Source organism: Streptomyces sp. NPDC015171 (assembly GCF_043079545.1).
Taxonomy (GTDB): Bacteria; Actinomycetota; Actinomycetes; order Streptomycetales; family Streptomycetaceae; genus Streptomyces.
The window spans coordinates 173,015-230,685 of record NZ_JBIBUO010000013.1 but is presented as its reverse complement, the minus strand read 5'-3'; the positions used below and the strand labels follow the sequence as shown (position 1 = coordinate 230,685).

Here is a 57,671-nt window from a genome sequence, read left to right as displayed (position 1 = left end):
GGCGAGGCCCCACCTGTGTCCGGCGGCGGCGACCGGCGGCGGTGGCCCTGGGAGGGTTTGTCGGCGTCTCTCCGCGACGTGCCCGCGTTCCGCCGCCGGGCGAGGCGTCACCTGTGCCCGGCGGCGGCGACCGGCGGCGGTGGCCCCGGGAGGGCTTGTCGGTGCCTCTCCACGACGTGCCCGTGTTCCACTGCCAGAGGCGACGCCGCGTCTGTGCCCGGCGGCGGCCGGCGGTCGAGGTGTTCCGGGAAGGGCCCTCCTGGGCCCGTCCGCGGCGCACCTGCGCTCCGGCCGCCCCGCCTGCGCACCTCCCGCCCCCCCCGCCACGGACCGGAGGCCGCCGGCGGCGCGGTTGTTCCACGGGAAAGTCCCGCCCTCCGGCCGGCGGTGACGGGCGGTGCGTGGGTGGGGAAGGACGGGCAGGCCAGCCGCAGCGGACGGTCAGAACGCGGGGCGCTCGGGATCCAGCACGGCCAGGCCCTCCGCAGGAGACGACGCCTCCGCGAGGTACCTACGCGGAATCCGCCCCGCCAGCCGGGCCAGCCGGCCCCCCTCCACGGCATGCCTCATCGCGGCAGCCATCAGCTCCGGCTCCTGCGCCCGCGTCACCGCGGAGGCGAGCATCACCCCCGCACACCCCAGCTCCATCGCCAGCGCCGCGTCGGACGCCGTACCGGCCCCCGCGTCCAGAATCACCGGCACGCGCGCGTGCTCCACGATCAACTGGAAGTTGTGCGGATTGCGGATCCCGAGCCCGGAGCCGATCGGCGAACCGAGCGGCATCACCGCCGCACACCCGACATCCTCCAGCTTCCGCGCGAGCACGGGATCGTCGTTCGTGTACGGCAGCACCGTGAACCCGTCGTCGACCAGCGTCTCCGCAGCCTCCAGCGTCTCCACCGGATCCGGCAGCAGCGTCCGCTCGTCGGCGATGACCTCCAGCTTGACCAGGTCCGTACCCAGCGCCTCCCGCGCCAGCCGTGCGGTCAGCACGGCCTCACCCGCGGTGAAACAGCCGGCCGTGTTCGGCAGCACCCGGATGCCCAGCTTCTCCAGCACCGAGAGCACCGAACCGTGCACGGAGGGGTCCACCCGGCGCATGGCGACGGTCGTCAGCTCCGTACCCGAGGTGACCAGGGCCCGCTCCAGCACCTCCAGGCTCGGCGCCCCGCCCGTGCCCATGATCAGCCGGGAGGAGAAGGTCAGTCCACCGAGGACCAGGGGATCGTCGGCCATGGTTCAGCCTCCCTGTACGGCGGTGAGGACTTCGACCCGGTCGCCCTCGGCGAGGGCGGTCGTCGCCCACCGCGTGCGCGGGACGACGGTCTCGTTGACGGCGGCGGCCACCCCGCGCGGCGCCGCGGTGAGCGTCTCCACCAGCGCGTCCAGCGCGGTGCCGGGCACCACCTGACGGGGTTCACCGTTGACCGAGATGGTCAGGGACATGTTCATGCGTGCTGCTCCAGCTTGTCCGTCTCGGAGGTCTGGGAGGTCTCGGAGGAATCCGAGAAATCGGAGGTGTCGGGCGTCCCGTCCGGGGGCGCGGCGCCGAACCGCAACGGGGTGAACGGGCGTGCCGCCTCCGGGAGGTCCCCGGTGGCCAGGACATCCGCCAGCACGTCCCCGGTGACCGGCGTGAGCAGCACCCCGTTGCGGTAGTGCCCGGTGGCCAGCACCAGCCCGGGAAGACCGGACGGCCCGAGCAGCGGCGCGTTGTCGGGGGAACCGGGACGCAGACCGGCCCGGGTCTCGGTGAGCGGCAGCTCGGTGATGCCGGGCACCAGCTCATGGGCGTCCCGCAGCAGCTCGTACACACCGCCGGCCGTGACCGTCGTGTCCCAGCCCAGCTCCTCGCTGGTGGCGCCGACGACCAGTTCGCCGTTCTCCCGGGGCACCAGATAGACATGGCTGCCGCGCACCACGGCCCGCACGGTCCGGCTCAAGAACGGCGCGTACCGGCGCGGCACGGTCAGCCGCAGCACCTGCCCCTTGACCGGCCGCACCGGAGGCAGCAGCTCGTCCGGCACGCCCGCCAGGCGCCCGCTCAGGCTGCCGGCCGCGAGCACCACCTGCGCCGCGCGCAGCCCGGTGCCGTCCGCCGTGGTGACCCCGACGGCCCGGCCCGCCGCCACATCGAGCCGCTCCGCCCAGGCGTGGTGGAACACCACACCGGCCCGCTCGCACGCGGCCACCAGGGCCGCCGCGAGCCGGCGCGGGTCGATCTGGTGGTCGCCGTCGACCCGCAGCCCGCCGCGCACCCCCGGCGCGAGCATGGGTTCGAGGCGCCGGCACTCCCGCCCGGACAGCCACTCCGAAGCCAGCCCCGAGCGCTGCTGGAGCGCGTGCAGTTCGCGCAGATGGGCGCGGTCGTCGGCGTCCAGCGCGACGGCGAGCGTGCCGCAGCGGCGGTAGCCGAGGTCGTGGCCGGTCAGCTCGGTCAGCTCGGCCGCGAACTCCGGATAGCGGCGGGCCGACTCCAGGTTCAGGGCGAGCAGCCTCTCCTCGCCGTAGTGCAGCTCCGTGACCGCGGCCAGCATCCCGGCCGCGACCTGCGCGGCCCCGCCGCCCGGCGTGGGATCCACCACAGCCGTGCCGAGCCCGCGCTGCGCCGCGCGCCAGGCCGTGACCAGACCGATGATTCCGCCCCCGATGACGAGGACGTCGGAGGTACGTGACGACATGGGCGTTCAGCCCCTCCCTTCGCCGGCATGACCCGGATCAGGTTCGTACGGTCGGAGGCCGCCAGCCTCCCTCTCAGCCCGGTGCGTCCGGGCTCCCGCGAGTGCTTGTACGGTGGCCACCCTAGCCCTCCGCCCGCCCCGCTCGTAAGGGAGCCCCGCCCCATGGCCAGGTCGCTCGACGGACTCACCCTCGCCCCCGTGGCGGACCAAGCCCCAGGTCAGGTGGGTACGCGCACCCGGTTCGCGTACCACGAGAAGGACGGCCGGATCTGGGCCGAGTACGCCGGCGGCGACGTCGTACGGGGCCACCTGGTCGGCACCCGCGAGGGCGACCGGCTCGACTTCCGGTACGTCCAGCTGAAGACCGACGGGACGACCGCCTCGGGGCACTGCGTGTCCGCGGTCGTGGAGCTGCCGGACGGGCGGGTGCGGCTGGAGGAGACCTGGGAGTGGGAGTCCGGCACGGGCTCGGGCACCAGCGTCGTGGAGCAGGTCACCGAGCACGCCCCCTGACTGACAGATCGTCAATTGTCTATGGTGATCGAGTGAGCGAGCAGACAGCGCAAGAGGGCACGGCACCGGGGCGGCGCGTGGTCGTCGTCGGCGCGGGCATGGCCGGCGTGCAGACCGCGGTCGCCCTGCGGGAACAGGGCTTCCGGGGCGGCGTGAGCGTCATCGGCGCCGAGCCGCACCAGCCGTACGACCGGCCGCCGCTGTCGAAGGCCGTCCTGCTCGGCAAGGCCGAGGACTCCGCCTTCGACGTGGACTTCGAGGTCCTCGGGGTCGAGCTGCGGCTCGGCTGCGAGGTGCACGGCGTGCGCCCCGCAGAGCACGAGCTGGACACCGAGTCGGGCCCGGTGCCGTACGACGTCCTGGTCCTGGCCACCGGCGCCGAACCGATCACCCTGCCCGGCACCGAGGGCGTGCCCGGGGTGCATCTGCTGCGCACCCTGGACGACGCCGAACGGCTGCGGCCCGTGCTCGCCCGGCAGCACGACATCGTGGTCGTGGGCGCCGGCTGGATCGGCGCCGAGTTCGCCACCGCGGCCCGCGAGGCCGGCTGCGCGGTGACCGTCGTGGAGGCGGCCGGCCGGCCGCTCGCCGGCGCGCTGCCCGCCGAGGTCGCCGCGCCCATGGCCGCCTGGTACGCCGACAGCGGTACGGAACTGCGCACCCACGCGCGCGTGGAGCGCGTCGAGCCCGGCGCCGTGGTGCTGGCCGACGGCACCCGGCTGCCCGCGGGCGCCGTCGTCGTCGGTATCGGCGCCCGCCCCGCCACCGCCTGGCTCGCGGGCTCCGGCGTCGAGCTGGGCGCGCACGGCGAGGTGCTCGCGGACGCCCGCCTGCGCACCTCCCTGCCGGACGTGTACGCCGTCGGCGACTGCGCCTCCTTCCCCTCGGCCCGCTACGGCGAGCGGCTCCTCGTCCACCACTGGGACAACGCCCTCCAGGGCCCGCGCACGGTCGCCGCGAACATCCTGGGCGAGACGGCGGCGGTCTACGACCCGGTGCCGTACTTCTGGTCCGAGCAGTTCGGCCGGTTCGTGCAGTACGCGGGCCACCACGCGGCGGCCGACCGCCTGGTGTGGCGGGGCGAGCCGGAGGGCCCGTCCTGGACGGTGTGCTGGCTGCGCGAGGACCGCCTGGTGGCCCTGCTGGCGGTGGGCCGGCCGCGCGACCTGGCCCAGGGCAGACGGCTGATCGAGGCCGGCCGCCGGATGGACGCGGGGGCCCTGTCCGACCCGGCCCGGCCGCTGAAGGACGCCACGGTAGGCTGATCGGCGGCCGGTGGCCGGGCCGCGGGGGCCGCGTGACCAGCCACGACGGCCTCACGGGGGGCGCCGGACCCGCAGACGGGCGCCGGTGCATCGCGGCCGGACCGGCGGAGCGCCTAGGCTAGTTTCCGTGACCGAGATTGACGCAAAGATCGATGCTCTCGTCCCTGCCTGGCTCACCCTCCCCGACATCGCCGAACAGTTCGGCGTCGAGGTGACGCGTGTGCGGCAGCTGGTCAAGGAGGGCCAGCTCATCGCCGTACGCCGAGGTGAGAACCGGGCGCTGCACGTCCCCGCCGCCTTCGTCGACGGGGACAAGGTCGTCAAGGGCCTGACCGGGACCCTGACGCTCCTGCGGGACGACGGCTTCACGGACGAAGAGATGATCGAGTGGCTCTTCACCCCGGACCCGACCCTGCCCGGCACCCCCGCGCAGGCGCTGAGCGAGAATCGCGGCACGGAGGTGAAGCGCCGCGCCCAGGCGCTCGCCGTCTGAGCCGACCCGCAGCAGCAGGCGGTGTGCGGGCCGGACGCCCGCACACCGCCGTCAGCAACCACCAGGGACACCGACCACGGGGGGACCCACGCATGTCCGACACCGCCCGCGCCGCGCTGGCCGGCGCCCGCCTGTACCTCTGCACGGACGCCCGCGAGCGCCAGGGCGACCTGCCCGAGTTCCTCGACGCGGTCCTGGCCGGCGGTGTCGACATCGTGCAGCTGCGCGACAAGGGCATGGAGGCCGCCGAGGAGCTGGAGCACCTCGCCGTGTTCGCGGACGCCTGCGCCCGGCACGGCAAGCTGCTCGCGGTCAACGACCGGGCCGACGTCGCCCACGCCGCGCGCGCCGATGTGCTGCACCTCGGCCAGGGCGACCTGCCGGTCCCCGCGGCCCGCGCGATCCTCGGCGACGGGGTGCTGATCGGCCGCTCCACGCACGCCGAGGCGGAGGCATCCGCCGCCGCCGTCCAGGAGGGCGTGGACTACTTCTGCACCGGACCCTGCTGGCCCACCCCCACCAAGCCCGGCCGCCACGCCCCCGGCCTCGACCTGGTCCGCCACACGGCGGCCCTGGGCACCGACCGCCCCTGGTTCGCCATCGGCGGCATCGATCTCGGCAACCTGGACCAGGTGCTGGACGCGGGCGCCCGCCGGGTGGTCGTGGTCCGCGCGATCACCGAGGCGGACGACCCCGGAGCGGCGGCGGCGGAGTTCGCCAAGCGCCTGCGGCAGGGTTAGCCCCTGCTTCCGTCCGATGGTTCCGGCCAGTGGTTCTGTCCAGTGAGTTCCGTTCAGTGGTTCCGGTTCGGCGGTTCTGTCCAAAGGGCGGACAGGAAGTCGACAATTCGGGCAAATTTCCGGTGTGTGGTTGGGGGACCGCCCGCCCCTGGCTAACCTGCGGGTATGGCCCTCGGAACCGCATCGACCAGGACTGATCGCGCACGCACCGTGCGCGACATGCTCGCCGCCGGCAAGACGACGTACTCGTTCGAGTTCTCCGCGCCGAAGACCCCCAAGGGCGAGCGGAACCTGTGGAGCGCGCTCCGCCGGGTCGAGGCGGTCGCTCCCGACTTCGTCTCGGTGACCTACGGCGCCGGCGGTTCCACCCGCGCGGGCACGGTCAAGGAGACCCAGCAGATCGTCGCGGACACCACGCTGACGCCGGTCGCCCACCTCACCGCGGTCGACCACTCCGTCGCCGAACTGCGCAACATCATCGGCCAGTACGCCGACGCCGGCATCCGCAACATGCTCGCCGTGCGCGGCGACCCGCCCGGCGACCCCATGGGCGAGTGGGTGGCGCACCCCCGGGGCCTGGCCTACGCCGCCGATCTCGTCCGGCTCATCAAGGAGTCGGGGGACTTCTGCGTGGGCGTCGCCGCGTTCCCGGAGATGCACCCGCGCTCCGCGGACTGGGACACCGACGTGGCCCACTTCGTGGACAAGTGCCGCGCGGGCGCCGACTACGCCATCACACAGATGTTCTTCCAGCCGGAGTCGTATCTGCGGCTGCGCGACCGCGTGGCGGCGGCGGGCTGTGACACTCCGGTGATCCCCGAGGTCCTGCCGGTCACCAGCGTGAAGATGCTGGAACGGCTGCCCACGCTCAGCAACGCCCGCTTCCCGGACGCCCTGAAAGAGCGGATCCTCGCAGCGAAGGACGATCCGGCGGCGGTACGCTCCATCGGTATCGACTTCGCCACGGAGTTCTGCGCTCGGCTGCTCGCCGAGGGAGTGCCCGGACTGCACTTCATCACGCTGAACAACTCCACGGCGACTCTGGAAATCTACGAGAACCTGGGCCTGCACCACCCCCCGCAGGCCTAGACCGGCCGCACCGCGGTACGACACACTGCGTAGCGGTCACTGGGAGAGGGGCGTACATGGGCTGGACGGTCCTCTACATCGCGTTCGGCGTCGTCGCGCTGTGGTTGCTGGGCGAGGTACTGCTGCAGTACAAGGCGCGGCTGCGCTGGCGGCTGCTCGCCTTCAGCGGCTTCGTCGGCGTCGTGCTGGGCGTGCTGATGCCCTCCGTCATCGTCATCGGTCTGGGCGCGATCGCCTTCGCGGTCGGCCAGACCTATGTGACGCTGTCGTTCCGCCGCGGCTTCGCCGCCGGCTGGGCGGTCAAGCGGCCCGACTCCGAGGCGGCCGGCGCCAGCAAGCGCCGCCGCGGCAGGGCGGACCGGCACGAGCCCGACCTCCAGGACGCCGACCCGGAGTTCGCCGCCCCCGGCCCGGAGTCCGCGGCCACCGGCCATGACGCACTCGGCCACGGCCGGGCGCAGGGCGACTACGACGACTACGACCGCGACGACGTCTTCACCCCGGCCGCCTCCCGCACGGCGCCCGAGCCCACGGCCGCCGAGTCGACCGCCGTCTACGAGCCGCTGCCCCTCCCCGACGACACCGGCAACTACGGCGTCTACGGCGACCAGGCCCCCGCGCCCGCCGCCCAGCAGAGCTACGCCTACGACTACTCCGGCTACGGCCAGCAGGGCTACGGCTACGACAGCGCGGGCCAGCAGCAGGGCTACGCCAACTACTCCGACCCGTACATCGGCAGCCAGTCCTACGGCACCTACGAGCAGGGCTACGGCCAGCAGTACGGCCAGCAGCAGGGCTACACCCAGGACCCGTACGCCGGCGGCGGCTACGGCGAGACCCCGGCCGGCGGGGTGTGGGTGCCGCAGCAGCGCACCGACGAGACCTACGGCGGCGAACTCCCGCAGGAGCAGCCCTACCCGCACCAGCAGGGCGGGCAGCAGCCGCAGCCCGGTGCCGGGTACGACGAGCAGTACCGCTTCTGAGGCCCCCGGGCCCCAGGAAGTCCGCTCGTACCGCTCCTCGCGCGGGCCCGCTCACTGCGAGCCGCGGAACTCCGGTCCCTCCACGATCAGTCCGGCCACCAGCGCCCCCGACATACCGGCGTGCGGGAGGCCGCCGCCCGGGTGGGACCAGCCGCCCACCCGGTACAGACCGGGCAGCCGCGTGGTGTTCGCCGGATGCAGGAACCGCCCCTGGCCGGCGGCGAGCGAGGGCGCCGGCACGGCCCCCGCCGGGGCGCCCGTCTCGGCCCCGGTGTGCCCGGGCGCCCGCACCTCGTGCCACAGCAGGCGCTCGCGCAGACCCGGCAGCGCGGGCCCGGCGGCTTCGAGAAGCAGCTCCGTGTACCGCCCGACCGTGCGCTCGTCGTCCCAGGCGGCGTCGACGGGTACCACGGCGGACAGCACCGCGGACTCGTGCCCGTCGTCGGGCCGCAGCGCGGGGTCGTCGGGGCGCAGCACCGTCACCGTCGGGGTCGGGGGCAGGTCGCCGCCCGGCGAGGCCAGGAAGTCCAGCTCCGACTCGGGCGCCGGGGGGTGCACCACGGTGCGGTGCGCGGCCCCGGGCTCGCGTGCGCCGCGCAGGGCGAGCAGCAGCGTGAACCGGGCGGCCCGGGCGGCGCCCGGATCGGCCCGCACATCACCCTCGGTGTCCAGCGGACGCTCCGTCAGGGCGCGCAGCCGCGCCGGGTCCACGTCCGCCACGACATGGTCGGCCTCCGCCACCGTTCTCTCCCCGGAGGCGCCCCCGGCCAGCTCCACCCCGGCGGCCCGGCCGTCCTTCTCCACGATCCCGGTGACCTCGGTGCCGAAGACGAACTCCACCCGCCGCCGCAGACACCGCTCGTACACCGCGCGCGCGAGCTCCCGGATGCCGCCGCGGACGTACCAGGTGCCGAAGGCGTGCTCCATGTACGGCAGCACGGCCGCGCTCGCCGGCGCCGTCCGGGGATCGAGGCCGTACCCGAGCACATGACTCTCCAGGAGGGCCGCCAGGCGCGCGTCGCGCAGCTCCCAGGAGGCGATCTCCGCCGGTGTCCGCGCCCGGCGCGTGCGCAGCAGCCGCTTGTGCGGGACCGAGGGATACGGCTCCTTCTCGGCGACCACCTGCCAGTTGGGCCACAGCGGCTCCTCAAGCAGCGGCCGGCGGGTGCGGTCCCAGGCCTCGCGGGCCCGCACCAGGAAGTCGCCCCAGCGCTCGCCCGCACCCGCGCCCAGCGCCTCGTCAAGGGCCGCGACGACACCCGCGCGCGAGGCGTTCGGCAGGGACACCTCGCTGCCGTCCGCGAAGACGTGCCGCGACGACGGGTCGACCTGGACCAGCTCGACGCAGTCCTCCAGCGGCTCCTTGCCGGTCTTGACGAACAGGTCGCGGTAGACGGCGGGCAGCGTCAGCAGGCCCGGGCCGGTGTCGAAGCGGAATCCGTCCCGCTCGAACCGGCGCACCGCGCCGCCGTACGTCTCCGTACGCTCGTACACCACCACCCGGTGGCCCGCGACGGCCAGCCGGGCGGCGGCCGCCATCGCGCCCATCCCGGCGCCGATCACCGCAATCCGTGCCATGACCGCGACTTTATCGACCGCCACCGACAATCCGGCCGCCGGGCGGCCCCGGCGCCGCTCAGGGGGACCGGGAGGCCAGGCGCCGCTCCTCGCGGCGCTGCGCCCGGCGGCGCAGGAAGCGCCGGATGCGCGAGACGAGGAACAGCAGGGCCAGCAGCCCGCCGGCCAGCAGGACGGCCGCGATGATCGCCGCCGCCTCCGGATGGAACATGGCGAACGAGACGATGCCCCCGACCCCGAGGTCCTCGGCGAAGCTCAGCACGAAGTTGCTGAACGGCTCGGGCGAGGTGTTCACCGCCATCCGCGTCCCGGCCTTGACGGTGTGGCTGGCCAGCGCCGTCGAACCGCCGATCAGCCCGGCCGCCACATCGGAGAGCGAGCCGCTCTGCCCGGCGAGCAGCGCCCCCACCCAGGCGCCGGCGAGCGGACGGACCACCGTGTGCGCGGAGTCCCACAGCGAGTCGACGTAGGGAATCTTGTCGGCGACGGCCTCGCACAGGAACAGCACACTCGCGGCGATCAGCACCTCGGGGCGCTGCAACGTCTGCGGAATGTCGTCGCTCACCCCTGTCGCGCCGAACAGGCCGAGCAGCAGCACCACCGCGTAGGCGTTGATGCCGCTGGCCCAGCCGCTGGTGAAGACGAGAGGGAGTACGGACACGGACGCGATCGTAGCCAGCCGGGCGGCCCGCGTCGTGGGCACGCGCGCGTACGGCTGAGTACGCGTACTCAGACGGCCAGATGAGTATCCGCGCGGATGGGCGCCGGGCCGCCGGGACGAGAGAGTGGAGGCACGGCAGGGGGCGTGGCGCGGTACCGCCGGCACGGGGCGGCGGAACAGCGCCCGCCACCGCCGCTCCTTCCGCCGATCCGTCGGCGGAAGCGAGAACGGGGGGCCTCGGGGAACGACCACCACGGGGGTCCGCACGGGGGAGAACCCGTATGGGGGAGTGCGGGACGGAAGTACGGGGATACACGGGGAACCTCGGGGGAACACGGGGAAAGGGGAGGGCGCCGGTCCTGGGACGGACCGGCGCCCTCCTCGTGTGCCCGCGGGGTGCCCGGGGCGCTCAGACCCTGCCGCTGACCCGCCCCTGGAGCAGCCGGGACAGGGCCGCGTGCACATCGTCGAGGGACCGCTCCGGCTGGAAGGCCTTCCAGTCGAGCGCCGCCACCAGGACCATGCCGACCAGCGCCGCCGCCGTCAGCTGGACATCGATCTCGTCGTTGAACTCGCCGGCCGCCACGCCCTCGCGCAGCACCCCCTCCACCACCGCGACCGCCTCCTGACGCACCACCATCAGGGTGGACTGCCAGGCCCGGTTGGTGCGCCACAGCTCGGCGACGTACAGCTGGGTGAAGGCCGGGTAGCGGTCGATGAAGACCAGGCCGGCGCGGATCATCGCGTCCAGCGCGTCCACCTTGCCGCCGCCCGCGCGGGCCGTCCCGTCGGCGGCCTCCTTCAGGGAGGCGGTGAGCAGGCCGACACCGTGCCTCAGCAGCTCCTCGAAGAGAACGGACTTGCTCGCGAAGTTGTAGTAGACCGTGCCCTTCGCGACCCCGGCCCGCTCGGCGATCTCGTCCACCGTGGTCGCGGAGAAGCCCTGCTCGGCGATGAGCGTGACGGCCGCCTCGTAGAGCTTCTGCCGGGTGGCCTCGCGGCGCGTGCTGCCGCCTGACCTGGCGCTGCTGCTTTCCATGGCCCCGATTCTCACAGGTACGCGCGCGTGCGGGCGCTTCCCGGGGATCACAGGCTCAGCTCCGGGTGCAGCCGGTCCAGCGTCCACACCTGGCGGCGCCGGGCCGCGAGGGCGGTCAGCGCGAGCGCCCCCGCGGTGAACGCGGCGAGCACCCCGCACGCCTGCCACACCGGGCCGAGGCCGCCGCCCGTGATCAGCCGGCGCAGCGCCTCCACGATGTAGCTCATCGGCAGGTACGGGTGGAGGGCGTTGAAGAAGCCGGGGCTCGTCTGCACGGGATAGGTGCCGCCCGCCGAGGTCAGCTGGAGCATCAGCAGCGCGAGGACGAGGATCCGGCCGGCCGCGCCGAAGCGGGCGTTCAGCCACTGCACGATCGCCGCGAAACACGCCGTGACCAGGCACAGGAAGCCGATCGTGCCGGCCGCCCGCAGCATCTGCAGACCGATCGCCCAGTGCAGCACGGCCATCAGGGCCGCCACCTGGAGCACGCCCACGGCGGCCACCGGCAGCCAGCCGGCGAACGCGATCCGCCAGGCGGGTGAGCCGGCCGCCAGGGCACGCCGGTTGAGCGGCGGGATCAGCATGTAGGCCACCATCGCGCCGACCCACAGGGACAGCGGGATGAAGTAGGGCGCGAAACCCGTGCCGTAGTTCGGCGCCTTGTGCAGGTCGTGGGAGGCCAGCTGGACCGGGTCGGCCATCACGCCGGTGCGCTGGTCGCGGTCCCGCTTGTCGTAGTCCGGGATCTTCGACGCGCCGGAGTGCAGCCCGCCGGCCAGCTTCCCGGAGCCGTCGGACAGCTTGTACAGACCGCCGTTCAGGCTCTCGGCGCCCGACTTGGCGGTGCCGATGCCCTTGTCCAGCGCGACCGCGCCGGTCTTGGCGGTGCCGAGGCCGGTGTGCAGCTTCTCGGCGCCGGTCGCGACCTTGTGCGCGCCGGTGTTCAGCTTGTTGATCTTCTTGACGGCGTCCTCGACGTCCTCGGACAGGTGCGGTGCCCGCGCGGCGAGGGCGTCGGCCTGCTTCCGCAGCGTGCCGAGGTTGTCCCGCATGGTCTTCAGGTCGCCGTCCTGGTCCGCGATGAGCTTGTTGAGGTCGTCGGCGACGGTGGCGACCTCGGCGGCGGCCGTCCTGGCCCGCTTCAGGTCCGGGCAGACCGGGTCGGGGAGGGTCGCGGTCTCGCAGCGTGCCTTGTACACCTCGTCCAGGACGGCGGAGGACGCGTGGGCGGTCTTCGCGGCGCCCGGCGCGAGCTTGACCAGCACGTCGAGGTTGTCCTTGACGGCCTTGGCCGAGTCGGCGACCAGCTTGGCGGTGTCCCCGATGGTCTTCTCGTTGCTCTTGAGGAACGGCCCCACCGTGGCGTCGACGCCGTTGACCTTGTCGGCGAGCGCCTGGGTGCCGTCGGCGACCTGCCGGGAACCGCTCTGGAGCTCGGCGGAGCCGCTGTCGAGCTTCTTGAGGCCCTTGGCCAGCTTGCCGCTGACGCCCTTGCCCTTCTTCAGCCCGTCGGCGAGGTCCTTGGAGCCCTTCTCCGCCTTCCCGATGCCCGTGTTCAGCTTGTCGGCTCCCTCGGCGGCCGTCACGGTCTTGTCGTGGATGCCGGAGAAGGACACGAAGATCTTGTCCAGGAAGGTCCGGGAGGCCTTGGTGGAGGCGGCCGTGCGGACCTCGTTGAAGACGGTGCGGGAGATCTGGCCGACGATGTAGTTGTTCGCGTCGTTGGTGCGCACCCGGAGGGCGCCGGTCTCCGGTGAGTCCCCGGAACTGGACGCGATCCGGTCGCTGAAGTCGGCGGGCATGGTCAGCGACAGGTAGTAGGTGCCGTCCTCGACGCCCTTGCGGGCCTCCTCGTCGCTCACCTCGTGCCACGCGAAGGTCCGGCTGTCGCGCAGCCCGTCGACGATGTCGTCACCGGCGGTGATCTTCTTCCCGTCCGCGGTGGCGCCCTTGTCGTCGTTGACCAGGGCCACCGGGATGCGGTCGAGGCGGCCGTAGGGGTCCCAGAAGGACCACAGGTACAGGGCGCCGTACAGCAGGGGCAGCACGAGCAGTGCCACCAGGGCGGCGCGCGGCAGCTTCCCGCGGCCGAAGCGCCTCAGCTCAAGCGCGGCCAGCCTCGGTGAGCGCATCGGCCTCCTCCTTCGGGTCGTTCGTGCCGCCGTTCGCGGCGTCCTCGCCTGGGCCGCTCCCGGCGTCCCGCGGCTGCGTGGACGCCGGCAGCGTGGATACGGAGACGCAGCCCTCGGGGGCGGTGCGGCACACGGCCACGACCGTCGTCCCCGCGCGCGCGAGGGACCGCAGGAGGTCCCAGACGTCGGCGCGCTCGGCGTCCGAGAGCTTCGTGTCGATGTCGTCGACACCGATCAGCCGGGGTCGGCCGAGCAGGGCGAGTGCCAGCGACAGCCGCAGCTCCTGCGGGCGTTCCAGGTCGCGTGCGGCCGTCCGGGAGCCCTTCGGGAGGGTTTCCAGGTCGAGTCCGGCGGCGGCGAGCGCCGCGTCGACACGCAGCCGGGCCTCGTGGACGCGGCGGGCCCGGGGGTGCAGCAGCGCGCGCAGGGAGTCGCCGAAACGGCTCTGCAGCAGGGCCCGTTCGCGCAGGTGCTCCCCGACGGTCAGGGCCGGCTCCAGGTCGGTCACCCCGGAGACGTTGGCCACCGCGCTGACGCGGCGCACGGCCGCCATGTGCCGGGGCAGCGCGCTCCCGCCGACGGTGGCCGTGCCCTCGGTGGGCTTCATCCGCCCGGTGAGCGCGAGCAGCAGGCTGGTGCGGCCGGAGCCGGACGGCCCCTCGACCGCGATCAGCGAACCGGGCTCCGCGTCCACGGTGACATCGCGGAAGGCCCACCCCCGTGGCCCCTTGAGCCCGAAGCCCTCGGCTCTGACCGCGGCCCCGACCGTGTCGCCGGTCGCGCCGGTGCGGTCCGTGCGGTCAGTGCCGTCCGTGCGGTCCGCGCCGTCCGGGTCGTCCGTGCGGTCCGTGTGGTCGGTGACGTCCACAACCCCGCCCCCTGCCCCATCTATTGAACTGACTGGTCAGTTCAAAAATACGCCCGAACCTTCGATCGACGCAAAAGCCCAGGTCAGATCGGATTGTCAGTGGCATACCTCACGATGGGCACATACGGCATTCGTGCCGTCACCCAGACGACAGGAGGTTCGTCATGGCCCACTCGTCCGCAGCCGCCGCCCGCCTGCGCCGCGCCACTGGCCCTGCCCCCTCACTGCCCGGCCCGGCGGCCGACGTGCACCCCGTGCTCCGCCGGGCCACGGCCCCGCCCGCCGCCCTCGACCTGCTCGCCCAGGCCCGTGCCGGACTGGACGAGGCCACTGTCCTGGACATGCCGAACGAACGCTACGCCACCGCCCATCTCGCCGCCCTGCGCACCGCCGCCGCCGTGCTCGCCGCCTGGGGCCGGCCCGAGACCTCCCCGCGCCGCCGGGCCCGTATCCGCAGCGCCTGGGAGGTGCTGCCCGAGATCGCGCCGGAGCTGACCGAGTGGAGCGCCCTGTTCGCCTCCGGCGCCGCGCGCCGCGCCCGCGCCGAGGCGGGCATCCAGGGGGCCGCCGGGCCACGGGACGCCGACGACCTCATACGCGATGTGGCGATGTTCCTCCGCATCGTGGAGCGGATGCTGGTCCTCCAGCCGGTCCTGCCCCAGCCGCGCCCGGACACCGCAGGGGCCGGGGACACCCCGGCCACAGCCGCCGGGGAGTCCCGGGGAACAGCCGCCCGGGAGGTCCGGGAAGCATCCGCCGGGGACGCCCGGAGCCCGGTCGTGGGGGACACCCCGGGAACAGGAGGCGACCTCCCGGACGCGAGCTGACCACGGCCGACCGGGCCGGCCCACCAGCCGCCCGCCGCCGACCCGTCGGCCTCGGCCGCCCGGCCGCCGCGCCCCACCGGCTCTCCGCCGGGCCGCCGGCCGCCCACCCGCATGCGGTCCGGTCTGATGCCCGCCGCCGACTCGAAGGCGGCGGTCGGACGTCCGCCGCCGCCTTCACCGGCTGTCCGCCGGGCCGCAGACCGCCCACCCGCCGGCGGTCCGGTCGTACGTCCGCCGCGAACCCACCGGCCCTACGCCGGGCCGCCGGCTGCCGACCCACAGGCGGTCCGGTCGTACGCTCGCCGCCGACTCGCAGGCGGTCCCGCCGGACGTCCGCCGCGAACCCACCGGCCCTACGCCGGGCCGCCGGCTGCCGACCCACAGGCGGTCCGGTCGTACGCTCGCCGCCGACTCGCAGGCGGTCCCGCCGGACGTCCGCCGCCCACCCGCAGGCGATCCGGTCGGACGCCCGCCGCGCCCCCCCGGCGATCCGGCGGGAGGTCACCGGCTCTCCGGTGGACCCGTCGGCGGTCCGGCGGGACCTCCACCCCATGACCGTGCACCGGGGCTCGCCCCCCAGCGCGACCGGCGACCGCTGCGGTGACCAGGGGCGGTGTGGAGGCAATAGGGTGGAGGTCGCCTGAAGCGTTCCACCCTGCCGAGGAGTCAACTGCCGTGTCGGACTCGATGCGCCCGCCCGTCTCCGCCCACCACCCTGAAGCGACGTCGCTGCGGTCCGACCCCCCTCGCCCCCGCGGCTCGCTCCGTACCGCCGTGGTCTGGGAGATCCTGCAGGACGCCCTCGACCGCCGGGTCAAGGCCACCGGCCGGGACGCACTGGACGTCCTGGACACCGGGGGCGGCAGCGGCAACTTCGCCGTGCCCCTCGCCCGCCTCGGCCACCGCGTCACCGTGGTCGACCCCAGCCCCAACGCCCTGTTCGCGCTGGAGCGCCGGGCCGCCGAGGCCGGCGTGGCCGACCGGGTCAAGGGCGTCCAGGGCGACGCGCACGGCCTGTTCGACGTGGTCGAGCGCGCCGGCTACGACGCCGTCCTGTTCCACGGCGTCCTGGAGTACGTGGACGACCCGGCCGGATCCGTCCGCAACGTGGTCGCCGCCCTGCGCCCCGAAGGCGTCCTCAGCCTGCTCGCCGCCGGCCTCGGCGGAGCCGTCCTCGCCCGCGCCCTCGCCGGCCACTTCACCGAGGCCCGGCAGGCGCTCCAGGACCCCGAGGGCCGCTGGGGCACCGGCGACCCCATGCCCCGCCGCTTCACCGCCGAGCAGCTGACCGCGCTCGTCGAGGGCGCCGGACTGCGGGTCGGCGCGGTGCACGGCGTGCGCGTCTTCGCCGACCTCGTGCCCGGCGTCCTGGTGGACACCGAGCCCGGTGCGCTGGACGCGCTGCTGAAGCTGGAGGCCGCGGCGGCCGAGCTGCCCGCGTTCCACTCCGTGGCCACTCAGCTGCATGTGCTCGGTGAGACGACGGGTGCCGCGGAGGCCTGAGCGCACCGGGCGCACCACCGGGATCAGCCGCTGATCAGCGGCTTGGCCGCAGATGGAGTACGCCACAAGCCCCCCGATCGAGGGGTTTGCGCCGTATGATCGAGGTACGAGGCCCGGCATGACGGGTCGGCCGCCGGGGAATGGAAGTCTCAGCGAGCCGGACGGCCATGGCGGGCTCCGGTTGGCCAATTGGCGTAGAGGGGCGGGTTTCACGGGGGCGATTCCCTGCCTATCCTGAAGGGACCCCCCGGGTCGCCCCGGCGACTGCACGATGAGGAGGACTCCGTGCCGCTCTCGGAGCACGAGCAGCGCATGCTCGAGCAAATGGAGCGAGCGCTGTACGCCGAAGATCCCAAGTTCGCGTCAGCGCTTGAGGGAAACGGGCTGCGGACGTACACCCGGCGGCGGGTCTACCAGGCGGCCGCAGGTTTCCTCGTGGGTATCGCGCTCCTCATGGCCGGAATGGTCGCACAGCTGATCTGGGTCAGCGTCGTCGGTTTCCTCGTCATGCTGGGCTGCGCCGTGCTCGCGGTCACCGGCTGGCGCAAGGCGCCGAAACCGGGCGAGCAGCCGCAGGGCGCCGCGCGCCGGCAGCCACGGCAGAAGCGCTCCATGATGGACCGGATCGAACAGCGCTGGCAGCGCCGCCGGGACGAACAGGGCCACTGACGACCACGCGCTTTCGGCGCCGGGACCACAGCAGACATACGTGAGGGGCGGCCACCATCCGGTGGCCGCCCCTCACGCGTCCCGTCAGCCCCGCTGCCCCGACGTCCGGCGCAGCGTCGGCCGGGCCGCCGCGGCCCGGTCCCTGAACGCCTGCCAGCGGGCCGACGCCGCCCACAGCACCCGGACCCCGGAGCGCGGCAGGAACAGCGCCCGCAGCCGCGCCCCGCTGCCCGCCGTGCCGCGCAGCGCCTCGGTCACCCGGCGCACATCCTGAGCCACGCCCGCCGCCGGACACGGCCGGGCCGCGAACAGCACCTGCTCCACCGCGTCCGCAACCCGGCCGACGGCGGCCCCGGCGGCCGGATCGAGCTGTCCGAGCCGCACGATCCGGTCAGCGGCCTTGCGCGGCGTCAGCGACTCGTCCGGCGGGATCCCGTGATCCCAGGCGGCGTCCGTCAGCTCCTGCCAGGCGGCCAGGGTGTGCGCCGCCGTGCCCTGCGCGGACCGGCCGTGCCCGCCGAGCCGGCGCCCGCGCACCCGCTGCCGCCACAGCAGCGGCGACAGCAGAACGGCCACCGCCAGCAGCACGCCCAGCCCGCTCAGCGCCCACCACCCCGGGCCCGCCCCGCCGTCCTCGGACCGCGGGAGCGCGGCCGCCGACGGGCTGCCGCACGCCTCCAGCCTGCGCAGTTCGCCGCCGCAGCTCTCACTCGGCGAGGCCGCCGCCGAGGGCGCCGATGAGGCGCCCTTGGACGGCAGCGCCTCGTCCGGCAGCGAGGTGCCGGGGGTGTCCGACTGGGTGTAGGACGGGGTGGTGCCACGGGTGGGGGTCGGCTCGAACCGGGTCCAGCCCACGCCCTCGAAGTACAGCTCGGGCCAGGCGTGGGCGTCCTTCTGGTTCACCGCGACCGAGCCGTCGGCCTGCGGGGTGCCGGGTGCGAAGCCCACCGCGACCCGGGCCGGGATACCGAGGGTGCGGGCCATCGCCGCCATGGTGAAGGAGAAGTGGACGCAGAAGCCTTCCTTCTTCTTCAGGAAGTTCGCGATGGCGTCGGAGCCGCGGCCCACCTTCACCGAGGTGTCGTACTGGAAGCCCCCGGTGACCGCGAAGTAGTCCTGGAGCTTGACGGCCTCGTCGTAATGGCTGGTCGCGCCCGCCGTGATCTCCCGGGCGGTGCGGGCCACCACCTTCGGCAGCGCGGCCGGCACCTTGGTGTACTCCCGCCGCAGGGCGGCGGACGGCTGCGGCGCGGCGGCCAGCTGCGCCGCGGTCGGCTCCACGTCGAGGCTGGTCACCTGGTAGGTCTCGCCGCGCGTGGTCTGCCCGCGGTCGCCGACGAGGGACATGCCGACGGGCTCGTACCGCCATCGGCCGCTCACCCGCACCTCGCTCGGCGGGTACGGCATCGGCAGCCAGTTCTGGGCGTAGGTGTCCGCCGCCGTGACGGTCGTGCGCACCTCGCCGCGCCGGACGCCCGCGCCCAGTCCGAGGGGCGTGGGCAGCCTGTCCGGCACCCCGACGACGGGCCGCTGGGCCGGTGCCCAGGTGGTGCCGTCGAAGTCGTCGAGGGAGACGATCCGCAGATACAGGTCGGAGAGGTCGTTCGAACTGGTCCGCAGGGTCAGGACCTGGCGGTCGTCGTTCGTGTTCAGGTTGTCGCGCAGCGACACCAGCGGGTTGACCGCCGAGATCGTGCCCCCGTCGCCGTTGCCCGCTCCCACGCCGGTGCCGGCGGGGTCCAGCAGACCGCCGTGCATCGCGGGCAGGACGAGCGGCACCACCAGGGCCACGCCGAGCGCGACCGCGCCGATCCGGCGTCCGGCACGCGCCGGGGCCACGGCACCCGGCTCCGGGGCGCCGGGCGACCGGGGCGCCCCGCCGAAGACCCGGCCCCACTGGGCGAGCCGCTCCCGGCCCTCGGCGAGCAGCAGCATCAGATAGCCGGCCGCCGCCACCAGGAACCACAGCCAGTCGGCGCCCCCGCCGGACAGGCCGGCGGCCACCGAGTACAGCGCGAGCAGCGGCAGCCCCGCCGGGGCCGCGCTGCGCAAGGTCACCGCCAGCAGGTCCACCAGCAGCCCGATCACCAGCACGCCGCCGAGCAGCATCAGCTTGATGCCGTCGGTGACCGGCGCCGGTATCGCGTACTGGCTGACGTCGTTCGCGCCCTGCCGGAGCAGCTCGGCGAAGTACCGGAAGGTGTCCGGGCCGGGGACCAGCCCGGCGATGGCGTGCTGCCTGGCGAACGCCAGGGTGAGCAGCAGCAGGGTGACCACGGCCTGCGCCGCCACGGTCAGCGCCCGGCCGAGCGGCACCCGGCGGGCCGCCGCGCCCACCCCGGTCTGCACGGCGAGCAGCGGGATCAGCTGGACCAGCCAGGTCGGCTCGGCGACCAGCGGCAGCAGCGCGCACGAGGTCATCAGCGTGGCCGCCGCCGCGCACAGCGCCAGTCGGGCCCGTCCGCTCATCCCCGTGCCTCCCCGCTCATCGCGGTCAGGCCGGGGCGCTCCCGCTCGGCCTGCCGCCACAGTTCGTCGAGCGAGGCGCCGCGCGGCACGCTCAGCGCCGTCCAGCCCGCCTCGCGCAGCAGCCGCAGCCGCTCCGTGTGCCGGTTGCCCGCCCGGGGCACGTCCGTCGGCTCGCGCGTCCAGACGTCGGGGTCCAGCACGAAGGCGACGGCGCCGCCGCCGCGCCGGCTCATCTTCGCGACCGTCGTGGCCTGTTCCTCGTCCAGGTCGCCGAGGAAGGCGACCAGCAGTCCCTCGTTGCCGCCGCGCAGCACGTCGTAGGCCCGGGACAGGCCCGTGCCGTCCGAGTGGTCGATCACCGCGAGGGTGTCCATCATCAGCCCGGCCGCGTCCGCCGTCTCCTGACCGGTGCCCGCGAACCCGTCGGCGCCCTCGCCGGGGGCCGCCCCGCCGCCGTCGGTGAGCAACCGCACCGAGAAGCCGCGTTCCAGCATGTGCACCAGCACCGACGCCGTGCCGGACACGGCCCACTCGAAGGCCGAGTCCGGGCCCGCGCCCTCGTAGGCCGCGCCCCGGGTGTCCAGGAGCACCGTGCACCGGGAGCGCCGGGGCTGCTCCTCGCGGCGCACCATCAGCTCGCCGTAGCGCGCGGTGGACCGCCAGTGCACCCGGCGCAGGTCGTCGCCGTAGCGGTACCCGCGCGGGATCACGTCGTCCTCGCCCGCGAGGGCCAGCGAACGCTGCCGTCCGTCGCCGTACCCCTGGGCCTCGCCGCCGAAGCGGACCGGGGCCAGCGGCTCCACGCGCGGGATGACCGTCAGGGTGTCGTACGCGTGGAAGGAACGGGTCAGCTCGCACATGCCGAACGGGTCCGTGAGCCGCAGCTGGAGCGGGCCCAGCGGATAGCGGCCCCTGAGGTCCGAGCGGACGCGGTAGGACACCTCGCGGCGGCCGCCCGGCTCCACCCGGTCCAGCACGAACCGGGGCCGCGGCCCGAGGACGTACGGCACCCGGTCCTGGAGCATCAGCAGACCGGTGGGCAGCCGGGAGACGTTGTCCATGACCAGATGCACCCGGGCCTCGCTGCCGGCCGGCACGCGCGCGGGCGCGAGGCGGCGGTTCGCGGCCACCCGGTAGCGCGTGCGGTACAGCACGGTCGCGCAGATCAGCGGGAGCACGGCGAGCAGCAGGCCGACCCGCAGCAGATCGCTCTGGCCCAGCACGAACGAGCAGATCGCGGCGGCGATCCCGGCCGCGAGGAAGGAGCGGCCACGGGTGGTGAGCCCCGCAAGGGCCGTACGGATCCCGCCCGCCTCCCCGCGGCCTGGCTCCGCCGGGCCGGCCCCCCCGGCGGACATCACAGACTCCGCGGGGGCTGCTGCGGATAGGCCGGGACGGTGCGGCCGAGGGTGCCGAAGCCGTTCTGCTGGCCCGGGGCCGCGGGCACCGGCGTGTGGTGCAGGATCTCCAGCACCACCTGCTCGGCCGTACGGCGGTTGAGCTGGGCCTGGGCGGTGGGCAGCAGACGGTGGGCGAGGACGGCGACGGCGAGAGCCTGGACGTCGTCCGGCAGCGCGTACTCCCGGCCGGAGAGGGCCGCGGACGCCTTGGCCGCGCGCAGCAGGTGCAGCGTCGCGCGCGGGGAGGCGCCGAGTCTGAGGTCGGGGTGGGTGCGCGTGGCGGCGACCAGCTCGACCGCGTACCGCCGGACCGGCTCGGCGACGTACACCCCGCGCACGGCCTCGATCAGCTTCACGATCTCGTGCGCGTGCGCCACCGGCTGGAGGTCCTCCAGCGGGCTCACCCCGCCGTGGACGTCGAGCATCTGCAACTCGGCCTCCACGCTGGGGTAGCCGACCGAGACACGCGCCATGAAGCGGTCGCGCTGGGCCTCCGGGAGCGGATAGGTGCCTTCCATCTCGATCGGGTTCTGGGTGGCGACCACCATGAACGGGCTGGGCAGTTCGTACGTCTGCCCGTCGATGGTGACCTGCCGCTCCTCCAGGGACTCCAGCAGCGCGGACTGGGTCTTGGGCGAGGCGCGGTTGATCTCGTCGCCGATCACGATCTGCGCGAAGATCGCGCCCGGCTTGAACTCGAAGTCACGGCGCTGCTGGTCCCAGATGGACACACCGGTGATGTCCGACGGCAGCAGGTCGGGCGTGAACTGGATGCGCCGCACCGAGCAGTCGATCGACCGCGCCAGCGCCTTGGCGAGCATCGTCTTGCCCACGCCGGGGACGTCCTCGATCAGCAGGTGGCCCTCGGCGAGCAGCACGGTCAGCGCGAGTCGTACGACCTCGGGCTTGCCCTCGATCACGCCCTCCACCGAACCGCGTACCCGCTCCACCGTGGCGGTCAGATCTGAGAGGCTCGCTCGATCGTCATAGGTCGTCACCCGGCCCTCCTCGGCCCGTTCTTTCCGGGCCGACGCTCTCGATGCGAAACCGGCCCACCCCGAAACACGGACACCACGCGGGAATAGTTCCGCGTGATGCCACACCCCGCATTCTTGCTGCCGTTACCGATTCGTGTCACTCGCCTGTGGACAACTGCCCCCGCGATGTCGGTCTCACGACTTCTCCGACCGCGCTCCGGGCGCGGTCGGCGGGATGTGTTCGGGGCGGCCGGCCGGTACGCCGGGTCAGGCCGGGTCGACCTCGCGCAGCAGACCGGTGCGCACGTCGAAGACGAAGCCGCGGACGTCGTCCGTGTGCAGCAGGAAGGGCGAGGTGCGCACCCGCTGCATCGACTGGCGCACGTCCTGGTCCACGTCCCGGAAGGACTCCACCGCCCAGGCGGGCCGCTGGCCGACCTCCATCTCCAGCTCGGTGCGGAAGTCCTCGGTGAGGGCCTCCAGGCCGCAGCCGGTGTGGTGGATCAGCACGACGCTGCGGGTGCCCAGCTTGCGTTGGCTGATGGTCAGGGACCTGATGACATCGTCGGTCACCACACCGCCCGCGTTGCGGATGGTGTGGCAGTCGCCGAGTTGCAGACCGAGGGCCTTGTGCAGGTCGAGGCGGGCGTCCATGCACGCGACGACGGCGACGTGCAGGACCGGCCGCGCGTCCATGCCGGGATCCGTGAACGCCTCGGCATAGTGCCGGTTGGCCTCCACGAGGCGGTCGGTCACGGGGGCGCCAGTGGTTATGGCGCCTTCGGATCCAGTGGGTACCGCTGCAGAAGTCGTCATGGTGACGACGTTACTGGTCACGTACCGCTCCGGCCTGCTGTGAGAGGGGACAAAGAACGTCATCGTGGCTTGTTGTGAGCTACCCCACACGGAGGGCAAAACTGCGCCGAACGGGTGGACCGGTGCGAAACCGTGTTCCGCCGCGTTGGGGTACGCGACGCGCAGGCCGGTTGATTGACCCGGGGACGGCGTGGACTAAAGTGACGCGAAAGCGGGAGACGAGTCTCTCCTGGCTGGTGAAACCCCCGGAGACCCCGGCGCGTGCCCGGACCCGTCTCCTCGCGCGCGCGGCGCGTACGTACGGCTCGGGGGACCGACGGTGCGTACGGCCCGCCGGAACTGAGAGGCCCCCTTGAGCCAGAGTCGACACGTCCCGGTGATGCTCCAGCGGTGCCTGGATCTGCTGGCGCCCGCCCTGGAGCAGCCCGGAGCGGTGGTCGTCGACTGCACTCTCGGCCTCGGCGGACACAGCGAGGCGCTGCTGACCCGGTTCCCCGACGCGCGGCTGGTCGCCCTGGACCGGGACAAGGAGGCGCTGCGCCTGTCCGGAGAGCGGCTGGCGCCGTTCGGGGACCGCGCCACCCTCGTGCACGCCGTGTACGACGAGCTGCCCGAGGTACTGCGCCGGCTCGGCATCGCGCGCGTGCAGGGCGTGCTGTTCGACCTCGGGGTCTCCTCCATGCAGCTGGACGAGGCCGACCGCGGCTTCGCCTACGCGCAGGACGCCCCCCTGGACATGCGCATGGACCAGACGACCGGTGTCAGCGCCGCCGAGGTCCTCAACACCTACCCGCCCGGCGAACTCGTGCGCATCCTGCGCGCGTACGGCGAGGAGAAGCAGGCCAAGCGGATCGTCTCCGCGGTCGTCAGGGAGCGCGAGAAGGAGCCGTTCAGCAACAGCGCGCGGCTCGTGGAGCTGATCCGTGACGCCCTCCCGCAGGCCGCCAAGCGCACCGGGGGCAACCCGGCCAAGCGCACCTTCCAGGCGCTGCGCATCGAGGTCAACGGCGAACTGTCCGTCCTGGAGCGGGCGATCCCGGCCGCCGTGAAGTCCCTGGACGTCGGCGGGCGCGTCGCCGTCCTGTCGTACCACTCGCTCGAAGACCGGCTCGTCAAGCAGGTGTTCGCGGCCGGGGCGACCTCCACGGCGCCGCCCGGGCTGCCGGTCGTGCCCGAGCGCTACCAGCCGCGGCTCAAGCTGCTCACCCGTGGTGCCGAACTTCCCACCGAGGAAGAGATCGCCGAGAACCGCCGGGCCGCACCGGCCAGGCTGCGGGGCGCCTTGCGCATCAGGGAGGACGTCGAGTGAGCCAGACGGGCCGGAAGGTTCCCCCCGCGCGCCGGGGGAGCGGCACCCGCCACGCACCGGGGGAGCAGTGAGCAGGAAACCCGCGCTGAAGGGGAGGGCCGCCCGGCTGGCCAGGCTCTTCCCGGCCGGCCGCGCCAAAGCGGCCCGCACTCCGTTCGTCCTCCTCGTCGTCCTGCTCCTCGGCGGCGGCCTGATCGGACTGCTGGTGCTGAACTCGGCGCTCAGCGAGGGCTCGTTCCAACTCGCCGACCTGCAGAAGCGGACGAAGAGCCTCACCGACCAGGAACAGGCCCTGCAGCGGGACATCGACGCCTACTCGGCCCCCGACGCCCTCCAGCGCCGCGCCCGCGAACTCGGCATGGTCCCCGGCGGTGACCCCGCCTTCCTCGGCCCCGACGGCACCGTCAAGGGCGTCCCCAGCGCGGCACCCGAGTCCGCCGCCCTCTCCGGCCCGGTCCCCCCCGAGGCGCTGCTCCCGGCCCCGGGCGGCCCCGCCGCCTCCGCCCCCGCGGGGGCGCCCGGGGCCCAGGCCCCCGCCGTGGGCTCCTCCGCCCCGCCCGTCCCGCCCCAGACGGCCCCCACGGCCCCCACGGCCGCCGCGCCGTCCGCCGTCCCCCCGTCCGTTCCCACCCCGACCCCCGGCAGGTGACGGAAGTGTCCGACAGGGAAGCGCCGCGCCGCCGTGTGCCCGGACCCGCCAAGCCGCCCCGGCCGCGGGGCGCCGTCCGGCGGCAGCCCGGGCCCGGCGCCCGGCCGGTCCGCCGCTCCGGCGGAGCCCGGCCCATGCCCCCGCCCCCGCTCCGGCTCGGCAGCCCCCGGCCCCGGCTGCGCCTGGTCGGCCTCGCCCTGACCCTGGTGCTGCTCACCTTCGTCGTGCGGCTGCTCCAGGTCCAGGCCGTCGACGCGAGCGCCTACGCGGCGCGGGCCGAGCAGAATCGGTATGTGGTGCACACCCTGGCCGCCGAGCGCGGCGAGATCACCGACCGCAACGGCGTCGCCCTCGCCGTCAGCGAGGACGCGTACGACATCACGGCCGACCCGACCATGTTCGGCGCCGGACAGCTGAAGATCGGCGACGGCCCGGAGAAGGCCGCCGCGCTGCTCGCCCCGATCCTGGACCAGGACCAGGCCGCGCTCGCCAAGAAGCTGCGGCCGGCGAACAGCAACTCCCGCTACGCCCGGCTCGCCGTCCGCCAGACCCCGCAGGTCTGGAAGCAGATCAAGGACCTGAAGACCACCCTCGCCAACAAGGCGGAGACCGACCACACCACCGTCAACGTGCTGGCCGGCGTCTTCGCGGACCCCAGCAGCCAGCGCGTGTACCCCAACGGCGACCTGGCCGCCGGGATACTGGGCTGGGTCAACGCCGACGGCCAGGGCGGCGGCGGTGTCGAGCAGAAGCTGAACAAGCAGCTGTCCGGGAAGGACGGCAAGCTGCGGTACGCCCAGTCCGGCGGCCGGGAGGTGCCGACGGCCGGGTCCACCGAGACACCGGCCGTGCCCGGCTCCGACGTCGAGCTGACCATCGACCGCGACATCCAGTGGGCCGCGCAGAACGCGATCAGCGAGCAGGTGAGGAAGTCCAAGGCGGACCGCGGCTATGTCATCGTCCAGGACACCCGCACCGGCCAGATCCTGGCCATGGCCAACTCGCCCGGCTTCGACCCGAACGACCTGTCGCAGGCCGACGGCGAGGCCATGGGCAACGCGGCCGTCCAGGACGCCTACGAGCCCGGCTCCACGGCGAAGGTGATGTCGATGGCGGCCGTGCTGGAGCAGAAGGCGGCCACCCCGCTCACCCATGTCGTCGTCCCCAACCGGCTGCACCGCGGCGACCGGCTCTTCCAGGACGACATCGACCACGACACCTGGTACCTCACGCTGAACGGCGTACTCGCCAAGTCCAGCAACATCGGCACCATCCTGGCCACCGGCGAACTCGGCAAGAGCCAGGCCGAGGCCAACCGGATCCTCTACTCCTACCTGCGCAAGTTCGGCATCGGCGGCTACACCGGTCTCGGCTTCCCCGGCGAGACCCCCGGCATCCTCGCACCGGCGCAGAAGTGGTCCACCTCGCAGCAGTACACGATCCCTTTCGGCCAGGGCTTCTCCATCAACGCGATGCAGGCCGCCTCCGTGTACTCGACCATCGCCAACGGCGGCGTCCGCGTCGAACCGACCCTGGTGCGCGGCACCAAGGGCGCCGACGGGCGCTTCACCCCGGCGCCGAAGCCCGGGCAGAGCCGGGTGGTCAGCGAGAAGACCGCCAAGAGCGTCGCCCAGATGCTGGAGTCCGTCGTCGACGACGAGCAGGGCACCGGCGTCAAGGCCCGCATCCCGGGGTACCGGGTCGCGGGCAAGACCGGCACGGCCAACCGCGTGGATCCGGCCACCGGCCGCTATCACGGCTACACCTCGTCGTTCGCCGGTTTCGCCCCCGCCGACAAACCGCGCGTCACCGTCTACTGCGCCATCCAGAACGCCACAGCGGGCAGCTACTTCGGCGGCCAGATCTGCGGCCCGATCTACAAGCAGGTGATGGAGTTCGCCCTGAAGACCCTCCAGATCCCGCCGACCGGCGCGAAGGCCGCCAACCTGCCCGTCGCGTACAAGCCCTGATCAGCACCACGGAAACACCAGGAACCAGCTCGTGACAACGATCACCCCTGACCCCGGGAACCACGGGGCCGAGAGCTCCTCTCCCGCCCGCCTCCCCCCACCGCCCCCGCCGGACCGCGCTGCACGCGGGCCCCTTTTTAGCTCCGGAGCGGGTGCGCCCGGTACGCTCACCGCCGTGCCACACGCTGATCAGTCCCAAACCACCCAGAAGGGCGCTTCCGTGACATATCCGGGACCGCCGCGACCGGCTCAGGTCTCCGCCACACCCCTCGCGGAACTGGCCGATCAGCTGGGTGCCGCCGCTCCGGCCGGCTCCGCCGGGATCACGGGGATCACCCATGACTCGCGTGCCGTCCGCCCCGGCGACCTGTACGCGGCCCTGCCGGGTGCCCGGCTGCACGGCGCCGACTTCGCCACCCAGGCCGCCGGCCTCGGCGCGGTCGCCGTGCTCACCGATCCGAGCGGCGCCGAGCGCGCCGCGGCCACCGGCCTGCCGGTCCTGGTCGTGGACGACCCGCGCGGGCGGATGGGCGAGCTGGCGGCCACGGTCTACGGCCACCCGGGCCGCGATCTGCTCCAGATCGGCATCACCGGCACCTCCGGCAAGACCACCACCGCCTACCTGGTGGAAGGCGGCCTGAAGACCGTCCGCGCCACCGGTCTGATCGGCACCGTCGAGATGCGCATCGGCGACGAGCGCATCAAGTCCGAGCGCACCACCCCCGAGGCCACCGACCTCCAGGCCCTCTTCGCCGTCATGCGCGAACGCGGGGTCGAGGCGGTCGCCATGGAGGTCTCCAGCCACGCCCTGGTCCTCGGGCGCGTCGACGGCTGCGTCTTCGACATCGCCGTCTTCAGCAACCTCAGCCCGGAACACATGGAGTTCCACTCGGGCATGGAGGACTACTTCCAGGCCAAGGCGCAGCTCTTCACGCCGGAACGCAGCAGGCTCGGCGTGGTCAACGCCGACGACGAGTACGGCCGCCGGCTCGCGAGGGAGGCGACCGTGCCGGTCGTCACCTTCTCCGCCGAGGGCCACCCGGACGCCGACTGGCGTGCCGAGGACGTCCAGGTCGGCCCCATGGACTCGACCTTCACGGTCCTCGGCCCGAACGGCGAGCGCGTCCAGGCCAGGTCGCCGCTGCCCGGCCCGTTCAACGTGGCGAACACCCTCGCCGCCGTCGTCGCCCTCGCCGCCGCCGGCCTCGACCCGCAGACCGCCGCCGACGGCGTCGCCGCCGTACCGGGCGTACCGGGCCGCCTGGAGCGCGTCGACGCCGGGCAGCCCTACCTCGCGGTCGTCGACTACGCCCACAAGACCGACGCGGTCGAGTCGGTGCTCAAGGCGCTGCGCAAGGTCACCAAGGGCCGGCTGCACGTCGTCCTCGGCTGCGGCGGCGACCGCGACCAGACCAAGCGCGCGCCGATGGGCGCCGCGGCGGCCCGGCTCGCCGACACGGCCGTACTCACCTCCGACAACCCCCGCTCCGAGGACCCCCTCGCGATCCTCGCGACCATGCTCCAGGGCGCGGCCTCCGTGCCCGCGCACGAGCGCGGCGAGGTGCTCCTCTTCGAGGACCGGGCCGCCGCCGTCGCCGCCGCCGTGGGCCGTGCCCAGGCCGGCGACACCGTGCTGGTCGCGGGCAAGGGCCACGAGCAGGGCCAGGACATCGCCGGCGTGGTCCGTCCGTTCGACGACCGCCAGGTGCTTCGCGAAGCTATCCAGAAGACCCAGGGATGAACTTGTGATCGCCCTCTCCCTCGCCGAGATCGCAGCAGTCGTCGGCGGGCAGACACACGACATACCGGATCCGTCCGCGCAGGTGACGGGACCGGTCGTCCGGGACTCCCGTGAGGTGGTGCCGGGCAGCCTGTTCGCCGCCTTCGTCGGCGAGCGCGTCGACGGCCACGACTACGCGACGGCGGTGACCGAGGCCGGCGCCGTGGCCGTGCTGGCGTCCCGGCCGGTCGGCGTCCCCGCCATCGTGGTGGACGACGTCCAGACCGCCCTCGGCGCCCTCGCCCGGCACGTCGTACACCGGCTCGGCACGACCCTCGTCGCCCTGACCGGCTCGGCCGGCAAGACCAGCACCAAGGACCTCATCGCCCAGGTGCTGAAGCGCAAGGCGCCGACGGTGTTCACGCCCGGCTCGCTCAACAACGAGATCGGGCTGCCGCTGACCGCCCTGTCCGCCACCGAGGAGACCAGGTTCCTCGTGCTGGAGATGGGCGCCCGCGGCATCGGGCACATCCGCTACCTCACCGGCCTCACCCCGCCGAAGGTCGGACTCGTCCTGAACGTCGGCACCGCGCACATCGGCGAGTTCGGCGGCCGCGAGCAGATCGCCCAGGCCAAGGGCGAGCTGGTGGAGGCGCTGCCCGCGGCCGAGGACGGCGGCGCGGCGATCCTCAACGCCGACGACCCGCTGGTCCGGGCCATGGCCTCCCGTACCAAGGCGAAGGTGGTCCTTTTCGGAGAGTCGGCCGAAGCGGACGTACGCGCCGAGAACGTACGACTCACGGACAGCGGACAGCCCGCCTTCAGACTTCACACACCCTCCGGTGCAAGCGATGTGACCATGCGCCTGTACGGTGAGCACCACGTGTCGAACGCGCTCGCCGCGGCCGCCGTCGCCCATGAGCTGGGCATGTCCGCAGCTGAGATCGCCACCGCGCTCTCCGAGGCGGGCACCCTCTCCCGCTGGCGCATGGAGGTCACCGAGCGCCCGGACGGCGTGACCATCGTCAACGACGCCTACAACGCCAACCCCGAGTCCATGCGGGCCGCCCTCAGGGCGCTCGCGGCCATGGGCAAGGGGCGCCGCACGTGGGCGGTGCTCGGCAAGATGGCCGAGCTGGGGGACGAGGCGCTCGCCGAGCACGACGCCGTCGGACGGCTCGCCGTCCGGCTCAACGTCAGCAAGCTCGTCGCCGTCGGGGGGATTGAGGCCTCCTGGCTGCAATTGGGCGCATATAACGAGGGTTCGTGGGGTGAGGAGTCGGTGCACGTGTCCGACGCACAGGCGGCGATCGACCTGTTGCGCAGCGAGCTGCGCCCGGGGGACGTCGTGCTCGTGAAGGCGTCCCGTTCGGTGGGGCTCGAAAGCGTCGCCCAGACGCTCGCCGAGGCCGGTGCCGAGGGTGAGGTTGCCGCCCGATGATGAAGCAGATCCTGTTCTCAGGAGTCATTGGCCTCTTCCTGACGCTGATCGGCACCCCGCTGCTGATCAAGCTCCTCGCCCGCAAGGGCTACGGCCAGTACATCCGTGACGACGGCCCGCGCGAGCACGCCAGCAAGCGCGGTACGCCGACCATGGGCGGTATCGCCTTCATCCTGGCGACGATCGCCGCGTACTTCCTGAGCAAGCTCATCACCGGTTACACGCCGACCTACTCCGGTCTGCTGGTCCTCGGCCTGATGTTCGGCATGGGCCTGGTCGGCTTCCTCGACGACTACATCAAGATCGTCAAGCGGCGGTCGCTCGGTCTGCGGGCCAAGGCGAAGATGGCCGGCCAGCTGATCGTCGGCATCGCCTTCGCCGTACTGTCGCTCCAGTTCTCCGACGCCCGCGGCAACACCCCGGCCTCCACGAAGCTGTCGTTCATCACCGACTTCGGCTGGTCGATCGGCCCGGTGCTGTTCGTGGTCTGGGCGCTGTTCATGATCCTCGCGATGTCGAACGGCGTGAACCTCACCGACGGCCTCGACGGCCTCGCCACCGGCGCCTCCGTCCTCGTCTTCGGCGCCTACACCTTCATCGGCGTCTGGCAGTTCCAGGAGTCCTGCGCCAACGCGGGCACCCTGACCAACCCGGGCGCCTGCTACGAGGTGCGCGACCCGCTGGACCTCGCGGTCGTCGCCTCCGCGCTGATGGGCGCCTGCCTCGGCTTCCTGTGGTGGAACACCTCGCCCGCCAAGATCTTCATGGGTGACACCGGTTCGCTGGCGCTCGGCGGTGTCCTCACCGGTCTGGCCATCCTCTCCCGCACGGAGCTGCTGGTGGCCATCATGGGCGGCCTGTTCGTCCTCATCACCATGTCGGTCGTCATCCAGGTCGGCTCCTTCCGGCTCACCGGAAAGCGCGTCTTCCGGATGGCACCGCTCCAGCACCACTTCGAACTCAAGGGCTGGTCCGAGGTCCTCGTGGTGGTCCGGTTCTGGATCATCCAGGGCATCTGTGTGATCGTCGGCCTCGGCCTCTTCTACGCGGGATGGGCAGCGGACAAGTGACCTCCACCTCGGAGCTCTTCGACTTCCAGGGCAAGCACGTCACCGTCGCCGGGCTCGGTGTCTCCGGCGTCCCGGCGGCGAAGACGCTGCACGCGCGCGGGGCCGTCGTCACGGTCGTCAACGACGGCGACGACGCCCGCGCGCGCGAGCAGGCCGCTGAGCTCCGGGCGCTCGGCATCACCGTGCGCCTGGGCGACGGGGCCACCCTGCCGGAGGGCACCGAGCTGATCGTCACCGCGCCCGGCTGGCAGCCCGACAAGCCGCTGTTCCGCGCGGCCGGCCAGGCCGGCGTGCCGGTCTGGGGCGATGTGGAGCTGGCCTGGCGCCTGCGCGGACCCGACGCGGCCCCCTGGCTGGCTGTGACGGGCACCAACGGCAAGACCACCACGGTCCAGATGCTCGCCTCGATCCTGAAGGCCGCGGGCCTGCGCACGGCCGCCGTCGGCAACATCGGCGTCTCCCTGCTGGACGCCGTCCTCGGCGAGGAGCAGTACGACGTGCTCGCCGTGGAGCTGTCCAGCTACCAGCTCCACTGGGCCCCCTCCCTGCGGGCGCACTCGGCCACCGTCCTCAACCTCGCGCCGGACCACCTGGACTGGCACGGCTCCATGGAGGCGTACGCGCGCGACAAGGGCCGCGTCTACGAGGGCAACAAGGTCGCCTGCGTCTACAACGTCGCGGACAAGGCCACCGAGGACCTGGTGCGCGAGGCCGACGTCGAAGAGGGCTGCCGAGCCGTCGGTTTCACCCTGGGCACGCCCGGCCCCTCCCAACTCGGGGTCGTGGAGGGCATCCTGGTCGACCGCGCCTTCGTCGAGAACCGGCAGAAGAACGCGCAGGAGCTGGCCGAGGTCTCCGACGTCAACCCGCCGGCCCCGCACAACATCGCCAACGCCCTTGCGGCGGCGGCCCTCGCGCGCGCCTTCGGGGTGCCGGCCAGTGCCGTACGGGACGGTCTGCGGGCCTTCCGCCCGGACGCCCACCGCATCGCCCACGTCGCCGACATCGACGGGGTCGCGTACGTGGACGACTCCAAGGCCACCAACACCCACGCCGCGGAAGCGTCGTTGGCGGCATATGATCCGATCGTATGGATTGCGGGCGGTCTGGCGAAGGGAGCGGCCTTCGACGAGCTGGTCGCCAAGTCGGCCGGGCGACTGCGCGGCGCGGTCCTGATCGGCGCCGATCGAGCCCTGATCCGCGAGGCCCTCGCGCGACACGCCCCGGAAGTACCCGTGGTCGACCTCGAACGGACCGACACTGGGGCGATGCTCCAGGCGGTGACCGAGGCGAAGCGGCTGGCTCAGCCCGGCGACACGGTGCTGCTGGCCCCGGCCTGCGCTTCCATGGACATGTTCACCAACTACAACCAGCGCGGTGACGCGTTCGCGGCGGCGGTCCGCGAACTCGACGCCTGACCCCGGCCGCCCGCCGGGCGGATCTTGGGAGGGACGCGTGGGACGGTCGACGTTCAGTGGAGGCGCCGATGCCCAGTAGCCGTACCGGTGGCAGGCCGCCCGTGCAGCGGGCGTCCCGCCGTCCCCCCGTCAGCCGTCCCCCGCGCGAGAACGCCGTCCAACGGCTCTATCTGCGGGCGCGGAAGGCCTGGGACCGGCCGCTGACCGCCTACTACCTGATCCTCGGCGGCAGCGTCCTGATCACCGTGCTGGGCCTGGTGATGGTCTACTCGGCCTCCCAGATCACCGCGCTGCAGCTGTCGCTGCCCGGGTCGTACTTCTTCCGCAAGCAGTTCCTCGCCGCGCTCATCGGCGGCGCACTGCTGTTCGTCGCCTCCCGCATGCCGGTGAAGCTGCACCGGGCGCTGGCCTACCCGATCCTGGCCGGAGCCGTCTTCCTGATGGCCCTGGTGCAGGTGCCGGGGATAGGGATGGCGGTCAACGGCAACCAGAACTGGATCTCCCTCGGCGGCTCCTTCCAGATCCAGCCCAGCGAGTTCGGCAAGCTCGCCCTGGTGCTGTGGGGGGCGGACCTGATCGCCCGCAAACAGGAGCGGAAGCTGCTGACCCAGTGGAAGCACATGCTGGTGCCGCTGGTCCCGGTCGCCTTCATGCTGCTCGGGCTGATCATGCTCGGCGGCGACATGGGCACCGCGATCATTCTCACAGCGATCCTGTTCGGCCTGCTGTGGCTCGCGGGGGCGCCGACTCGGTTGTTCGCCGGAGTGCTGTCGGTCGCCGGCCTGATCGGTGTGGTCCTGATCAAGACCAGCCCCAACCGGATGGCCCGGCTCGCCTGCATCGGAGCCACCGAGCCCAAGACGGGGGTCGCCGACTGCTGGCAGGCCGTGCACGGCATCTATGCCCTGGCCTCCGGCGGACTCTTCGGCTCCGGGCTGGGCGCGAGTGTGGAAAAATGGGGCCAACTCCCGGAAGCCCACACCGACTTCATCTTCGCCGTCACCGGTGAGGAACTGGGCCTCGCGGGGACGCTGTCGGTGCTCGCCCTGTTCGCGGCTCTAGGCTATGCGGGTATCCGCGTGGCCGGACGCACGGAGGACCCCTTCGTGAGGTATGCCGCGGGAGGTGTGACCACCTGGATCACCGCCCAGGCGGTGATCAACATCGGTGCGGTGCTCGGCCTGCTGCCGATCGCCGGCGTCCCTCTCCCGCTGTTCTCCTACGGAGGTTCCGCCCTGCTGCCGACCATGTTCGCCATCGGGTTGCTGATCGCCTTCGCACGCGACGAGCCCGCTGCGCGGGCGGCGCTTGCGACGCGGCAACCTCGCTTTGGTAGAAAGCGGGCAGGAGGTCCTGGTGCCGAGCGGGGGCCTCGGAGATGGAACACGATGCGACGGCGTGCCTCGGCGGCGCGTTCGTCCGGAGAGCGGTGAATTTCGGTGCATGTCGTACTCGCCGGTGGGGGGACCGCCGGCCACATCGAGCCCGCGCTCGCCCTCGCGGACGCCCTGCGCAGGCAGGACCCGACCGTGGGGATCACGGCCCTGGGCACGGAGCGCGGCCTGGAGACCCGGCTCGTCCCGGAGCGCGGCTATGAGCTGGCACTGATCCCGGCGGTGCCGCTGCCCCGCAAGCCCACACCCGAGCTGATCACCGTCCCGGGCCGGCTGCGCGGCACGATCAAGGCCGCGGAGCAGATCCTGGAGCGCACCAAGGCGGACTGCGTGGTCGGCTTCGGCGGCTACGTCGCCCTGCCCGCCTACCTGGCCGCCAAGCGCCTCGGGGTGCCGATCGTGATCCACGAGGCCAACGCCCGCCCCGGCCTTGCCAACAAGATCGGCTCGCGGTACGCGGCCCGGGTCGCCGTCTCCACCCCGGACAGCAAGCTGCGTGACGCCCGCTACATCGGCATCCCGCTGCGCCGCTCCATCGCCACGCTGGACCGCGCCGCCGCCCGCCCGGAGGGCCGCGCCCGCTTCGGCCTCGACCCGAACCTGCCCACGCTGCTGGTCTCCGGCGGCTCCCAGGGCGCCCGGCGGCTGAACGAGGTGGTCCAGCAGGTCGCCCCGTGGCTCCAGCAGGCCGGGATCCAGATCCTGCACGCGGTCGGCCCGAAGAACGAACTGCCGCAGGTGCACCAGATGCCGGGGATGCCGCCCTACATCCCGGTAAGTTACCTGGACCGGATGGACCTCGCGTACGCCGCGGCCGACATGATGCTCTGCCGCGCGGGCGCGATGACCGTCGCCGAACTCTCCGCCGTCGGGCTCCCGGCCGCCTACGTCCCGCTGCCCATCGGCAACGGCGAACAGCGGCTGAACGCCCAGCCGGTGGTCAAGGCCGGCGGCGGGCTCCTCGTCGACGACGCGGAACTGACGCCCGAGTGGGTGCAGCAGAACGTGCTGCCCGTGCTCGCCGACCCGCACCGGCTGTACGAGATGTCCCGCGCGGCAAGCGAGTTCGGCCGCCGGGACGCCGACGACCTCCTCGTCGGCATGGTGTACGAGGCGATCGCCTCGCGCCGTTAGGACCGTATGACGAAAGGGCGATGAGCGTGGCCGGACCGACGACCGCCGAGCGCGGTGAACGACAGCAGGAGTCGTCCGGCCCGCCGTCCGCCCGCAGGCTCGGGCGGCTCCGCCTTCGTACGATCGTCATCCTGGCCGTTCTCGTGCTGCTCCTCGGCGGCGGTTCCGTCTGGGCGTTGTACGGCTCCGCGTGGCTGCGGGTCCGGCACGTCTCGGTGTCGGGCACGCTGCTGCTGACCCCCGCGCAGGTCCGCGAGGCCGCGGCCGTGCCCGTCGGGAAGCCCATGATTTCCGTCGACACGGAGGCCATCGAAGCCCGACTCCGCCGGAAATTGCCCCGAATTGACACCGTAGATGTGGTTCGCTCCTGGCCGCAGGGAATCGGCCTGAAAGTGAGTGAGCGCACTCCGGTTCTGTTGGTCCGAAAGGGCGGGGACTTCGTCGAAGTCGATGACGAAGGTGTCCGGTTCGCCACGGTTCCGCAGGCGCCGAAAGGCGTCCCGACCCTGGAATTGGCCGCCTCGCGGAAGGATTCCGGCGCCGCGAGCCTCCGGCGTTTCGGCTCGGACCGGCTGGTGCGCGAGGCCGTCCGGGTCGCCGGCGACCTGCCCGCCGCCGTGGCGCAGACCACCCGGACCGTCCAAGTCCGCTCCTACGACGCCATCTCGCTGGAGTTGGGCGACGGGCGCACGGTGGCATGGGGCAGCGGCGAGAACGGCCGCGCCAAGGCACGAGCCCTCACGGCACTTATGAAAGCAGCTCCCGGGGCGCGGTACTTCGATGTCAGCGTTCCCACCGCCCCTGCGTCATCGGGGAGTTGACGCACATCAGCGCAGGCCAGCACCCTGGTTGGGCACCGCTATGGCTGATCACATAGGGTGAAAAGAAAAACGGGAGGTTCGGCGTGTTCGTTGAACGGGCGCCACTTGTCGACTTAGTGTCCTGTTCAGAAGACTCCAGGGAACAGACACACTGGTAACCCTAAACTTCAAGGTTAGGGTTCGGGTCGGCGCTACGGACCGTCCCATTCGGCATCTGTCGTCCCCGCGCGGGGCACCGCGCGGCGGCGACAACGTAATTCGAGGCGAGAGGCCTTCGACGTGGCAGCACCGCAGAACTACCTCGCAGTCATCAAGGTCATCGGTGTCGGCGGCGGTGGTGTCAATGCCATCAACCGGATGATCGAGGTCGGTCTCAAGGGCGTCGAGTTCATCGCCATCAACACCGACGCACAGGCGCTGTTGATGAGCGATGCCGACGTCAAGCTCGACGTCGGCCGCGAGCTCACCCGCGGACTCGGCGCCGGAGCCAACCCGGCCGTCGGCCGCAAGGCCGCCGAGGACCACCGCGAGGAGATCGAGGAGGTCCTCAAGGGGGCCGACATGGTCTTCGTGACGGCCGGCGAAGGCGGCGGCACCGGCACCGGCGGCGCCCCCGTCGTGGCCAACATCGCGCGTTCGCTCGGCGCCCTCACCATCGGCGTGGTCACCCGGCCGTTCACCTTCGAGGGGCGGCGCCGGGCCAACCAGGCCGAGGACGGCATCGCCGAGCTGCGCGAAGAGGTCGACACCCTCATCGTCATCCCGAACGACCGGCTGCTGTCCATCTCGGACCGCCAGGTCTCGGTCCTGGACGCCTTCAAGTCCGCCGACCAGGTCCTGCTCTCCGGTGTTCAGGGCATCACCGACCTCATCACCACCCCCGGTCTGATCAACCTCGACTTCGCCGACGTCAAGTCGGTCATGTCCGAGGCCGGTTCGGCCCTGATGGGCATCGGCTCGGCCCGCGGCGACGACCGTGCGGTGGCCGCGGCCGAGATGGCGATCTCCTCGCCCCTGCTGGAGGCGTCCATCGACGGCGCCCGGGGTGTGCTGCTCTCCATCTCCGGCGGCTCCGACCTCGGTCTGTTCGAGATCAACGAGGCGGCCCAGCTGGTCAGCGAGGCCGCCCACCCCGAGGCCAACATCATCTTCGGCGCGGTCATCGACGACGCCCTCGGCGACGAGGTCCGGGTCACCGTGATCGCGGCCGGCTTCGACGGCGGACAGCCGCCGGCCCGCCGGGACAACGTCCTCGGTTCGGCCTCCACCGCGGGCCCCGCCCGCCGCGAGGAGCCCGCCCCGGCCCGGTCCGGCGAGCCCAGCCGGCCCAGCTTCGGCTCCCTCGGCAGCGTCAAGCCGAAGGAGGAGCCGGAGCCGGTGCCCGAGCCGGTGGCCGACATCCCGGTCACCCCGCCGGTGACCCCGTCGCCCCGGACCTACGCGGACAGTGCGGCCGAGGAACTGGACGTTCCGGACTTCCTCAAGTGATAGGACAGCGCGAGAGCGTGAGCGGCGCGCACTTCGCCTTCACCGATCGGTGGGGCGGGGTGAGCGCCGCTCCGTATGAGGAGCTGAACCTCGGCGGCGCCGTCGGCGACGCGCCCGAGGCGGTGCACGGCAACCGCAAGCTGGCGGCCGAGTCGCTCGGCCTCGACCCGGGCCTGGTCGTCTGGATGAACCAGGTGCACGGCGCCGAGGTCGCCGTGGTCGACGAAGCGTGGGGCGACCGGCCGGTGCCGGAGGTCGACGCGATCGCCACCACCCGGCGCGGACTCGCCCTGGCCGTCCTGACCGCCGACTGCGTGCCGGTGCTGCTGGCCGACCCCGTCGCCGGGGTGGCCGCCGCGGCCCACGCGGGCCGGCCCGGCATGGTCGGGGGGGTCGTCCCCGCGGCCGTACGGGCCATGATCGAACTCGGCGCCGCACCGGAGCGGATCGTCGCCCGCACCGGACCGGCCGTCTGCGGCCGGTGCTACGAGGTGCCGCAGGAGATGCGCGCCGAGGTGGCGGCCGTCGAGCCGGCGGCGCACGCTGAGACGAGCTGGGGCACGCCGGCGGTCGACGTGAGCGCCGGCGTGCACGCGCAGCTCGACCGGCTCGGGGTGCGCGACCGGGCGCAGTCGCCGGTGTGCACGCTGGAGTCGGCCGATCACTTCTCGTACCGCCGCGACCGCACCACCGGGCGGCTCGCGGGCTATGTCTGGCTGGACTGATAGGGCATGACGGACCGTAAGACCGAACTCGCCGCAAATCTGGCGAAGGTGGAGGAGCGCATCACCGCCGCGTGCGTGGCGGCCGGGCGCAAGCGGGAAGAGGTGACCCTGATCGTGGTCACCAAGACCTACCCGGCGAGCGATGTGCGGATCCTGTCGGAACTCGGCGTGCGGCACGTCGCCGAGAACCGGGACCAGGACGCGGCCCCCAAGGCGGCGGCTTGTGCGGATCTGCCCCTCAAGTGGCACTTTGTCGGCCAGTTGCAGACCAACAAGGTGCGTTCCGTGGTCGGTTACGCCGATGTCGTGCAGTCGATCGACCGCTCCCGGCTCGTCACCGCCCTCTCCAAGGAGGCGGTGCGCGCCGAACGCGAGCTGGGCTGCCTGATCCAGGTCGCACTGGACGCCGGTGAGAGCGAGCGGGGGGAGCGCGGTGGCGTCGCCCCGGGCGGCATCGCCGAGTTGGCCGGCCTCGTCGCGCGCTCGCCCGGGCTTCGGCTGGACGGACTGATGACCGTCGCGCCGCTCACCGGGGAATACGCGGGGCGTGAACAGGCGGCGTTCGGGCGCCTCATGGATTTGTCGACTGACCTGCGCCGAGCCCATCCGACTGCAACCATGGTGTCGGCAGGGATGAGTGCGGACCTCGAACAGGCCGTGGCAGCCGGGGCGACACATGTGCGCGTCGGCACTGCGGTACTCGGAGTCCGCCCCAGGCTCGGGTAACGTCGCCAGGAAGTCGGACCACAGCAGAAAATATGGTCAATGCCCGTCGAAGTGGGCACACGACCACGTGGATCGCGGGCACTTGGCAGTCGTCAGCCGATCCACCACAGAGCGGAGGACTCAGAGCATGGCCGGCGCGATGCGCAAGATGGCGGTCTACCTCGGCCTCGTGGAGGACGATGGGTACGACGGCCGCGGATTCGACCCCGACGACGATTTCGAGCCCGAACTCGACCCGGAGCCCGAGCGGGACCACCGACGGCATGAATCGTCACATCAGCCGCACAGCGCGCATCAGTCCCAAAGGGACGAAGAGGTGCGAATCGTGCAACCGCCCACGCCTCGCGAACCGGTGGCCCGTTCGGCTTCGCTCGCCGCGGAATCCGGACGCCCGGCGCGCATCGCGCCCGTGGCATCCATCACACAAGAACGCCAGTCCCTGGAGAAGAACGCGCCGGTGATCATGCCCAAGGTCGTGTCGGAACGAGAGCCGTACCGGATCACCACACTTCACCCCCGGACCTACAACGAGGCCCGTACCATCGGGGAACACTTCCGCGAGGGCACTCCGGTGATCATGAATCTGACTGAGATGGATGACACAGATGCGAAGCGACTTGTCGACTTTGCGGCCGGTTTGGTGTTTGGTCTTCACGGCAGTATCGAGCGGGTGACGCAGAAGGTGTTCCTGTTGTCTCCTGCTAACGTCGATGTCACGGCGGAGGACAAGGCCCGCATCGCAGAGGGCGGGTTCTTCAACCAGAGCTGAGACGTACGACCGGATCGACGCACGGAAGAACATGGGACAGGGGAGAGGGAACCACAAGCCATGAGCGTGTTCGCGCAGGTGATCTACATCGCGCTGATGGTGTTCCTCGTCGTGCTCATTTTCCGGCTCGTCATGGACTACGTCTTCCAGTTCGCCCGCTCATGGCAACCCGGCAAGGCGATGGTGGTCGTACTGGAGGCCACCTACACTGTCACCGATCCACCGCTGAAGCTTCTGCGGCGGTTCATCCCGCCGCTGCGTCTCGGGGGCGTGGCGCTCGACCTGTCCTTCTTCGTACTGATGATCATCGTCTACATTCTCATCTCCATTGCGCGGAACTTCGTGAGATGAAAGTGGACGATACGGTCTTGCCGACTGCCGATGACTACGTTGAGGTGAAGAGATGCCGTTGACCCCCGAGGACGTGCGGAACAAGCAGTTCACGACCGTCCGCCTCCGAGAAGGCTATGACGAGGACGAGGTCGATGCCTTCCTCGATGAGGTCGAAGCCGAACTGACCCGTCTGCTCCGCGAGAACGAGGACCTGCGCGCGAAGCTGGCCGCGGCGACACGAGCCGCTGCCCAGAACCAGCAGAACATGCGCAAGCCTCCGGAACAGGACCAGCAGCAGGGCATGCCGCAGCAGGGAATGCCTCAGCAGGGCATGCCGCAGCAGGGGATGCCGCAGCAGGGGATGCCGCAGCAGGGCATGCGAGGTCCCGGCGCTCCGGTGCCCGCCGGCATATCGGGCCCGCCGCAGCAGCAGATGGGTGGCCCCATGGGTGGCCCGCCCCAGCTGCCGAGCGGTGCCCCGCAGCTGCCCGCCGGTCCCGGTGGTCAGGGCGGCCCGCAGGGTCCCGGTCCGATGGGCCAGGGTCCGATGGGTCAGGGCCCGATGGGTGGTCAGCCGCCCATGCAGCAGCAGATGGGTGGTCCGATGGGCGGCCCCATGGGCGGTCCGATGGGCGGCCCCGGTCAGGGCCCCGGTGGCGACAGCGCCGCCCGAGTCCTCTCGCTGGCCCAGCAGACCGCCGACCAGGCGATCGCCGAGGCCCGTTCCGAGGCCAACAAGATCGTCGGTGAGGCCCGCAGCCGCGCCGAGGGTCTGGAGCGCGACGCCCGAGCCAAGGCCGACGCCCTGGAGCGGGACGCGCAGGAGAAGCACCGTGTCGCCATGGGCTCCCTGGAGTCCGCGCGCGCCACGCTGGAGCGCAAGGTCGAGGACCTGCGCGGCTTCGAGCGCGAGTACCGCACGCGGCTGAAGTCGTACCTGGAGTCGCAGCTGCGTCAGCTGGAGACCCAGGCCGACGACTCGCTGGCCCCGCCGCGCACTCCGGCCACCGCTTCGCTGCCGCCGTCCCCGGCGCCCTCCATGGCACCGGCCGGCGCGAGCGCCCCGTCCTACGGCGGCAACCAGACGATGGGCGGCTCGCCCGCTCCGTCCGGCCCGTCCTACGGCGGTCAGCAGCAGATGACCCCCGCGATGACCCAGCCCATGGCTCCGGTCCGTCCGCAGGGTCCGTCCCCGATGGGCCAGGCTCCCTCGCCGATGCGTGGGTTCCTGATCGACGAGGACGACAACTGAGCACCAGGCACAGTGAGTAGTACGCCATAGGCGTCGGCAGCGTTCAGGGCGTGGCCCCGGGTTTCGATCCGGGGCCGCGCCCTTTTTACGCGGGTTGCGCGCGGTGGTTCAGGGGGCGCGGAGTGTTCCTGCGGGGGCATCCTCGCGCGGGGCGCGGGGCGCGGGGCGCGGGGCCGTTCGTCGCGCGATGCCACGGCGCCATTCGTCGCGCGGGACATGCGCGGACATGGGGGCATGCGCTGTGCGGCTCCGCCGCGCGGGTGTGCGCGGACCGCGGTCCCGCGCACGCGCACGCGGGGGGAGGGGCGGCCCGCCCCGGCGCGGCCGGTCGCTTTCCGGGACGCCGAAGGCCCGGCCCCCGCAGCGGGGGCCGGGCCTTCGACTGTGCTGCGGCTACGCCTTGCGCAGGCGGAACGTGAGCGACAGACCCTCGTCCGTGAACGGCTCGCCGAAGGTGTCATCCGCCTCGCCCTGGGCGAAGTCGGTGGCGAGGACCTCGTCGGCGATCAGTCCGGCGTGCTCGGAGAGGCCCGCGATGACCGCCGGGTCCGTGGACGTCCAGCGCAGGGCGATCCGGTCGGCGACGTCCAGGCCGCTGTTCTTGCGGGACTCCTGGATCAGCCGGATCGCGTCACGGGCCAGGCCCGCCTGCCGCAGCTCCTCGGTGATCTCCAGGTCCAGCGCCACCGTGGCACCGGAGTCGGAGGCCACCGACCAGCCCTCGCGCGGCGTCTCCGTGATGATCACCTCGTCCGGGGCGAGGGCGACCGTCTCACCGTCGACCTCGACGGAGGCCGTGCCCTGGCGCAGGGCGAGCGAGAGGGCGGCCGCGTCGGCGCCCGCGACGGCCTTCGCCACTTCCTGGACCCGCTTGCCGAACCGCTTGCCGAGCGCCCGGAAGTTGGCCTTGGCGGTGGTGTCGACGAGGCTGCCGCCGACCTCGCTGAGCGAGGCCAGCCCCTCGACGTTCAGCTCCTCGGTGATCTGCGCGTGCAGCTCCGGGTCGAGGTTCTCGAAACCGGTGGCCGCGATCAGCGCACGGGACAGCGGCTGACGGGTCTTGACGCCCGACTCCGCGCGCGTGGCGCGGCCCAGCTCCACCAGCCGGCGGACCAGGACCATCTGCCGGGACAGCTCCGGGTCGATCGCCGACAGGTCCGCCTCCGGCCAGCCGGCCAGGTGCACGGACTCCGGGGCGCCCGGGGTGACCGGAACGACCAGGTCCTGCCACACCCGCTCGGCGATGAACGGGGTGATCGGGGCCATCAGCTTGGTGACCGTCTCCAGCACCTCGTGCAGGGTGCGCAGCGCGGCCTTGTCGCCCTGCCAGAAGCGGCGGCGCGAGCGGCGGACGTACCAGTTCGACAGGTCGTCGACGAACGCGGAGAGCAGCTTGCCTGCGCGCTGGGTGTCGTACGCCTCCAGCGCCTGGGTCACCTGGTCGGTCAGCGCGTGCAGCTCGGACAGCAGCCAGCGGTCCAGCACCGGGCGCTCGGCCGGGGCCGGGTCGGCGGCGGACGGCGCCCAGTTCGACGTACGGGCGTACAGCGCCTGGAAGGCGACCGTGTTCCAGTAGGTGAGGAGCGTCTTGCGGACGACCTCCTGGATGGTGCCGTGGCCGACCCGGCGGGCCGCCCACGGGGAACCGCCGGCCGCCATGAACCAGCGCACCGCGTCGGCGCCGTGCCGGTCCATCAGCGGGATCGGGTCCAGGGTGTTGCCCAGGTGCTTGGACATCTTGCGGCCGTCCTCGGCGAGGATGTGCCCCAGGCAGACGACGTTCTCGTACGACGACTTGTCGAAGACGAGGGTGCCGACCGCCATGAGGGTGTAGAACCACCCTCGCGTCTGGTCGATCGCCTCGGAGATGAACTGCGCCGGGTACCGGCTCTCGAACAGCTCCTTGTTCTTGTGGGGGTAGCCCCACTGCGCGAACGGCATCGAGCCCGAGTCGTACCAGGCGTCGATGACCTCCGGCACGCGCGTGGCCGTCTTGCCGCAGCCGTCGTGACGGCAGGCGAAGGTGACCGCGTCGATGTACGGGCGGTGCGGGTCGAGGCCCGACTGGTCCGTGCCGGTCAGCTCGGTCAGCTCCGCGCGGGAGCCGGCGACGGTGAGGTGGTCGTCCTCGCAGCGCCAGATCGGCAGGGGGGTGCCCCAGTAGCGGTTGCGGGACAGCGCCCAGTCGATGTTGTTGCTCAGCCAGTCACCGAAGCGGCCGTGCTTGACCGTCTCCGGGAACCAGTTGGTCTTCTCGTTCTCCTGGATCAGGCGGTCCTTGACCGCCGTCGTGCGAATGTACCAGGAGGGCTGCGCGTAGTAGAGCAGCGCGGTGTGGCAGCGCCAGCAGTGCGGGTAGCTGTGTTCGTACGGCAGGTGCTTGAAGAGGAGGCCGCGCTGCTTCAGGTCCTCGGTGAGCTTTTCGTCCGCCTTCTTGAAGAAGACGCCGCCGACCAGCGGGACGTCCTCCTCGAAGGTGCCGTCCGGGCGGACCGGGTTGACCACGGGCAGGCCGTAGGAGCGGCAGACCTTGAGGTCGTCCTCACCGAAGGCCGGGGACTGGTGGACCAGACCCGTACCGTCCTCGGTGGTCACGTAGTCGGCGTTGACCACGTAGTGGGCCGGCTCCGGGAACTCCACCAGCTCGAACGGACGTTGATAGGTCCAGCGCTCCATCTCGGCGCCGGTGAAGGTCTGGCCCGTGGTCTCCCAGCCCTCGCCGAGCGCCTTGGCGACGAGCGGCTCGGCGACGACGACCTTCTCCTCGCCGTCGGTGGCGACGACGTAGGTGACGTCGGGGTGCGCGGCGACCGCCGTGTTGGACACCAGGGTCCAGGGGGTCGTCGTCCACACCAGGAGCGCGGCCTCGCCGGCGAGCGGACCGGAGGTGAGCGGGAAACGGACGTACACGGACGGGTCGACGACCGTCTCGTAGCCCTGCGCCAGCTCGTGGTCGGACAGGCCGGTGCCGCAGCGCGGGCACCAGGGGGCGACGCGGTGGTCCTGGACCAGCAGGCCCTTGCCGAAGATCTCCTTCAGCGACCACCAGACGGACTCCACGTACTCGGGGTCCATGGTCCGGTAGGCGTCGTCCAGGTCGACCCAGTAGCCCATGCGGGTCGTCAGCTCGGCGAACGCGTCGGTGTGCCGGGTCACGGACTCGCGGCACTTGGCGTTGAACTCGGCGATGCCGTACGCCTCGATGTCCTGCTTGCCGGAGAAGCCGAGCTCCTTCTCGACGGCCAGCTCGACGGGCAGGCCGTGGCAGTCCCAGCCGGCCTTGCGGCCCACGTGGTAGCCGCGCATCGTGCGGAAGCGGGGGAAGACGTCCTTGAAGACGCGCGCCTCGATGTGATGCGCGCCCGGCATGCCGTTGGCGGTGGGCGGGCCCTCGTAGAACACCCACTCCGGGCGGCCCTCGGACTGCTCCAGGCTCTTCGCGAAGATCTTCTGCTCGCGCCAGAAGTCGAGCACGGCGTGCTCAAGGGCGGGCAGGTCGACCTGTGCGGGCACCTGGCGGTACGTCGGCGCTGTCATCTGCGAGCATCCTCCAACGGACTTGCTGCCTTCCGTCGGAGGGACGAGAGCCTTCGTTCCTGTCTACGCCGTGTGCGGCGCGCTCCCGCGGTACCACCCTCCTTGGCCCGCCGCCGCGCCGTACACGTCGGTGAGCCCCCTCATTGGGGTCGCGATGCCGGTTCTACTCGCCCCGGCCTCGCGGCTGCGGCTTTCCTCCGGCGGCTCCGGGGTGATCTTCACGTCGCGCCGGCCCCCGGGCTCACACCGTCCCCGGGTCGCTCTGGGCTGCCTACGCCGCTACTCGTCCCCATCCACGCTTCTCGCTGCGCCCAGTGTACGGCGCCGCGCGGACAGCGGCGGACCGGTTTTCCCCGGCGCGCGGGCGGATCTCGCGTGACCTGCTCTTATGACCCGAATGGCGAGGGTGCGGGCGCGCTGGTTCGGGCCGGCGGGGCCCGGCGGATTACCCGGCGGGGAGCTGGGCACAACGGATGCAGGCCCGTGGCGCGGGGGGTGCGGGCGGGCGAATCGGGCGGTGTGCCCCGTTGCCGCGGGACTCAAGTCGATTTATCGTCCCAGCACGATTCGCGAGCAAGATCACAATATGTGAAGGGGTCGCGGCCATGGTGGCGAAGAAGACCGCCGTACAGCAGCCGGCGACCGGGAAATCCGGCGCGAGGCCTGCCACCAAGAAGACGGCCCCGGGCAAGACGGCCGCCATGAATGCGACGTCGACGAAGACGGCCGCCGAGAAGGCGACGGCCGAGGCGACGGCTGAGAAGGCTGTCGACGCGACGGCCGACGAGACGGCTGGGCAGGCGACCGGCGGCAGGACGCCCGCCGAGGAGTCGCGTGCCGTGAAGCCGGACGGCAAGGAGGCCGCGCACGGGGACGCGGCGCACAAGGGCGCGGCGCACAAGGACGCGGCCCACAAGGACGTAGCGGCCAAGAAGGCCGCCGCCAAGAAGGCCCCTGCGAAGAAGGCCGCCGCGGAGAAGGCCGCTGCCGGGAAGCCGGCGGCTGGCGAGGAGGAGGCCGGCAAGGAGGAGGCCGGCAGGAAGCCGGCCGCGAGGGCGGTGGCCGCGAAGAAGACGGCCGCAGACAAGATCGTCGCCGAGAAGACCGTCACCGGGAAGGCCGAGGGCAAGGGCAGGAAGGCCGCGGGCGAGAAAGCGGCGGCCGGGAAGAGCACGGCCAAGAAAGCGGGCGCGGCGCGGGCCGCCAAGCAGACGGGAGCCACGACCGTGGTTGCGAAGAAGACTCCTGGCACGGCCACGACGGACCAGACCGCCGTTCCGAAGGCGCGGATCGCGGCGGCCGAGCCCGCCGAGCTGGCGGTACGCCCCGGTGAGGACCCCTGGACCCCTGAGGAGGTCGCCGAGGCCCGCGCCGAGCTGGAGTCCGAGATGACGCGGCTGCGGGAGGAGATCAGCTCCTCCGAGGCGTCCATCGTCGGCCTGATGCGGGACTCCGGGGACGGCGCCGGCGACGACCAGGCCGACACCGGCACCAAGAACATCACGCGCGAGCACGAGATGGCGCTGGCCGCCAACGCGCGCGAGATGCTGATCCAGACCGAGCGCGCCCTGGACCGACTGGACTCGGGCACCTACGGCCTGTGCGAGAACTGCGGCAATCCCATCGGCAAGGCCCGGATGCAGGCCTTCCCGAGGGCCACGCTGTGCGTGGAGTGCAAGCAGAAGCAGGAACGCCGCTCCTGAGCATGGGGGGCTCGCGAGGTGTGCCGTAGTCTCGTCCTCAGTCAGGCACCTAGGTTGAGGGACTCACGTGGCAGAGGCGGAGCGCATCATCGGTACGCCGGACACCCCGGACGACGGCGGCGAACGGACGGCGGCGGCCGGCGCACCCGCCGGCTCCGCCGCGACCGGGGAGGCCGGCACGGACGAGCGGCAGACCCCGGCCGCCCAGCGGACCGGCCGCGGGCGCCGGATCGCCGTGCTGTTCGCGGTGGCCGCGTTCGCGTACGCCCTCGACCTGATCAGCAAGATGCTCGTCGTCTCGCGGCTGGAGGGCCGCGCGCCGATCCGGGTCCTCGGGGACCTGCTGGAACTGCACGCGATCCGCAACCCCGGTGCCGCCTTCGGGTTCGGCGCGGCCTTCACGGTGATCTTCACGCTGATCGCCGCTGCCGTGATCGTGGTGATCATCCGGCTGGCCCGCAAGCTGTACAGCTTCCCCTGGGCGGTCGCGCTCGGCCTGCTGCTCGGCGGTGCGCTCGGCAACCTCACCGACCGGATCTTCCGGGCGCCGGGCGTCTTCGAGGGCGAGGTGGTGGACTTCATCGCGCCCCAGGGCTTCGCGGTCTTCAACCTCGCCGATTCGGCGATCGTGTGCGGCGGCATCCTGATCGTGCTGCTGTCCTTCCGCGGCCTCGACCCCGACGGCACGGTCCACAAGGACTGAGCGCGAAGCGCGGGAGTTGTCCACAGGCCCGTTCGGCGGCCGTGGCCCCGTCCGGCATACTCGACGGGTGAGCACGATTCCCGAGATCCGCACCCTGCCCGTGCCCGACGGCCTGGAGGGCGAGCGCGTCGACGCCGCCATCTCCCGAATGTTCGGCTTCTCCCGCACGAAGGCGGCGGAGCTTGCCGCCGCCGGCAAGGTCCAGGTCGACGGCGCGGTGGTCGGCAAGTCCGAGCGGGTGCGCGGCGGCGCCTGGCTGGAGGTCGAGATGCCGCAGGCGCCCGCGCCGGTGCAGGTGGTCGCCGAGCCGGTCGAGGGCATGGAGATCGTGCACGACGACGATGACGTGGTCGTGATCGTCAAGCCGGTCGGTGTGGCCGCGCACCCGTCGCCGGGCTGGTCGGGACCGACCGTGATCGGCGGCCTCGCCGCCGCCGGATACCGGATCTCCACGTCCGGTGCCGCCGAGCGCCAGGGCATCGTGCACCGTCTGGACGTCGGCACCTCGGGCCTGATGGCGGTCGCCAAGTCGGAGTACGCGTACACGTCGCTCAAGCGCCAGTTCAAGGAGCGCACGGTCGACAAGCGCTACCACACCCTGGTCCAGGGCCACCCCGACCCGACCAGCGGCACCATCGACGCCCCGATCGGCCGCCACCCGAACCACGACTACAAGTGGGCGGTCACGGCCGAGGGCAAGCCCTCCGTGACCCACTACGACCTCATCGAGGCCTTCCGCTCCGCCTCCCTGCTCGACGTGAAGCTGGAGACCGGCCGCACCCACCAGATCCGCGTCCACATGTCGGCGCACCGCCACCCGTGCGTCGGCGACCTCACCTACGGCGCCGACCCGACCCTGGCCAAGCGGCTGCACCTGACCCGCCAGTGGCTGCACGCCGTGCGCCTCGGCTTCGAGCACCCCGGCGACGGCTCCTGGGTGGAGTTCGCGAGCGAGTACCCCGCGGACCTCCAGAACGCCCTCGACCAGGTCCGTGAGGAGACGTGGGGATGAGCCCGCCCTGCACCGTCCGGGTCGCGGAGGACCCCGCCGACCGCGAGGCCTGCTTCGCGGTCCGCAAGGAGGTCTTCGTCCTGGAGCAGGGCGTCGACGAGGACATCGAGTACGACGCCTACGACGCCGTGGCCGTGCACGTGCTGGCGCTCCGCGAGGACGGGCTGCCGCTGGGCACCGGGCGGCTGCTGCACGGCGAGGCGGCGGCCGCGAAGACCGGCGGCGACCCGGCGGTCGGTTCGCTGGGCCGGCTCGCCGTCTCCGAGGCGGCACGCGGGCTCGGCGTCGGCGCCGCCCTGGTGCGCGCCATCGAGGACGCGGCCCGCGCCCGCGGCCTGACCGCCGTGGACCTGCACGCGCAGACCCAGGCCCTCGGTTTCTACGAGCGGCTCGGCTACACGGCGTACGGACCGGAGTTCCCGGACGCCGGCATCCCGCACCGGGCGATGCGCCGGGCCCTGTAGGGGCCGGCGGCCACGGATGTGAGCAGGGCGCCGTTCAGGAGTTCCGGCCCGGGGCGCCGGCTCACGCGGCCCGTTCGAGCAGTGTGGCGAAGTAGCGGGCCTGTTCGGCCGTGTCCTCGTCCATGCCGGTGCGGGTGAGGAGCAGCTCGACGATCTCCTGCCCGTGCCGCCCCCTCGTCGGGGTGGTGAAGCTCTCCTCGTAAGCACGCAGCCAGGCCAGCGCGTACTCCCCGGCCCGGCGTGCCTGCTCCTCCGGGAGGCGTTCCAGGGCGAGCAGGGACCTCAGGACCAGGCGGGACTTGAACTTCGGCATGTGTGCGCCGAGCCAGTCGAAGGACCAGGTCACCACGGAGGCGAGCCGGTCGGCCGGCAGGTCGCGCACGCGCAGCAGGGCGTCGAGGAAGAAGCAGGTGTCGAACGTGGTGGGGTCGGGGCGGATCCAGCGGTAGGCGAGGTCGACCGAGGCGGCCGAGACCTGGCTGGGGATGTCCGTCCGGCACAGGACAGCCTTCAGCAGCCTGGGCGCGCTGATCTCCCCGTAGTTGTCGTCGCTCCAGCGCAGCGCGCAGGAGGCGACGCTCTCCAGCTGGGACGGTGTGAGGTCGAAGCGTTCGAGCAGGGGCTCCAGGACGGACTGGATGCCACGGCTGCCGCGCTCGGCCCTCACCCAGGCCAGCGAGTGCTCGACCAGCGGAATGAGGTCCTTCGGCGTCAGCGATGGCGAGGAGTTGAGCAGACTCAGCAGATGCGCCGCCTGTTCGGTGCCGCCGTGCGGCTCCAGCCAGGCGAGAGCCGTGTCCACCACCCTGCGCCGCTCGTCCGGCGCCAGGTCGTCGCGGGCGAGCAGCTTCTTGAGCACGTAGTGGGCGTCGTTCAGGGCGGCGTGCAGGCGCAGCCACTGTTCGCAGTGCGTCAGGGCCGTCTCCAGCCGGCCCCGGCCGAGGTCGTCCTGGTCGAGCAGGCCCGCCAGCACGGAGCTGGCTTGGAGCGTCGAGACATGGCGGGTCAGCCAGCGGTCCGCCGTGGCGTAGGCGCGGTCCAGGGACGTGCCGGTGAGGCGTCGCTTGCTGAGCAGGAAGCCGAGGTGCCAGACGCTGTCCGGGCTGTCCCGGTGGGCGTCCGTCCAGTCCAGCACGACGGCGGCGACCGACTCGAACGCGTCCTGCGCCAGCTGCGACTGGCTGAGCACGGCCTTGAACAGCTCGTACGGGGGCAGTTCGCCGTTGCCCCGGTTGAGCTGGGCAACGGCTTCGGAGATCGAGTGCGCGGCCTCGGCGGCGGTGGCCGCCTTGACCTGGGCCGCGTGCAGGGCGGCGGTCTTCGGGTTGTCGGGGTGCGCCGCCGCCCACCTGGAGCCGGCCGCGACGACCCGGGCCCGCTGTCCGTCGGTGAGTTCCGCCCGGCCCAGGAGTTCCACGAGGAGGTTGGCCGCGATGGGGTGCGCGCTGTGCGTGTCGGCCCAGACGGTGGCGAGTTCGATCACGACGCCCCGGTCGGTCGCGGTCAGCTCCTCACGGCGTACCAGGGCCCGTACCGTGCGCTCCGACCAGTGATTCTCCAGGTGCGCCACCGCCCAGGGCAGCGCGCGGCCGACGGCCTGCTCGATCTCGGCCGGTTCGAGGTCGCTCCGGAACACCAGGCTGCCGAGGATGCGGCCTGCCATCGGCACATCGGCCGGATGGCGATCGAGCCACCCGAGGCAGTGGGCGAAGACCGTGCGCAGCTGCCCGCCGTCCAGGTCCCGCCGCAGCACCAGGGTGAACAGGACCCCGCCCGCGGACTGCTCGCGGTCGTTGCGCGCCAGCCACTCCACCGCCCGGGACAGAGCGGCCGGGGCGGACTCGGCGGGCAGGTCGTTCCGGGACAGCAGCGCCGAGAGGACGAAACTGGTACCGGTGTCGGACGGGTGGCGGTCGAGCCATGCCAGGGCTGTGGCGGCGGTCCGGGTCACGACGTCGGCGGTCAACTGCTGTCGCTCCAGCAGGACACGGAGGACGTGGCTGGCCGACGGGGCGGTCCCGTGCGCGTCGAGCCAGTCGAGCGCGGCCGATACATGCCCCGCGGTCTCCGCACCGTTCCTGTCGTGCTGCTGTCCCAGGAGGGCGGACAGGGCGAAGCTGTTCTCCTCGTCGTGCGGACGCCCCGCGAGGCGCTGCTCGGCGTACCGCGTCGCCATGCGGCGCTCGTCCGCGGTGAGCCGGCCGTCGGTGAGGAGAAAGTTGACGATGCGGTCCGCCTTGGGCTCCAGCAGGTGCTCCCGCAGCCAGAGATCGGCGTAGGCCACCATCCGCCGGGTCTCCTCGGCCCGCAGGTCGGGCCGTTCGAGCACGGTGCGGACGAAGAAGTCGGCGGCCGGGTCCTCGGCGTGCTCCGCCAGCCACGCGTCGGCGAGCAGGACGGCGGCCCCGCGTTCCTCCTCGGTCAGGTCGTGGCGCTTGAGCACGGCTTCCAGTACGTATGTCCAGTTGGACTCGATCGGCTGCGCCTTCGTCCAGGCGATCCCGGTCCGCACCGCTTCGCGCAGCTCGCCGTCGTCCAGGTCGCCGCGTGTGAGCATTTTGCTGATCACATGACTGGCCTCCTGCGGGAGACCGTGGGTGCCGAGCCATTCCCCCGCATGCCGGAAGGTCGTCGTCCGCAGGTCGGGGGTGAGGTCGTCGCGGGAGAGCAGCTTGGCGATCACATGGCAGGCGTCCGGTCCGGTCCCGTGTTCCTCAAGCCACGACTCGGCGGCCCGGACGGCCTTGCGCGCGTTCAGCCGCAGAGCCGGGTGTTCGAGGAGAGGGGCGAGCACATAGGTGGCCTCGCGCCTGCCCCTGTGGTGGTCGAGCCACCGGATGGCGGCGGCCGTGATCCGGTCTTCCTGGTGCCGGGTCAGGTCCCTGCGCACCAGCATCCTGGCGAACAGATGGCTCGCCTCGGCCAGGGAGGAGTTGCCGGCCAGCCAGGTCACGGTCGACTGCAGGACGTCCGCGAGGTAGGCCGTACCGAGCCCGTCGCGTTCGAGCAGGATGTCCAGCACGAAGCTGCCCTCGCGGCGCCGGTTGTGCAGCTCCAGCCAGCGGACCGCGGTGGGCACGAGGCGCTGGGCGGCGTCGGCCGGCAGGTGCTTGAGACCGCGGCGCAGGACATGGCGTGCGTTGACGGTGTCGCCGTACTCGTCCAGCCAGGGGTCGACGATCTCGTGCCAGTGCTCCACCAGGGGGACGGCCCACGGCGGGCCCGAGCAGATCGCGCCCAGCGCGTAGCCACCGACGTCGGGGTCACGCTGCATGACCTCACCGATGGTGGTGGCGTTCTGGGCGAACCAGTCCGCCAGGGCGGCGCCGACCTCCGCGTCCCGCTGCCGTGGCGCGAGGTCGTTGAGCAGCCGGGCGAGGTTCGTCGTGTAGCGGCCGATGGTGCGGGCCTCGGTGAAGCAGCCGGACAGCAGGTCGTGCGTGCGGGTTCTGTCGACCCGGGTGCCGTCGGGGCGGATCACCGAATCGGTCAGCTGGTCGCAGACGATGTCGTGGGCCACTTCCAGATGCCCGCTCCCGCCCTCCAGCCACCCGAGGCCGAGCAGGGCGTCGATGACGGTGTCGGCTCGGTCGGCGCCGCTGGGCGTGCCGGTCAGGGCGGCGCGGGCCGCGGTCCGTACCTCGGGCTCCGGCTGCGGGCACGCCACGGCAGCGGCAGCGGCGGCGACCAGGTCGTCCGAGGCGTGGACGCCGTCGAGGGGCGACCGGGGGGCCGGCACGGTGAGAGCGTCCTCGTGCAGCCGGGCGTGCAGCCATTTGGCCAGCTCCCCGCCCTCGCGCATGCCCGCGATGTCGGGCGTGCCGAGGCCGCGCCGCACCCGGCGTTCCACCTCGGAGGCGATGAGCAGGGTGAGGATGGGGCGGCGCCCGCACAGCCGCCGCATGTGCTCCAGGCCCAGCTCGGCCACGGCCGTCGGGGCGAGCCGGTGCAGGCCCCGCTCGGCGACGGCCCGCAGGAACTCCTCGTCCTGCCGCAGGTGCACCTCCCCGAAGAAGGACCGCAGGCGGCTCCTGTGCTGCTGCAGCCAGCCCGGCCGCACCGACGCCAGGAAGACCACTCCGATGCCCGCCTTCTCCGCATCGGGGATCAGACGGCCCTTGACCGCCTCCAGGTCGAACTGGGACTCGCCTTCCTTCTCGCTCAGGAAGAGGTTGAGGTAGTCCAGCACCACGAGGACGTCCCGGGAGTCGGCCATGACCTCCTTCGCGATCTCCTCGACCAGGGACGCCGACCCGCCGGGCCGGACGTGCAGCACCCGCCAGCCGGCCGCCTGGGCCAGCCGGCCCACCTCGATCCCGGTGCGCGTCTTGCCGGTGCCGGCCGTGCCGACGAGCAGCAGACCGTCGTCCGCGCCTTCCAGGATGCGCCGCATGATCCGGTCGGGGTCGGCCTCGTGCTCCGTGCCGGGAGGGACGAACGGCAGGTGGTCGGAGATGAGGTTCTTCTTGAAGCCGGTCAGGCCGGCGAGCAGATCGTCCTGGTCGACCACCGCGGACAGCGGGCCGTCGTCGCCGGGACGGGCGACATGGGCGGCCGTGATCTTCTTCTTCCTGATGCCGTCGGCCATCAGCGCGTCCTGGAAACCGGGATCGTCCAGGACCTCGGCGATCGGTTCGGCCTCGACGCTGTTCGGTCCCCAGGTGGGCCGCCACTGATGCTGCACACCGATGAGGAAGTGCCCCTCCGCGGTGAAGAAGGCGGCCCCCGACATGCCCTTCCACACATCGTCGTCCTGGGACGGCAAGCTGGGCGCATCGGTGATCGCGATGTCCAGCAGGCCGGATTTCAGGTTCGAGCCGAGCCGGACCGTGCCCAGGGGCGCGAAGCTCTCGCGCCCGGCAAGACCGGACCGCTCCGGGCGGCGGGCGAAGCGGGGGAAGCCGTTGGCCGACACCTGCACCCCGCCGGGTCCCGAGGACAGGCGGCCGAAGCGGACCAGTGGTACGTCGGGCACGGGCTCACGCAGTTTCACGAGCGCCAGATCCCGTGTCGTCGAACACCACGCCACGTCGGCGGGGCGCTTCTCCGGTGCGCCGCCGAGCATGACGCTGATGGTGCGCGCCCCGGCACCGGCCGCCGGCAGCCTGAGCAGATGCCCGGCGGTCAGCACCAGCGTTCTGCTGATGAGATAGCCCGAGCCGTAGATGCCGTCCTTGCCCTGCTGCACCAGGACTTCCGCGACACGCGACGCGTAGTCGTTCCCGCCCCCCATGGCCGACCTCAGGCGAGCAGGTCGGAGACGTCGTCACCGGTCAGCACGGGGCCGGGCCGCCCGTTCTCGTCGTCGGCCTGGGCGTCGAGGCGCATCTTGATCACATGGGTCCGGGTCTTCTTGGACCCGGCCGAGACGTCCCCGGACAGCACCCAGAACTTCACACCGCCCTTGCCCTGCTTGGTCTTCTCCACGGCGACCTGGAGTTCGAGGTCGATGGAGTCGATCCGGAACCGGACGTCCTTGCCGTCCGCCTCGGCGCGGGCGGTCTCGATCTCCGATCGCAGAGACGCGAGCAGGTCGGAGAGTTCGATGTCCACGGTGACCTCCGGATGCGTGCCGAGGGCGGCGACGTGCGCGATGGACTCTGGCAGAGTCCGCTGACAGGGCGTCAATCCTAGGCCAAACGAAGGGCGTTGGCGGCACCATCGCGGCCCGCCCCGGGCGGACGCGGGGCGCGGATCGCCGGTCGCGGGGAATCCGCAGGTCGCGGTGGCAGACTTGAGATCTTCCGTGTGATCGTCGACCCCCGGAGCGCCGTCCGTGGACCAGCTGGCTCTGCTGTTCGTACTGCTGCTCGGGGCCCTGGTGAGCGTCCCGCTGGGGGACCGGTTCGGGGTGCCGGCCCCCGTGCTGATGACCCTGTTCGGCGGGGTCCTCGCAGTGGCCGACTTCGTGCCCGACGTGGACATCCCGCCCGAGCTGATCCTGCCGGGGCTGCTGCCGCCGCTGCTCTACGCAGCCGTCCGCCGGACCTCCTGGCGGCAGTTCGCGGCCAACATCCGGCCGATCTTCCTGCTGGCCGTCGCCCTGGTGTTCGTGACGACGGTGTGCGTGGCGTTCGTCGCCAACGCGATCGTGCCGGGGCTGCCGATCGCCGCCGCCGTCGCGCTCGGCGCGCTGATCGCCCCGCCCGACCCGGTCGCGGCGACCAGCGTCGCCGGGCAGCTCGGGCTGCCGCGCCGCCTGGTGTCGATCCTGGAGGGCGAGGGGCTCTTCAACGACGTCACGGCCATCGTGCTGTACCACGTGGCGATCGCCGCGGCCGTGAGCGGTTCGTTCTCGCCCTGGCAGGCCGGTCTCGACCTCGTGCTGTCCGCCGTGGTCGCGGTGGCCGTGGGTCTGGTGCTCGGCTGGGGCGCGAACAGGCTGATGGACCTGCTGGGCGATCCGACCCTGCAGATCGGCATGACCCTGCTGGTGCCGTACGCCTCCTATGTGCTCGCGGAGAAACTGCACGGCTCCGGGGTGCTCGCCGTGCTCACCACGGCCCTCTTCCTCTCCGAGTACGCCACCGACGCCGACGACGTGATGACCCGGCTCGCCGGGCACACCTTCTGGGACATCATCGACACCCTCGTCACGGGCGTCGCCTTCGGGCTCATCGGTCTCGAACTGCACAACGCCATCCGTACGGCCCAGGGGCGGTGGAGCGAGATGCTCGGCTGGGCGGCGGCCGTCGTGGGCGTGGTGGTCGTGGTCCGGCTGGTCTGGCTGCTGCCGGCGACCTGGCTGACCAAGCGGCTGCACGCCCGCCGGGACTACGACGAGGAGATCCCGGTGAGCTGGCGGGAGACCGTCGTGATGTGGTGGTCCGGGATGCGCGGGGTGGCGTCGGTGGCGCTGGCGCTCGCCGTGCCGCTCAAGACCGACGACGGCTCCCCGTTCCCCGACCGGGACGAGATCGTCTTCATCGCCTTCGGGGTCATCATCGTCACGCTGGTCCTCCAGGGGCTCACCCTGCCCTGGCTGGTGAAGCGGCTCGGGGTGCAGGCCGACTCCGAGCGGGAGAAGGAGTTCGAGAAGGAGCTGGCGGTGCGGGCGGCGAAGGCGGCCAGGCGCAGACTGCGGGAGATCGAGCAGGTGGAGGACCTGCCCGAGGAACTGTCCGAGCAGATGCTGCGGCGTGCCTTCGACATCGGGATCCGGATCAGCCCCGACATGGGCGAGGAGGAGCGGCGGGAGGCGCAGCACCAGCGGGTCAAGCGGGTCAAGCGGATCCGCAACATCCAGAACGAGATGCTGAGCGCGGCGCGGCACGAGGTGCTGGCGGCGCGGAGCGAGCCCGGGGCGGATCCGGAGATCGTGGACCGGGTGCTGCGCCATCTGGACGTACGCAGCCTGCGCTGAGCCGCGCGGGGCCGGCCGCGTCCCCTGCGCGGCCGACCGGCCTCGCCCATGCGCCGCCGGATTGTCATACGAATGTGTCGACCTGTGGATAACTCTCGGCGCCCCCGGCGCTTCGCTCCTACGCTCGGATCATGACGCGCAACATTGTGATCAGTGGTGGCGGGACGGGCATCGGCCGGGCGGCGGCGCAGACCTTCGCGGCGGGCGGGGACCGGGTGCTGTTGCTGGGGCGGCGCGCGGAGGTGCTGGAGAAGGCCGGGGTGCCCGGGGCGCTCAGCTACGCCGCCGACCTCGCCGAGCCGGATCAGGTCCGCGGGGTGGCCCGGTTCGTCGCCACGGAGCTGGGCGCCGTGGACGTGCTGGTGCACAGCGCCGGCGGCGCAGGGTACCGGGAGCCGCCGGCCGCCGGCGACGACCCCCTCGACCGGGTCGCCCACGACTGGACGCTCAACTTCCGGCAGAACGTCCTGACCGCGGCGCTCCTCACCGAGGCGCTGAAGAGCCGGCTCGCCGAGCCCGGCGGCCGGGTCCTCTTCATCAGCTCCATCGCCGCCTACCGGGGCTCGGGCACGGGCGCCTACGCGGCGGCCAAGGCCGGACTGCACCCCTACGCCCACGAGCTGGCCCGGGAGCTCGGCCCGCACGGAATCACCGTGAACGTGGTCGCCCCCGGGTACATCGAGGACACCGAGTTCTTCGGCGACTCCATGGACGAGGCCCGGCGGGAGAGGCTCATCGCCGACACCTCGACCCGCCGCGCCGGCACACCGGGAGACGTGGCCGAGACCCTGCACTGGCTGGCCTCACCCGCCGCCGGGCACATCACCTCGCAGGTGATCCAGGTGAACGGGGGTGCCGAACGCGGCCACTGAGTCCCGGCCCCGACCGGTCGGCTCCGGGCCGGTCAGGGCCGCTCAGGGCCGGTGCGCCGGCCCCGGCAGGGCGTCGGCTCAGGCAGGGCTCAGCTCCGGCCCGGGCGCGGAAAGTCGTACGCCCTGCGGAGGGGGATGCCGTCGGGGGAGGGCAGCTGGTGCGGCGGGAGCGCCGCCTCCGCGGTGTTCACCCGGGGCAGCGCGTAGGGGTGCTCGGCGGACAGCCAGGTGATCATCTGCTCCCGGACGGCGACCCGCACCGTCCAGATGTCGTCCGCGTCCTTCGCCGTCACCAGCGCCCGCACCTGGATCGTGTTGGGCGTGGAGTCGGTCACCTGCAGGCTGCAGGCGCGGCCGTCCCACGCCGGGCACTCGCGCAGAACGTCCCGCAGCTTCTCGCGCATCGCCTCCACGGGCGCGCTGTGGTCGAGGTGCCAGTAGACGATCCCGGTCATCTGCGGGGTGCCGCGGGACCAGTTCTCGAAGGGTTTGGAGGTGAAATACGACACCGGCATGGTGATCCGGCGCTCGTCCCAGGTCCGTACCGTCAGAAAGGTCAGGGTGATCTCCTCGACCGTGCCCCACTCGCCGTCCACCACGACCGTGTCGCCGAGCCGGACCATGTCCCCGAAGGCGATCTGCAGCCCGGCGAACAGGTTCGACAGCGTGGACTGGGCCGCGACACCGGCCACGATGCCGAGGACCCCGGCGGAGGCCAGCAGGGAGGCGCCGGCGGCGCGCATCGCCGGGAACGTCAGCAGCATCGCGGCCACGGCGACCACTGCGACGATCGCCGCCACCACGCGCATGATCAGCGTCACCTGGGTGCGCACCCGCCGGACCCGGGCGGCGTCGTGGTGGGCACGCGCGTAGCGGCTGTACGTGGTCTCGACGACGGCAGCCGCGATCCGGATCACCAGCCAGGCCGCCGCCCCGATGAGCACCAGGGTCAGCGTCCGGCCGACGCCGGTCCGGTGCTCCTGGAGCAGCTCGGCCTGATCGTACGAGCCTCTGAGCAGGGCCGCGCACAGCACCATCTGGTACGGCACGCGGCCTCGCCGCAGCAGGCCCCACAGGGGGGTCTCGGTGTGGCGC

General features: G+C 72.4%; 47 protein-coding genes and 1 riboswitch (1 of these 48 cut by a window edge). Of the genes, 31 read left to right on the top strand and 16 right to left on the bottom strand.

What is annotated here, in order from left to right:
• Positions 1 to 441: 441 nt before the first annotated feature.
• The 3 genes from ACF073_RS30895 to thiO form a co-directional block, all read right to left on the bottom strand.
• Complete coding sequence (locus ACF073_RS30895; protein ID WP_392074707.1) at positions 442 to 1,236, bottom strand: thiazole synthase; 795 nt, start codon at positions 1,234 to 1,236, stop codon at positions 442 to 444.
• A gap of 3 nt (positions 1,237 to 1,239) precedes the next feature.
• Positions 1,240 to 1,452, bottom strand: coding sequence for a sulfur carrier protein ThiS (gene thiS, locus ACF073_RS30890; protein ID WP_392074706.1), 213 nt, complete (start codon positions 1,450 to 1,452; stop codon positions 1,240 to 1,242).
• Positions 1,449 to 2,681: a glycine oxidase ThiO gene (gene thiO / locus ACF073_RS30885; RefSeq protein ID WP_392074705.1), complete on the bottom strand. Its 1,233-nt coding sequence runs from the start codon at positions 2,679 to 2,681 to the stop codon at positions 1,449 to 1,451. Before thiO ends, thiS begins: the two co-directional genes overlap by 4 nt.
• Positions 2,679 to 2,790: riboswitch (TPP riboswitch) on the bottom strand. Its footprint overlaps the gene before it by 3 nt.
• Positions 2,791 to 2,843: 53 nt before the next feature.
• Between thiO and ACF073_RS30880 the strand changes: the two genes are divergently transcribed.
• The 6 genes from ACF073_RS30880 to ACF073_RS30855 all read left to right on the top strand — a co-directional run bounded on the left by ACF073_RS30880 (position 2,844) and on the right by ACF073_RS30855 (position 7,764).
• A complete protein-coding gene (locus ACF073_RS30880; protein WP_392074704.1) occupies positions 2,844 to 3,194 on the top strand; it encodes a hypothetical protein in 351 nt (116 codons plus the stop codon).
• 32 nt (positions 3,195 to 3,226) lie between these two features.
• Positions 3,227 to 4,459 carry an NAD(P)/FAD-dependent oxidoreductase gene (locus ACF073_RS30875; RefSeq protein ID WP_392074703.1) on the top strand — a complete coding sequence of 411 codons (1,233 nt, stop codon included), beginning with the start codon at positions 3,227 to 3,229 and terminating at the stop codon, positions 4,457 to 4,459.
• Positions 4,460 to 4,586: 127 nt separating this feature from the next.
• Positions 4,587 to 4,952, top strand: a complete 366-nt coding sequence (locus ACF073_RS30870; RefSeq protein WP_392074702.1) for an Rv2175c family DNA-binding protein — start codon at positions 4,587 to 4,589, stop codon at positions 4,950 to 4,952.
• Between the two features lie 92 nt (positions 4,953 to 5,044).
• On the top strand, positions 5,045 to 5,692 hold the full coding sequence (gene thiE, locus ACF073_RS30865; RefSeq protein WP_392074701.1) for a thiamine phosphate synthase: 648 nt from the start codon (positions 5,045 to 5,047) through the stop codon (positions 5,690 to 5,692).
• 165 nt (positions 5,693 to 5,857) lie between these two features.
• Positions 5,858 to 6,781, top strand: coding sequence for a methylenetetrahydrofolate reductase [NAD(P)H] (gene metF, locus ACF073_RS30860; RefSeq protein WP_392074700.1), 924 nt, complete (start codon positions 5,858 to 5,860; stop codon positions 6,779 to 6,781).
• A 56-nt stretch (positions 6,782 to 6,837) separates the two neighbouring features.
• On the top strand, positions 6,838 to 7,764 hold the full coding sequence (locus ACF073_RS30855) for a hypothetical protein (RefSeq protein ID WP_392074699.1): 927 nt from the start codon (positions 6,838 to 6,840) through the stop codon (positions 7,762 to 7,764).
• A 51-nt stretch (positions 7,765 to 7,815) separates the two neighbouring features.
• Here the strand turns inward: ACF073_RS30855 and ACF073_RS30850 are convergent, their stop codons facing one another.
• From ACF073_RS30850 to ACF073_RS30830, 5 genes are all read right to left on the bottom strand, one after another.
• A complete protein-coding gene (locus ACF073_RS30850) occupies positions 7,816 to 9,342 on the bottom strand; it encodes a phytoene desaturase family protein (protein WP_392074698.1) in 1,527 nt (508 codons plus the stop codon).
• Between the two features lie 58 nt (positions 9,343 to 9,400).
• The gene (locus ACF073_RS30845; protein WP_392074697.1) at positions 9,401 to 10,003 is read right to left on the bottom strand and encodes a DUF4126 domain-containing protein; all 603 of its coding nucleotides are present in this window, start codon (positions 10,001 to 10,003) and stop codon (positions 9,401 to 9,403) included.
• Between the two features lie 409 nt (positions 10,004 to 10,412).
• On the bottom strand, positions 10,413 to 11,042 hold the full coding sequence (locus ACF073_RS30840) for a TetR/AcrR family transcriptional regulator (RefSeq protein ID WP_392074696.1): 630 nt from the start codon (positions 11,040 to 11,042) through the stop codon (positions 10,413 to 10,415).
• A 47-nt stretch (positions 11,043 to 11,089) separates the two neighbouring features.
• On the bottom strand, positions 11,090 to 13,174 hold the full coding sequence (locus ACF073_RS30835) for a YhgE/Pip family protein (RefSeq protein WP_392074695.1): 2,085 nt from the start codon (positions 13,172 to 13,174) through the stop codon (positions 11,090 to 11,092).
• Positions 13,146 to 14,042 (bottom strand): ATP-binding cassette domain-containing protein, encoded by an 897-nt coding sequence (locus ACF073_RS30830; RefSeq protein WP_392074694.1) that lies wholly within the window; start codon positions 14,040 to 14,042, stop codon positions 13,146 to 13,148. Before ACF073_RS30830 ends, ACF073_RS30835 begins: the two co-directional genes overlap by 29 nt.
• Before the next feature lie 164 nt (positions 14,043 to 14,206).
• Here ACF073_RS30830 and ACF073_RS30825 point away from each other — a divergent pair, with 164 nt between their 5' ends.
• From ACF073_RS30825 to ACF073_RS30815, 3 genes are all read left to right on the top strand, one after another.
• The gene (locus tag ACF073_RS30825; protein WP_392074693.1) at positions 14,207 to 14,869 is read left to right on the top strand and encodes an SAV_6107 family HEPN domain-containing protein; all 663 of its coding nucleotides are present in this window, start codon (positions 14,207 to 14,209) and stop codon (positions 14,867 to 14,869) included.
• Positions 14,870 to 15,544: 675 nt separating this feature from the next.
• Positions 15,545 to 16,372 (top strand): methyltransferase, encoded by an 828-nt coding sequence (locus ACF073_RS30820; RefSeq protein WP_392074692.1) that lies wholly within the window; start codon positions 15,545 to 15,547, stop codon positions 16,370 to 16,372.
• 285 nt (positions 16,373 to 16,657) lie between these two features.
• A complete protein-coding gene (locus ACF073_RS30815) occupies positions 16,658 to 17,041 on the top strand; it encodes a DUF3040 domain-containing protein (protein WP_392074691.1) in 384 nt (127 codons plus the stop codon).
• 84 nt (positions 17,042 to 17,125) lie between these two features.
• On the opposite strand, the gene ACF073_RS30810 is transcribed toward ACF073_RS30815, so the two are convergent.
• From ACF073_RS30810 to ACF073_RS30795, 4 genes are all read right to left on the bottom strand, one after another.
• Positions 17,126 to 19,510, bottom strand: a complete 2,385-nt coding sequence (locus ACF073_RS30810; protein WP_392074690.1) for a DUF3488 and DUF4129 domain-containing transglutaminase family protein — start codon at positions 19,508 to 19,510, stop codon at positions 17,126 to 17,128.
• Positions 19,507 to 20,868, bottom strand: coding sequence for a DUF58 domain-containing protein (locus ACF073_RS30805; protein ID WP_392074689.1), 1,362 nt, complete (start codon positions 20,866 to 20,868; stop codon positions 19,507 to 19,509). Before ACF073_RS30805 ends, ACF073_RS30810 begins: the two co-directional genes overlap by 4 nt.
• Positions 20,868 to 21,908 carry an AAA family ATPase gene (locus ACF073_RS30800; protein ID WP_392074688.1) on the bottom strand — a complete coding sequence of 347 codons (1,041 nt, stop codon included), beginning with the start codon at positions 21,906 to 21,908 and terminating at the stop codon, positions 20,868 to 20,870. The genes ACF073_RS30805 and ACF073_RS30800 overlap by 1 nt, the downstream gene beginning before the upstream one ends.
• Positions 21,909 to 22,154: 246 nt before the next feature.
• Positions 22,155 to 22,766, bottom strand: coding sequence for a beta-class carbonic anhydrase (locus ACF073_RS30795; protein ID WP_392074687.1), 612 nt, complete (start codon positions 22,764 to 22,766; stop codon positions 22,155 to 22,157).
• A 289-nt stretch (positions 22,767 to 23,055) separates the two neighbouring features.
• Here ACF073_RS30795 and rsmH point away from each other — a divergent pair, with 289 nt between their 5' ends.
• The 16 genes from rsmH to ACF073_RS30715 all read left to right on the top strand — a co-directional run bounded on the left by rsmH (position 23,056) and on the right by ACF073_RS30715 (position 40,922).
• Positions 23,056 to 24,012 carry a 16S rRNA (cytosine(1402)-N(4))-methyltransferase RsmH gene (gene rsmH / locus ACF073_RS30790; protein WP_392074686.1) on the top strand — a complete coding sequence of 319 codons (957 nt, stop codon included), beginning with the start codon at positions 23,056 to 23,058 and terminating at the stop codon, positions 24,010 to 24,012.
• Between the two features lie 67 nt (positions 24,013 to 24,079).
• Positions 24,080 to 24,661, top strand: coding sequence for a septum formation initiator family protein (locus ACF073_RS30785; protein WP_392074685.1), 582 nt, complete (start codon positions 24,080 to 24,082; stop codon positions 24,659 to 24,661).
• Between the two features lie 5 nt (positions 24,662 to 24,666).
• On the top strand, positions 24,667 to 26,631 hold the full coding sequence (locus ACF073_RS30780; RefSeq protein WP_392074684.1) for a peptidoglycan D,D-transpeptidase FtsI family protein: 1,965 nt from the start codon (positions 24,667 to 24,669) through the stop codon (positions 26,629 to 26,631).
• A 220-nt stretch (positions 26,632 to 26,851) separates the two neighbouring features.
• Positions 26,852 to 28,372 carry a UDP-N-acetylmuramoyl-L-alanyl-D-glutamate--2,6-diaminopimelate ligase gene (locus tag ACF073_RS30775; RefSeq protein WP_392074683.1) on the top strand — a complete coding sequence of 507 codons (1,521 nt, stop codon included), beginning with the start codon at positions 26,852 to 26,854 and terminating at the stop codon, positions 28,370 to 28,372.
• A 4-nt stretch (positions 28,373 to 28,376) separates the two neighbouring features.
• Positions 28,377 to 29,792 carry a UDP-N-acetylmuramoyl-tripeptide--D-alanyl-D-alanine ligase gene (gene murF / locus ACF073_RS30770; RefSeq protein WP_392074682.1) on the top strand — a complete coding sequence of 472 codons (1,416 nt, stop codon included), beginning with the start codon at positions 28,377 to 28,379 and terminating at the stop codon, positions 29,790 to 29,792.
• Positions 29,792 to 30,862: a phospho-N-acetylmuramoyl-pentapeptide-transferase gene (mraY, locus tag ACF073_RS30765; protein WP_392074759.1), complete on the top strand. Its 1,071-nt coding sequence runs from the start codon at positions 29,792 to 29,794 to the stop codon at positions 30,860 to 30,862. Before murF ends, mraY begins: the two co-directional genes overlap by 1 nt.
• Positions 30,844 to 32,280, top strand: coding sequence for a UDP-N-acetylmuramoyl-L-alanine--D-glutamate ligase (gene murD, locus ACF073_RS30760; protein WP_392074681.1), 1,437 nt, complete (start codon positions 30,844 to 30,846; stop codon positions 32,278 to 32,280). The genes mraY and murD overlap by 19 nt, the downstream gene beginning before the upstream one ends.
• A 68-nt stretch (positions 32,281 to 32,348) precedes the next feature.
• Positions 32,349 to 33,713 carry a putative lipid II flippase FtsW gene (gene ftsW, locus ACF073_RS30755; RefSeq protein ID WP_392074680.1) on the top strand — a complete coding sequence of 455 codons (1,365 nt, stop codon included), beginning with the start codon at positions 32,349 to 32,351 and terminating at the stop codon, positions 33,711 to 33,713.
• 6 nt (positions 33,714 to 33,719) lie between these two features.
• The gene (gene murG, locus ACF073_RS30750; protein WP_392074679.1) at positions 33,720 to 34,808 is read left to right on the top strand and encodes an undecaprenyldiphospho-muramoylpentapeptide beta-N-acetylglucosaminyltransferase; all 1,089 of its coding nucleotides are present in this window, start codon (positions 33,720 to 33,722) and stop codon (positions 34,806 to 34,808) included.
• Positions 34,809 to 34,834: 26 nt separating this feature from the next.
• Positions 34,835 to 35,629, top strand: coding sequence for a cell division protein FtsQ/DivIB (locus ACF073_RS30745; RefSeq protein ID WP_392074758.1), 795 nt, complete (start codon positions 34,835 to 34,837; stop codon positions 35,627 to 35,629).
• A gap of 279 nt (positions 35,630 to 35,908) precedes the next feature.
• Complete coding sequence (gene ftsZ, locus ACF073_RS30740) at positions 35,909 to 37,117, top strand: cell division protein FtsZ (RefSeq protein ID WP_392074678.1); 1,209 nt, start codon at positions 35,909 to 35,911, stop codon at positions 37,115 to 37,117.
• The gene (pgeF, locus tag ACF073_RS30735) at positions 37,114 to 37,842 is read left to right on the top strand and encodes a peptidoglycan editing factor PgeF (RefSeq protein ID WP_392074677.1); all 729 of its coding nucleotides are present in this window, start codon (positions 37,114 to 37,116) and stop codon (positions 37,840 to 37,842) included. The genes ftsZ and pgeF overlap by 4 nt, the downstream gene beginning before the upstream one ends.
• 6 nt (positions 37,843 to 37,848) lie before the next feature.
• A complete protein-coding gene (locus ACF073_RS30730) occupies positions 37,849 to 38,568 on the top strand; it encodes a YggS family pyridoxal phosphate-dependent enzyme (protein WP_392074676.1) in 720 nt (239 codons plus the stop codon).
• A 127-nt stretch (positions 38,569 to 38,695) separates the two neighbouring features.
• Positions 38,696 to 39,337 carry a cell division protein SepF gene (locus tag ACF073_RS30725; protein ID WP_392074675.1) on the top strand — a complete coding sequence of 214 codons (642 nt, stop codon included), beginning with the start codon at positions 38,696 to 38,698 and terminating at the stop codon, positions 39,335 to 39,337.
• Between the two features lie 60 nt (positions 39,338 to 39,397).
• Positions 39,398 to 39,688, top strand: a complete 291-nt coding sequence (locus tag ACF073_RS30720) for a YggT family protein (protein WP_356116485.1) — start codon at positions 39,398 to 39,400, stop codon at positions 39,686 to 39,688.
• Positions 39,689 to 39,740: 52 nt separating this feature from the next.
• The gene (locus ACF073_RS30715; RefSeq protein ID WP_392074674.1) at positions 39,741 to 40,922 is read left to right on the top strand and encodes a DivIVA domain-containing protein; all 1,182 of its coding nucleotides are present in this window, start codon (positions 39,741 to 39,743) and stop codon (positions 40,920 to 40,922) included.
• Between the two features lie 393 nt (positions 40,923 to 41,315).
• Here the strand turns inward: ACF073_RS30715 and ileS are convergent, their stop codons facing one another.
• On the bottom strand, positions 41,316 to 44,459 hold the full coding sequence (gene ileS / locus ACF073_RS30710) for an isoleucine--tRNA ligase (RefSeq protein WP_392074673.1): 3,144 nt from the start codon (positions 44,457 to 44,459) through the stop codon (positions 41,316 to 41,318).
• Positions 44,460 to 45,064: 605 nt separating this feature from the next.
• Here ileS and ACF073_RS30705 point away from each other — a divergent pair.
• From ACF073_RS30705 to ACF073_RS30690, 4 genes are all read left to right on the top strand, one after another.
• On the top strand, positions 45,065 to 46,162 hold the full coding sequence (locus tag ACF073_RS30705; protein ID WP_392074672.1) for a TraR/DksA family transcriptional regulator: 1,098 nt from the start codon (positions 45,065 to 45,067) through the stop codon (positions 46,160 to 46,162).
• A gap of 67 nt (positions 46,163 to 46,229) precedes the next feature.
• Positions 46,230 to 46,865 carry a signal peptidase II gene (gene lspA / locus ACF073_RS30700; protein ID WP_392074671.1) on the top strand — a complete coding sequence of 212 codons (636 nt, stop codon included), beginning with the start codon at positions 46,230 to 46,232 and terminating at the stop codon, positions 46,863 to 46,865.
• A gap of 67 nt (positions 46,866 to 46,932) precedes the next feature.
• Positions 46,933 to 47,877: an RluA family pseudouridine synthase gene (locus ACF073_RS30695; RefSeq protein ID WP_392074670.1), complete on the top strand. Its 945-nt coding sequence runs from the start codon at positions 46,933 to 46,935 to the stop codon at positions 47,875 to 47,877.
• Positions 47,874 to 48,341 (top strand): GNAT family N-acetyltransferase, encoded by a 468-nt coding sequence (locus ACF073_RS30690; protein WP_392074669.1) that lies wholly within the window; start codon positions 47,874 to 47,876, stop codon positions 48,339 to 48,341. Before ACF073_RS30695 ends, ACF073_RS30690 begins: the two co-directional genes overlap by 4 nt.
• 61 nt (positions 48,342 to 48,402) lie before the next feature.
• Here the strand turns inward: ACF073_RS30690 and ACF073_RS30685 are convergent, their stop codons facing one another.
• Both ACF073_RS30685 and ACF073_RS30680 read right to left on the bottom strand, forming a co-directional pair.
• The gene (locus tag ACF073_RS30685) at positions 48,403 to 53,574 is read right to left on the bottom strand and encodes a trypsin-like peptidase domain-containing protein (protein WP_392074668.1); all 5,172 of its coding nucleotides are present in this window, start codon (positions 53,572 to 53,574) and stop codon (positions 48,403 to 48,405) included.
• Between the two features lie 8 nt (positions 53,575 to 53,582).
• A complete protein-coding gene (locus ACF073_RS30680; RefSeq protein WP_392074667.1) occupies positions 53,583 to 53,894 on the bottom strand; it encodes a trypco2 family protein in 312 nt (103 codons plus the stop codon).
• Positions 53,895 to 54,117: 223 nt separating this feature from the next.
• Here ACF073_RS30680 and ACF073_RS30675 point away from each other — a divergent pair, with 223 nt between their 5' ends.
• Together ACF073_RS30675 and ACF073_RS30670 are read left to right on the top strand one after the other, a co-directional pair.
• On the top strand, positions 54,118 to 55,704 hold the full coding sequence (locus ACF073_RS30675) for a Na+/H+ antiporter (protein ID WP_392074666.1): 1,587 nt from the start codon (positions 54,118 to 54,120) through the stop codon (positions 55,702 to 55,704).
• A gap of 131 nt (positions 55,705 to 55,835) precedes the next feature.
• Positions 55,836 to 56,576 (top strand): SDR family NAD(P)-dependent oxidoreductase, encoded by a 741-nt coding sequence (locus tag ACF073_RS30670; RefSeq protein WP_392074665.1) that lies wholly within the window; start codon positions 55,836 to 55,838, stop codon positions 56,574 to 56,576.
• An 89-nt stretch (positions 56,577 to 56,665) separates the two neighbouring features.
• Here ACF073_RS30670 and ACF073_RS30665 read toward each other — a convergent pair whose 3' ends face one another.
• Positions 56,666 to 57,671, bottom strand: the 3' portion of a protein-coding gene (locus ACF073_RS30665) for a mechanosensitive ion channel family protein (protein ID WP_392074664.1). It continues 101 nt past the right edge of the window; the window shows 1,006 of its 1,107 coding nt (coding positions 102-1,107); its start codon lies beyond the right edge, outside the window — the gene reads right to left on this strand; the stop codon is at positions 56,666 to 56,668.

Excerpts from the sequence above, each read along its gene's own strand:
- ACF073_RS30840 (WP_392074696.1), bottom strand. The coding sequence starts at position 11,042 with ATGGAAAGCAGCAGCGCCAGGTCAGGCGGCAGCACGCGCCGCGAGGCC.
- ACF073_RS30730 (WP_392074676.1), top strand. The coding sequence starts at position 37,849 with ATGACGGACCGTAAGACCGAACTCGCCGCAAATCTGGCGAAGGTGGAG.
- ileS (WP_392074673.1), bottom strand. The coding sequence starts at position 44,459 with ATGACAGCGCCGACGTACCGCCAGGTGCCCGCACAGGTCGACCTGCCC.
- murD (WP_392074681.1), top strand. The coding sequence starts at position 30,844 with ATGGGCAGCGGACAAGTGACCTCCACCTCGGAGCTCTTCGACTTCCAG.
- thiE (WP_392074701.1), top strand. The coding sequence starts at position 5,045 with ATGTCCGACACCGCCCGCGCCGCGCTGGCCGGCGCCCGCCTGTACCTC.
- ACF073_RS30835 (WP_392074695.1), bottom strand. The coding sequence starts at position 13,174 with ATGCGCTCACCGAGGCTGGCCGCGCTTGAGCTGAGGCGCTTCGGCCGC.
- ACF073_RS30715 (WP_392074674.1), top strand. The coding sequence starts at position 39,741 with ATGCCGTTGACCCCCGAGGACGTGCGGAACAAGCAGTTCACGACCGTC.
- metF (WP_392074700.1), top strand. The coding sequence starts at position 5,858 with ATGGCCCTCGGAACCGCATCGACCAGGACTGATCGCGCACGCACCGTG.
- ACF073_RS30720 (WP_356116485.1), top strand. The coding sequence starts at position 39,398 with ATGAGCGTGTTCGCGCAGGTGATCTACATCGCGCTGATGGTGTTCCTC.
- thiS (WP_392074706.1), bottom strand. The coding sequence starts at position 1,452 with ATGAACATGTCCCTGACCATCTCGGTCAACGGTGAACCCCGTCAGGTG.
- ACF073_RS30705 (WP_392074672.1), top strand. The coding sequence starts at position 45,065 with ATGGTGGCGAAGAAGACCGCCGTACAGCAGCCGGCGACCGGGAAATCC.
- ftsW (WP_392074680.1), top strand. The coding sequence starts at position 32,349 with ATGCCCAGTAGCCGTACCGGTGGCAGGCCGCCCGTGCAGCGGGCGTCC.
- ACF073_RS30690 (WP_392074669.1), top strand. The coding sequence starts at position 47,874 with ATGAGCCCGCCCTGCACCGTCCGGGTCGCGGAGGACCCCGCCGACCGC.
- ACF073_RS30855 (WP_392074699.1), top strand. The coding sequence starts at position 6,838 with ATGGGCTGGACGGTCCTCTACATCGCGTTCGGCGTCGTCGCGCTGTGG.
- ACF073_RS30670 (WP_392074665.1), top strand. The coding sequence starts at position 55,836 with ATGACGCGCAACATTGTGATCAGTGGTGGCGGGACGGGCATCGGCCGG.
- ACF073_RS30810 (WP_392074690.1), bottom strand. The coding sequence starts at position 19,510 with ATGAGCGGACGGGCCCGACTGGCGCTGTGCGCGGCGGCGGCCACGCTG.
- ACF073_RS30850 (WP_392074698.1), bottom strand. The coding sequence starts at position 9,342 with ATGGCACGGATTGCGGTGATCGGCGCCGGGATGGGCGCGATGGCGGCC.
- thiO (WP_392074705.1), bottom strand. The coding sequence starts at position 2,681 with ATGTCGTCACGTACCTCCGACGTCCTCGTCATCGGGGGCGGAATCATC.
- ACF073_RS30795 (WP_392074687.1), bottom strand. The coding sequence starts at position 22,766 with ATGACGTTCTTTGTCCCCTCTCACAGCAGGCCGGAGCGGTACGTGACC.
- ACF073_RS30805 (WP_392074689.1), bottom strand. The coding sequence starts at position 20,868 with ATGTCCGCCGGGGGGGCCGGCCCGGCGGAGCCAGGCCGCGGGGAGGCG.
- mraY (WP_392074759.1), top strand. The coding sequence starts at position 29,792 with ATGAAGCAGATCCTGTTCTCAGGAGTCATTGGCCTCTTCCTGACGCTG.
- ACF073_RS30880 (WP_392074704.1), top strand. The coding sequence starts at position 2,844 with ATGGCCAGGTCGCTCGACGGACTCACCCTCGCCCCCGTGGCGGACCAA.
- ACF073_RS30825 (WP_392074693.1), top strand. The coding sequence starts at position 14,207 with ATGGCCCACTCGTCCGCAGCCGCCGCCCGCCTGCGCCGCGCCACTGGC.
- ACF073_RS30725 (WP_392074675.1), top strand. The coding sequence starts at position 38,696 with ATGGCCGGCGCGATGCGCAAGATGGCGGTCTACCTCGGCCTCGTGGAG.
- ACF073_RS30685 (WP_392074668.1), bottom strand. The coding sequence starts at position 53,574 with ATGGGGGGCGGGAACGACTACGCGTCGCGTGTCGCGGAAGTCCTGGTG.
- ACF073_RS30895 (WP_392074707.1), bottom strand. The coding sequence starts at position 1,236 with ATGGCCGACGATCCCCTGGTCCTCGGTGGACTGACCTTCTCCTCCCGG.